Origin of the sequence: Variovorax sp. 679 (assembly GCF_003952185.1) — a bacterium.
Lineage (GTDB): Bacteria > Pseudomonadota > Gammaproteobacteria > Burkholderiales > Burkholderiaceae_C > Variovorax.
Map to the genome: position 1 here is coordinate 164519 of NZ_RXFS01000009.1, position 54122 is coordinate 218640.

Sequence of the window (54122 nt, forward strand, 5' to 3'; positions counted from 1 at the left end):
GGAGACATCCGCGCGCTGGTGGCCACCGACATCGCGGCCCGCGGCATCGACATCGACGAGCTGCCGCACGTCGTGAACTACGAGATCCCGAACGTCAGCGAAGACTACGTGCACCGCATCGGCCGCACCGGTCGTGCCGGCTCCAGTGGCGAGGCCGTGAGCTTCGTCTGCCTGGACGAGGAAGGCTTCATGCAGGAAATCGAGCGCTTCACGAAGCAGACGATTCCCGTGCAGATCATCGAGGGCTACGGCCCCGAGGAAGGCGAACGCGCCGAGCCCATCGCCATGGGCCGCCAGACCATCTGGGGCGGCGCCGGTCGTCCGCCGAGCCGCGACGTTATGCAGGCAGCCGCCAAGGCCGCCCGCACCGAGATGCTGCAGCGCATCCGCGAGAACAAGGCCAGCCAGGGTGGCGGCAACGGCGGTGGCAATGGCGGCCAGCGCCGCGGTGGTGGCCAGGGCGGCAACGGCCAGGGCCGCAGCGCCAATGGCGGCGGCCAGGGACAAGGCCAGGGCCCGCGCGGCCAGGCACCCCGCCCGCAGCAAGCCCGCGGCCCGCAAGGCCCGGCACGCGCGCCGCAGCACCACCACGCATCGCACGAGGAGCGCCAGCCACGCCATCACGGCAACAGCCACAGCCCGACGCAGGCCAACCAGGTCGCGCACCTGCGCGCCGAATCGGTCGGCGGCGGCGGCGCCGGCCAGCCCGATCCGCTGCGCACGAGCGTCGACCACATGGGTGGCCGTGGACGCGGCGGCCGCTCGGGCGGCGGTGGTGGTGGCTACGGCGGCGGCAACCGTTCGGGCGGCGGTGGCCGTTCGGGTGGTGGCGGTGGCTACGGTGGCGGCAATCGCTCCGGTGGTGGCGGTGGCGGACGTTCGTTCGGCCGCTGATCCCAGCCATCCGGAATTTGAACAAGGGCGCCTCTCGGCGCCCTTTTTCTTTGGATCTTCGGCACAGGGCGCGCGAGGCGTGACAAATGCAAACTCAAGCCACAATCATCTCGCCATGCAATACATCCCACCCAACTACGCCACCCTCTTCGTAGCCACCTGCAACCTCCTCAACCTCGCGGCTCCAAACCGCGTGTACTACGAGAACCAGGACGCCTACACCGAGCGCGAGTACGAACGGAAGATCGACTGGACCGGCGAGCGCTTCCATGCGCTGAATGCCGACGTGCTGGCGGTGCAGGAGGTGTGGGACGAGTCGGCTCTCAAGGCCTGCATTGCGCGCAGCGGCCTGCGCTACGACTTCATCTCGGTGCCCGGCGCCGAGAACACGCCGCCGCCGGGCAGCCCCGAGGGCACGCCCGCGCGGCCAGGTGCGCAGGGCACGCCGCGCGTGGGCATCGCGACGCGGCTGAAGGTGGACGAGATCCGCTCCTTCGTCGACTTTCCACCGGGCTTCGGCGTGGAGGTGCCGGGCCTCGGGCCGCACACGCGCTTCGAACGGCCTCCCCTCCTTGCCACGGTGCGCATGAAGCACGGCCAGCCGGTGCACGTGCTCACGACGCACCTGAAGTCCAAGCGCCCCAAGTTCCTGCAGGACGCGCAGGGCAACCATCTTGAAGACCGCGACGACCGCAAGGTGGGCGTGATGGCTTCGCTGCGCTCGCTGCTGATGCGCGGCGCCGAAGCGGCCGCCCTGCGCTGCATCGTGATCGACCTGCTGCAGGGCACTAACGTACCGCTGGTGGTGATGGGCGACTTCAACGACAACCCGCACAGCGTGACGACGCAGCTCGTGGCGGCCACCTCGGAGGTCGCCTACGACAAGGCCGCGCGCGACGTGGCGCTGTTCAACGCCTACGAGATGCAGGGCGAGTCGGCACTCAAGAAGGACGTGGCGTACTCGCACATCCACCAGGGCTACCCGGAGGTGCTCGACCAGATCCTCGTGAGCGAGGAATTCGTCGCCACCAGCCGGCACAGCCTGGGCGACGTGCGGCGGGTCGACTATTTCAATGACCACCTGCACGAGGGGCGCGACCGCTCGCGCTCGGACCACGGCTTCGTGCGCGCCCTCTTGCGACTGCGCACGACCTGACCCTGGCGGCTCAGCCCATGCGCCGACCGGTCTGCCGGTCGAACAGGTGCACTCTCTCGGCATCGATGGCCAGCCGCACCGTGTCGTCCGGACCGGCATCGACGCGGCCGTGCACCGCCAGCACCAGCTTCGCCTCGCCGACCTGCACCAGCAGTTCGGTCTCGGCACCGGTGGGTTCGACCACGATCACCCTGGCTTCAACGCCATGCGAGCCGCCGCCGAGCGTCATGTCGCCGGGCCGGATGCCGTAGTGCACCGGCTGGCCGTCGGGCGCCGCGGCGGTGGCCGGAACGGGCCAGCGCGCACCCTGTGCCTCGACCCAGCATTCGCCGCCCGAGCGGCGCACCGTACCCTCGATCACGTTCATCGACGGCGAGCCGATGAACTGCGCGACGAACAGGTTGTCCGGCCGGTCGTACAGATCGAGCGGCGTGCCGATCTGCTCGACGATGCCGTCGTGCATCACGACGATGCGGTCGGCCATGGTCATGGCTTCGATCTGGTCGTGCGTCACGTAGACGGTGGTGGTCTTCAGGCGCTGATGCAGCGCCTTGATCTCGGCACGCATCGCCACGCGCAGCTTGGCGTCGAGGTTGGACAGCGGCTCGTCGAACAGGAACACCTTCGGGTCGCGCACGATGGCGCGGCCCATGGCCACGCGCTGGCGCTGGCCGCCCGAGAGCTCGCGCGGATAACGGCCCAGCAGTGCATCGAGGTTGAGGATCTTCGCGGCCCTGGCCACGCGCTCGTCGGTCACCGACTTCTCGGCATTGCGCAGCCGCAGGCTGAAGCCCATGTTCTCGCCCACCGTCATGTGCGGATAGAGCGCGTAGCTCTGGAACACCATGGCGATGTCCCGGTCCTTCGACTCGAGGTCGTTGACCACGCGGCCGTCGATGACGATCTCGCCGCCGCTGATGTCCTCCAGGCCCGCGAGCATGCGCAGCAGCGTCGACTTGCCGCAGCCCGAAGGGCCGACCAGCACGACGAATTCGCCGTCGGTGATGTCGAAGCCCAGGCCCTTGATGATGTGGACCTTGCCGAAGGATTTCTGGATATTGCGAAAGGATACGGATGCCATTTTTTCGTTCCTGCGTGGGCTCTGTCAGCTCTTCACTGCTCCGGCGGTAATCCCGCCGACCATGTAGCGCTTGAATGCGTAATAAATAGCCGCGGGCGGCAGCGCGTAGATCAGGCCGGTGGCCATCAGCAACTCCCACGGCGAATCGTCGGCCGAGAGGAAGTTGCCGAGCGCCACGGCCAGCGTCACGCTCTTGTCGTTCGACAGCAGCAGGAAGGCATAGAGGTACTCGTTCCAGGCCAGCAGCAGCGAATACGTGCCCACGGCCACCAGCGACGGCACCATCAGCGGCAGGTACACGAGGCGGAACAGCTGCAGCGGCGAAGCGCCATCCATGCGCGCGGCTTCGTCGAGCTCGTAGGGCAGCTTGTCGGAGGCCTGCTTGAGCACCCAGATGCAGTACGGCGAGGCGATGGTCACCATCGCGAGGATCAGCGCCCACTGGCTGTTGAGCAGGCCGTAGTTGCCCATGGTCTTGTACATGGGCACCGCGAGGAAGGCGGCCGGAATGAAGTACGTGAACAGCGCCATGTTCATCACCGTGCGCCCGCCGCGCACGCGCAGCCGGCTGATGGCGAACGCGGCGGTGGTCGCCACGAAGAGCGTGAGCACGCCCACCGAAACCGCGATCAGCAGCGAGTTCCACAACTGCAGCCAGAAGTGGTCGAGGTAGAAATGCTTCTGCTGGAACACGATGCGGAAGTTGTCCAGCGTCGCATTCTTGGGCCACAGGTGGCCCGAGGTCGCGGAGTCTTTCGACGAGATCGCGAACAGCACCATGTGATAGACCGGGATCAGCGTCCACAGCAGCACGGGAATGCCGATGAGCAGCAGCCGGGCCTCGGTCAGCACGGCTCTTGGGGTCCAGCGCTTCATTTCGAAAGCCTCTTCATCATGAAGTACACGAGCGGCAGCACAAGCGGCAAGGCCACCACGATGGACGCCATCGACAGGTCGACCTGGTCGAGCCGCAGGTAGCGGATGCCCAGCGTGGCGAGCACGTGCGTCAGGTCGGCGGGGCCGCCACCGGTCAGCAGGTAGACGCTGTTGAAGTCGCCCAGCGTCCAGATCATCGAGAGGATGAGCGAGGTGATGTAGAGCGTCTTCAGTGCGGGCCAGCTCACGAAGCGGAACTTCTGCCACGACGAGGCGCCGTCGACCGAGGCCGCTTCGTATTGCTCGGTGGGAATGGCCAGCCGGCCCGCCACGAGGATGAGTGTCCAGAACGGCAGCGACTTCCAGATGTGCACGATCATCGCGAAGGCGAGCGCCAGCGAGGGGTCGTTGAGCCAGTTGGGGCCGTCGGCGCCGGTCAGGCGGAAGATGGTGCTGTTGATCACGCCCCACTCCGGGTTCAGCATGAAACGGATCGACAGGATCGTTGGAATCGAGGGCATCGCCCATGGCAGGATGAAGATCGCCGAGACGATCTTGATCCACCATCGCGACGTCACGAAGAAACCCGAGAGCACCAGCGCCACGAGCATCTTGAGGTTGATCGCCACGACCAGGAAGATGGCCGTGTTGATCACCGAACGGAAGAAGATCGGGTCCTCGACCAGCTTCACGTAGCTTTGCGGATGGCGGGCCAGCCAGAGGCCATAGCCCACCGGGTACAGCACGAACACCACGAACACCAGCAGGTAGGGCACGACCATGACCGCGCCCCAGAACTGCCAGCGCGCATGCCGCGCTCCGGGATTGACGACAGGCGCCGAAGTGCTCGGCGCGGCGGCGGTGGTGGCAGTGGCGCTCATGGCGTGCTGCTGCTGTTGACGGTGCCGACGGGGGTCGTGCCAGGGCGGCTTACTGCCCCGCCACCGTCTTGATGCGGGCGATCATCTCGTCCACGGCCTTGTCCACCGGCACCTTGTCGGTCACGATGCGGCTCATGGCCTTGGCCCAGACGTTCTCGTTGTTCAGCACGGTGAACTTGTAGTTCTTCGTGAATTCGAAGGTCACGGTGCCGGCGGCGTACTGGTTGTAGACCGAGAGGCGGTGCGGGTCGGCCTTCCAGAAGTCACGCTGCTGCGCGGTCTTGGTCACGGGGAACCAGCGGCCCAGTGAGCCCTCGACGTACGGCGTGAGGTTCTCTTCCTGCAGCAGGAACGACACGAACTCCTTGGCGCGCGCCTTGTTCTTCGCGTCCTTGAACACCACGCCGGTCTTCACCGCCGTGCGATAGACCATCTTGGTGCCGTCGGGCTTGTTGGGGAAGCCGGCCGTGCGGATGCGCTCGGTGTAGTTCTTGCGCGCCTCTTCACGCTGCTCCGGCGTGAGCGAGGCGTTGCTCGAGTCGTCGAGCCACTTGGCCGCGATCGAGATGGTCGCGTTGTGCGTCATCACGGTCGTCTTGTTGTGGAAGGCGACGTTGTTGTCCGGGTCCTTCCAGCTGGTGGAAGAAGGCGGCGTGCAGCCCTTGACGTAAGGCGTGGTGTAGTCGGTCATGGCGCCGATCAGGCCGGTGCGCACCTTCGGGTCGTCGACCAGCAGCTTGCCGTTGTCGTCTACCAGCTTGACGTTGTAGGCGTCCATGAAGGTCAGGAACGAATAGAACGCGTCGCTCGAATCCACGCCCATCGGCATGCCGATGCCGAAGGTGCGCTTGCCGCTTTCCTTGCGGCTGGCGGGCTGCACCTTGTCGCACCAGAACGACCAGTAGTCCTTCCAGACAGTGGGAATGTCGGACTCCTTGAACCCGGCCTCGGCCAGCATGTCGCGCCAGTACTCGATGTGCATCGTCTGCTGCTTGATCGGGAAGGCGTAGTACGCCTTGTTCTTGGTCTGGTCGTTGTAGAGGTAGGTGGTCTCGAGCGTGTTGGGCGCGAAGCGGTCCTTCATGGGCGTGAGCACGCTGCTGATGTCCTCGAGCTTGCCGTCGAAGGCCCACTTGCCGGTGACCTGGAAGTCGTACACGTCGGCATACGCCACGTCGGGCGGGCTGCCCGAGTCGAGCGCGGACACGGTCTTGGGAATCATGTCCTGGATGGGGTACTGCGACAGCTCGATCTTCACGTTCTTGTTCTTCTCCTCGAACTTCTTGATGGCGGCGAACAGTGCGTCGTCCTCCGCCTTGTAGAAGCCCTTGACCCACCAGACGGTGAGTTTTTCCTGCGCGGCTGCGTGGCCTGCCGACAGCAGGCCCATCGCGACCAGCGTCGGCGCGATCAGCGACTTGACGAGTTTCATGGACTTTGTCTCCTTCTCTTCTGGTGGAATCTGCTCGGCGCGCGAGCGTGGGGTGAAAGAACCGGACGTGAACCGCGGGCGCGACCGCGGTACGGCTAGCTGGCCCTGAGCCTGGGTGGCGGCCTGCTCAGGCGCGGCAGGCGGCGGCGCGAGCCCAGCACATCCTCGATGTCCTGGCGGGCACCGTCGATGAGCCGGAGGATCGCGCGCTCCGCAACGTCGGGGTCGTGCGCGATCACCGCGTCGAGCACCGCGCGATGCAGAGGCAGCGAGAGCGTGGGGCCGTCGGGCTTGGTGGTCGATATCTCGAAGCTGGTGCGCAGCAATGCGTTGAGCACCTTGCTCATCTGCGCAATCATCCTGTTGCGCGCGGCGGCCAGCAGGCCGTTGTGAAAGCGCAGGTCGAAGGTGACGTAGTCGCCACCGTTCTCCACTGCTTCCTTCATGCCCGCATAGGCACGCTCGATCTCGTCGAGGTCTTCGGCGGTGGCCCTCTCCGCGGCCAGCCGCACCGCCGCCGGCTCCACCGCGCGGCGCAGGTCCTGCAGGTCGCGCAGGAACTCGGGCGTGAGGCCGGCGCGCGCCTGCCAGGTGATGACGTCGGGGTCGAACCAGTTCCACTTGTCCTTGGGCAGCACGCGCGTGCCGACCTTCGGGCCCGTCACGATCAGCCCCTTGGCCGCAAGCGACTTGATGGCCTCGCGAACCACGGTGCGGCTCACGCCGAGCTCCTCGCCGAGCACGGGCTCGGAAGGGATCGACGCACCGATCGCATAGCGGCCCGACACCACGGCTTCACCGAGGAGTTCGAGCGTGCGACCGTGGATGTTCTTGATCATGTGCGATGTGAAATCTGGTATCCCGCCGCTCGAAAACACTAAGGCTCCGGCGTGTTGTTCGCGCTTATCATATGATGATTGAAACGCTCTATCGGCAGGACAAACCCTGACGATCCGGCGCAGGTTTCGACAACAAAGAGAGACATCCATGAGCACCGCCCCCAGGAAGAAACCCGAAGAACTTCGCAGCCAGCAATGGTTCGGCCGCAATGATCGCGACGGCTTCATCTACCGCAGCTGGATGAAGGGCAAGGGTGTCCCGCACGACCAGTTCGACGGTCGCCCGGTCATCGGCATCTGCAACACCTTCAGCGAACTCACGCCCTGCAACTCGCACTTCCGCACGCTCGCGGAGCAGGTGAAGATCGGCGTGTACGAAGCGGGCGGCTTCCCGCTCGAGTTCCCGGTGATGTCGCTCGGCGAGACGCTGCTGCGCCCCACCGCCATGCTGTATCGCAACCTCGCGAGCATGGACGTGGAAGAAAGCATCCGCGGCAATCCGCTCGATGGCGTCGTGCTGCTCATGGGCTGCGACAAGACCACGCCCGCGCTGATGATGGGCGCGGCCAGCGTCGACCTGCCGACCATCGGCGTGTCGGGCGGCCCGATGCTTTCGGGCAAGTGGCGCGGGCAGGAGTTGGGCTCGGGCACCGGCGTGTGGCAGATGAGCGAGCAGGTGCGCGCCGGCACGCTCAAGCTGCAGGAGTTCTTCGAGGCCGAGAGCTGCATGCACCGCAGCCACGGCCACTGCATGACGATGGGCACCGCGAGCACCATGGCCAGCATGGTCGAGTCGCTGGGCATCGGCCTGCCGGGCAATGCGGCCTACCCCGCCGTGGACGGCCGTCGCAACGTGCTTGCGCGGCAGGCGGGCCGGCGCATCGTCGGCATGGTTCATGAAGACATGAACATGTCGAAGATCCTCACGCGCCAGGCCATCGAGAACGCGATCAAGGTCAACGCGGCCATCGGCGGCTCGACCAACTTCGTGATCCACCTGCTGGCCATCGCGGGGCGCATGGGCGTCGAACTCACGCTGGAAGACTTCGACCGTCTCGCCTCCGATCTGCCTTGCCTGGTGAACCTGCAGCCCTCTGGCCAGTTCCTGATGGAGGACTTCTGCTACGCGGGCGGCCTGCCGGTGGTCATCAAGGAAATCGCCGACCACCTGCACAAGGACATCCTCACCGTCACCGGCCAGAGCGTGTGGGAGAACGTGAAGGACGCCGAGAACTACAACCCCCAGGTCATCCGCACCCAGGCCGAGCCCTTCAAGGACAAGGCCGGCATCTGCGTGCTGCGCGGCAACCTCGCGCCCAACGGCGCCATCATCAAGCCCAGCGCGGCCACGCCCGAGCTGCTGGTGCACAAGGGCCGCGCGGTGGTGTTCGAAAGCGCGGACGACCTGCACAGGCGCATCGACGACGAGAACCTCGACATCGACGAGAACTGCGTCATGGTGCTCAAGAACTGCGGCCCCAAGGGCTACCCCGGCATGGCCGAGGCCGGCAACATGCCGTTGCCGCCGAAGGTGCTGCGCAAGGGCATCACCGACATGGTCCGCATCAGCGACGCACGCATGAGCGGCACGGCCTACGGCACCGTCGTGCTGCACACCGCGCCCGAGGCCGCTGCAGGCGGCCCGCTGGCGCTGGTGCAGGACGGCGACATCGTCGAGCTCGACGTGCCGAACCGCAAGCTGCACCTGCATGTGAGCGACGAGGAACTGGCGAAGCGCCGCGAGAAATGGGTCGCGCCCAAGGCGCCGCTCGAATCCGGTTACTGGAAGTTGTATGTCGACACAGTGCTGCAGGCCGACCAGGGAGCCGACCTGGCCTTCCTGCGCGGCCGCCGCGGGGCCTTCGTGCCGCGCGACAATCACTAGATGACAAGACTGGTAGCAATCGACTGGGGCACGAGTTCACTGCGCGGTGCGCTGCTGGATGCCGGCGGCAAGGTGCTGGAAGAGCGCAGCGAGGCGCGCGGCATTCTCACCGTGCCCGAAGGCGGTTTTCCCGCCGTCTTCGAAACGCTGTTCGGCGACTGGATGCGCCTCGAAGGCGCGCGCTGCCTGATCTCCGGCATGGCCGGCAGCAAGCAGGGCTGGGTCGAAGCGCCCTACTGCGCTTGCCCCGCGGGCCGCGTGGAAGTGGGCCGCAGGATCATCGACATCGACGCCGTTCCGGGTGCGCGCATCGCGATCGTGCCGGGCCTGAGCGACGAGCACGCCGGCGTGCCCGACGTGATGCGTGGCGAGGAAGTGCAGATCTTCGGCGCGATGGAGCTCACCGGCCTCAGCGAGGGCCTCTTCGTGCTGCCCGGCACGCACAACAAGTGGGCCACGGTGAAGAAGGGCCGCGTCGCGGGTTTCCGCACCTACATGACGGGCGAGTTCTACGCGCTGCTGAGCCAGCACTCGATCCTGGCCCGAACGCTCGACGCATCGGCGCCGCTCGACGAAGCGGCCTTCCTCGAAGGCGTGACCCGCTCCGAGAACGGACACGGTCTGCTGCACAACGCCTTCGGCACACGCACGCTGGCGCTGTTCGAGCGCATGCCGAAGGAGGAGCTGTCGAGCTATCTCTCGGGCCTGCTGATCGGCGAGGAGCTGCGTACGCAGGCGCTGCAGGCGTCTGGAGAGGTGATCCTGATCGGCTCGTCCAACCTCACCGAGCGCTACACGCTGGCCCTGCGCGCCACCGGCGTCGCCACGCGCACGCTCGGGGCCGAAGCCACCTGGGCCGGGCTGCATGCGCTGTCCGGCTTTCTCGATTCCGACAGGACTCCCGCATGACCGCCCCCACTCCCCTCGACAAATTCAACGCCGCGATGCGCGAGCTGCCCCTGGTGGCGATCCTGCGCGGCCTCACGCCCGCCGAAGCGGCCGACGTCGGCGACGCCATCGTCGAGCCCGGCTTCCGGCTGCTCGAAGTGCCGCTCAACTCGCCGCAGCCGCTCGAAAGCATCGCGCTGATGCGCAAGCGCTTTCCACAGGCGCTGGTCGGCGCCGGCACGGTGCTCGGCGCGCAGCAGGTGCGCGACGTGCATGCAGCGGGCGGCGAACTGATCGTCTCGCCGAACTTCAATGCCGAGGTCATCGCCGAGGCCGCGCGCCTGGGCATGGTCTGCCTGCCGGGCGTGATGACGCCGACAGAGGCCTTCGGCGCGCTCGCGGCAGGCGCCACCGGGCTCAAGCTGTTTCCGGCCGAGCTGGCCTCGCCAGCCGTGGTGAAGGCGCTGCTGGCCGTGCTGCCGTCCGGCACACCGGTGATGCCCGTGGGCGGCATCGCCCCCACCAACATGGCCGAATGGCACGCCGCAGGGGCTGCCGGCTTCGGCATCGGCTCCTCGCTCTACAAGCCCGGCAAGCAGGCCGCGGCGGTGCGCGAAGACGCGAAGAAGTTCATCGTGGCGTGGAAGAGCCTGCCCCTCGCCTGATTCGTGAGCCACATTTTTTTCCTGCAACAAGAAAAAAGGAGCCCCACTGAGATGTCCGCCGACGCCACCTACGCCAGCCCCGCCGTGCGCAAGCTGCGCGAAGACCTAGCCCTGGCCCTGCGCGCCGCCGCCCACCACGGGCTGTCCGAAGGCGTCTGCAACCACTTCAGCGTGATGCTGCCGGGCGCACAAGACCGCTACCTCATCAACCCGCGCGGGCTGCACTGGAGCGAGATCGGCCCCGAAGACATCGTGCTGATCGACGTGCACGGCGAGGTGCTGGCGGGCCGACACCGCGTGGAGCCCACCGCCCTCTTCATCCATGGCGCGGTGCACCGCCTCACGGGCCACGCGGTGGTGCTGCACTGCCACATGCCCTACGCCACTGCGCTCACGATCACGGTCGACCGCGCGCTCGACCCGACCGCGAGCCAGAACGCGATGCGCTACATGAACCGCATCGCCATCGACGCCGAGTACAACGGCCTTGCGCTCGACGACGCCGAGGGCGAGCGCATCGCCCGTGCCATGGCGGGCAAGGACGTGGCTTTTCTCGCAAACCACGGCGTGATCGTGGCCGGCGGCACCATCGCCCATGCCTACGACGACCTCTACTACCTGGAGCGCGCCTGCCTGCACCAGGTGATCGCGCAATCGACCGGCCGGCCGCTGGTGCCGGTCAACCCGAAGCTGGCGGCCCACGTGGCGGCGCAGATCCAGGGCGAACGCGAGCAATCCGACCTGTTCTTCGAGGCCCTGCGCCGCATGCTGCCCGCGCCGCGCGGCTGACCGACCGGACTTCCGGCCGATACGGCCAACGGCCTATCCGCGGACGTGTTCCGCGCTGCAAAGTCCATTCACAATTGTGTCTCGCCTGTGCGGGGCGCTGCGCGCACCGGCTTACAGCTCTTCATCCGAATTCGCTCCAGCCTTACACCAACTTCACAAAGGGCCGCGAGGATGAGGCTTCCAACTCATAACCGGGGGATCACGTGAAACAGCTTACTTTTGCATTCGGCGCCGCGGCCTTGATGTCGCTGGCCATGCTGGGCACGCCGGCCCAGGCCCACGAGGGCGGAAACTTCATCCAGGCGCAGGTGTACGTCGTGCCCGCGCCGCCGCCTCCGCGCCGCTACTACGCACCGCCGCCTCCGCCGCGCCACTACTACGGCCCCGGCTACCGCCGCGACCACTACTACGACCGCCGCTGGGACGATCGCCGCCGCTATGGCCGACGCGACAACGACGGCGATGGCGTGCCGAACCGCTACGACCGCCGGCCCAACAACCCCTACCGCTATTGATGACGAAGACCCGGGCCGCGCGCCCGGGTTTTTCGTTCAGGCCTGCGCCACGCGCCGAAGCAGCCCGTTGGTGGTGCGCGGCCAGCCGACGCGGCCGAACCAGGCGCCGCCCGCGATGGCCGATGCGATCACGACGCCGTACACCATCAGCGCCACGCCCTGCGCCGCGAACACGCCGGTGAGCCCTGCCCCCCAGCGCAGCGCCAGCCAGCCGCCCGTGGCCGCCACCGCGAGCCGCGCGATGTTGCCGAGCACCGGCCACAGAAGCCGGCCCGCGCCCTGCGAAGCGAAATACAGCACCAGCCCGACGCCGAAGAGGCCGTACATCGGGCCCACCACGCGCAGGTAGTGCGCGCCGGTCTCGAGCATGGCCGGGTCGTTGCCGAACAGCAGCAGCCACGGGCGCGGGAACAATGCCGCCGCGATGCCGATGGTCTCGGTCAGCGCAAAGGCCAGCGCTGCGCCGGCCCAGGTGGCACGCAGCGCCCGCTCGCGCAGCCCTGCGCCCATGCAGGTGCCGACCATCGCCACCAGCGGCGCGCCAAGGCCGAACACCAGCGGCACCAGCAGGTATTCGAGCCGCGAGGCCGTGCCGTAGCCGGCCAGTGCGCCCGAACCGAAGTGCCCCGTCAGCGCGGTGGCGATGCCGATCGACAGGTTGGTCGCCACGGTCGACACCGCGCCCACCAGCCCGATGCGCAGTATGTCGCGGAACAGCGGCCAGCGCAGCTTCAGCGCGTCGAGCGTGGGCTTCAACAGGCTGCGCGGCGAGCGCAGGTAGACGATGAGTGCGACCGAGCCCAGCAGGTAGTACAGCAGCAGCGCCATCGCGCCGCCCGCGATGCCCATGCCCGGCAACGGCCCGATGCCGAAGATCAGCAGCGGCGATGCCGGAATGAGGAACACCACGCCCACCACCGTCACGTTCGCCGGCACCGACATGTTGCCGGTGCCGCGGATGATGGCCGCGAGCGAGTTGAAGAGCCACACCAGCGTCGCGCCCGCGAACACCCAGTTGGAGTACGTGAGCGCCGCGTCGAGCGCGGGCCCGGTGCCGCCCATGGTCCCGTAGAGCCAGCGCCCGCCCAGCAGCAGCGCCAGCGTGAAGCACAGGCCGAAGCCCAACGCGATGACGATGGCATGCCACACCAGCGCGTCGGCGTCATCACGGCGGCGCGCACCGAGCGCGCGGGCGATCGACGAGGCGATGCCGCCGCCCATGGCGCCGCTGGAGGTCATCTGCATCAGCATCACGATGGGAAACACCAGCGCCATGCCGGCGAGCGCATCGGTGCCGAGCTTGCCGACGAAGTAGGTCTCGATGAGGCCGACGGAGGCCTGCGCCACCATCACCAGCACATTGGGGGCGGCGAGACGCAGCAGCGTGGGCACGATGGGCGCCTCGAGCAGGCGGCGCGTGCGAGGGTCGAGTTCAGTGGTTCCGTGGGGAGCGGTCATGGCGGGAGCCTCGGCGGGTTCAGGCGCGGGCCGCGGCCGTCGTGGCCGGAGAGCCGGACTTGGCTGCCGGCCGGCGGATCGTCATCACGATCAGCGCCGCCACCAGGCAGGCCGCGCCGGCGGTGTAGAGCGCCGGGGTGTAGGTCAGCAGCAGCGTGCGCGCGAAGCCCGCGCCGTAGGCGGCCGTGGCGGCGCCCAGCTGGTGCGCGGCGAAGACCCAGCCGAACACGAGTCCGACCTTGGCCGGGCCGAAGGCGGCGCCCGCGAGCTTGACGGTCGGCGGCACTGTGGCGATCCAGTCGAGGCCGTAGAACATCGCGAAGATGCCGAGGCCGTAGATGGTGAATTCCGAATGCGGCAGCCAGAACAGCGACAACCCGCGCAGGCCGTAGTACCAGAAGAGCAGCTTGCGATTGTCATAGCGGTCCGACAGCCAGCCCGAGAGGATCGTGCCGACGAAGTCGAAGGCGCCCATCATCGCGAGCACCGAGGCCGCGGGCACTGCGCTCATGCCGTAGTCGCCGCACAGCGAGATGAAGTGCGTCTGCACGAGCCCGTTGGTGCTCAGGCCGCAGATGAAGAAGGTGCCGGCCAGGACCCAGAAGGTGCGGTTGGTCGAGACTTCCTTCAGCACGCGGAACGGCGTGGCGAAGTTCATTGCCGGTGCTGCTGCGGCAGGTGCGGCCGGCTGCGTGCCGGGCGCTTCGCCGTAGGGCAGCAGGCCGACGTCCGAAGGCCGGTTGCGCACGAAGCACAGCGCCAGCAGGCCGATGAGGATGGTGCCGATCACGACCGGAACGATGGCCGAGCGCCAGCCCCAGTGCTCGATCATCCAGGCCGCGAGCGGCAGGAAGGCCAGCTGCCCGGTCGCCGAACTGGCTGTGAGCATGCCCACCACCAGCCCGCGCCGCGCGACGAACCAGCGGTTGGCCACCACCGCGCCGAGCACCAGCGCCGTCATGCCGGTGCCCAGGCCCAGCATCAGGCTCCACAGCACGAAGAGCTGCCACAGCTGCGAGGCCATCGTGACCAGCGCCATGCCCAGGCCGACGAGCGCGAGGCCCGTGCAGATCACCGCGCGCAGGCCGTAGCGCTCCATCAGCACCGCGGCGAACGGGCCCATCAGGCCGAACAGCGCGAAGCGCAACGCGAGCGAGGACGAGATCTGCTCGGTGCTCCAGCCGAACTCCTTGCCCAGCGGCTGCAGCATGGCGCCAGGCAGGCCCAGCGCGGCCGACATGGTCAGCATGGTGAGGAAGGTGATGGCGGCGACGATCCAGCCGTAGTGGATGCCGCGGCGCTGCAGCCATGCGGAAACGGGTGTGGCGAACATGGGGCCTCTGCTGTTGGAATTGAATGGGAGGAAAGAAAAAGGCGAAACGGGTCCCTCGCGCGTTCTGGCGCACGATGAGCGAATGGGGTGTGGGTGAAGGAAAAGTAGAAGGGTCAGTCGTCGCCGACGGGCTCGTCATCGCCGCCCAGCAGTTCCATGGCCTCGTCGATCAACAGGTGCAGCGCGAGCACGCGCTCGACGCCCAGCAGTGCGTTCAGCTTCTGCTGCGCGGTCTTCCAGTGCGCGAGGGCTTCGCGCCGCTTGATCTCGCCTTCTTCGGTGAGCTGCACCAGCCGGCTGCGCGCATCGGCGCCCGCGCCCTGCGCGATCCAGCCCGCGACGATCAGCGGCTGGAGGTTGCGGCTCAGGGTGGAGGCGGTCATCTTGAGCTCGGCCGCCAGGTCGACGGGCCGCGTGGGGCCGAGCCTCGCGAGGTGCGACAGCAGCGAGTACTGCGTGGTCTTGAGGCCGCTTTGCGAAACCTCGGCGTCGTAGTGCTGCGAAAGGCGCCGCGACAACTGGCGGACCTTGAAGCTGGTGCAGCCGCGCGGCTTGGTGGGGGTGTCCATGGGATATTATTGTATGTGCAACTATTGCATATGCAATCAACCCCTCACGCCAAAGCCCCCAGGAGAAACACAGGCATGACACAGAACCCCAGCCAGCTCGAGGCCTGGATCGCCGAAGAACGCAAGATCACCGATCGCCTCGAAGCGGGCCCCGGACCCGGCCTCGCACGCCCCGACCAGATCGCCGGCAAGACCGGCCTGGAGATCATGCAGGCGATGCTCAACGGCGACATCCCCTATGCAGCCATCGCCAAGACGCTGGACTTCACGATCCTCGAAGTGCGCCAGGGCGTGGCCATCTTCCAGGGCACGCCGCTGCCGCAGCACCTGAACCCGCTGGGCACCATCCACGGCGGCTGGGTCGCGACCATGCTCGACTCCGCCCTGGGCTGCTCGGTCCACACGATGATGCCGCCCGGCCGTGCCTACACCACCGCCGAGCTGGGCGTGAACTACGTGAAGGGCCTCACGCCCAAGGTGCAGCGCGTGCGCGCCGAAGGCAAGGTTATCCATTGCGGCAAGCAGCTCGCCACCGCCGAGGCCCGCCTCTACGGGCCCGACGGCACGCTGTACGCGCACGCCACGACGACGTGCCTGGTGTTCGAAGTACCCGCGGCACGCAGCTAGCGAGCCGGGCAGGAAGGGGCCAGCACCACGAAGCGAACGCCCCACAGCACCACCAGCACCAGCCCCACCCACAGCAGCCAGTGCGGCTTGCGCCGCCGCACGGACAGCACCACGGCCACGATCAGCAGCGGAACCAGGTACGCAAAGGACTCGATCCGCGCGTCCAGCCCGTGGTCGATGGGCAGGGTGCAGAAGGTCAGGCCGTCGCCGCGCAGCGCCGGGTCTTCCAGCATCCACTCGTAGCGGTTGCGCGGAATGGCGAACAGCATCGCGGTGCAGAACAGCGCATAGACCGCCGACACCAGCGCGAGAACGGACCGCCCCAGGTTCATCGCGCTATCTGTTGAGCAGCGATTCGACGTGCTCGCGGTGCTTGACCATCGCGCGGCCATACGACGAGTACTCGCGCCCTGCACTGCCCGGCGCGGCCTTCAGCGAATCGACGATGTCGGAGAGCTTGCGCTCGATGCCGCGGTTGTAGCGTGCACCGGCCACGACGAACTGCTCTTCGGACAGGTCCTCGGTGTCCGCCCCGGGATAGTCGTGCAGCACCAGTCCCTGCAGGTGCCTGGCCACGATCTCGAGGTTGAAGAGATCTGTCTCCAGGCAGGAGACGAGGTTGAGCTCTTCCTCGTAGCTCAGGCTGTCGGCGTCCAGCCCCAGCTCGCGCACGGCGGCGCGCATCTGGATGCTCACCGCGCCGAACGAGGTCTGGCCCGGCGGCTTGGTGATCGTGAGGTTGCGGTCGACCCAGTCGGGGCCGCTCCAGTCGAAGGTGCGCAGGGCGAACATGGGCCGCTTGCTCCCGTCGGGCTTGCCGCCCACCTCCGACCATGCCACGCTGCCGAGCAGCACCGGAGAAATCCTGTTCTTCTTCGCCACTGCGACGATGCGCAGGCGGTTGTAGAGGACCCAGGCATCCTTGTAGTCGCTCAGGTGCGGAAAGCCGCCGCCGACTCGCGCCGGCAGCATCTTCCACTTGAAGGCATCCCACGAAGTCCACTTCGGATAGTTGGCGTTGTCGGGTGCGCAGAACTCTCTACCACTCATCGTCACTCCCTCCGGTTCGAGAAAAAGCTGGCGCCGTTTTAGCGGGCCGGTCGCCAGTTGTCGAGCGGCGCGGGCGCCATGCTTGCAACGAAGTGCAGTAGGCCTTCGATCTGTAAGTACAAAGGCATCTCGATCCGAGGCACCAGTGATAATTATTCTCATCCGGTACCGACAACACCCAGCAATACCAACTGCGGCCGGCGCCGGAGCTTTCTAGAACATCCGCTCCTGGAGGATCCTCATGACCGAACGCTCACGCGTCCAAGGCCGCGCCGTGCGCGCACTGTTCGCCACCAGCGCCGCCTGGCTCGCCATCACCGCCCTGCCCGCGCAAGCCGCCGCTGCCGAAGAACTCACGCTCTACACGACGCGTGAACCTGCACTGATCCAACCGCTCATCTCGGCCTTCAGCGCGCAGAGCAACATCAAGGTCAACACCGTCTTCGTGAAGGACGGCCTCCTGGAGCGCGTCAAGGCCGAAGGCGCCCGCTCGCCAGCCGACGTGCTGATGACCGTGGACATCGGCAACCTGATGGACCTGGTCGATGGCGGCGTGACGCAGCCCGTGAAGTCGGCCGCGCTCGAATCGGCCATTCCGGCCAACCTGCGCGGCACCGACGGCCAGTGGTTCTCGCTCTCTCTGCGCGCTCGCGTTCTGTACGCAGACAAGAGCCTGCCGCTCACCAGCTTCCGCTACGAAGACCTGGCCAACCCCAAGTACAAGGGCAAGGTCTGCATCCGCGCCGGCCAGCACCCCTACAACACCGCGCTGGTCGCCTCGCTGATCGCGCACGACGGCGAAGCCAAGGCCGAGCAGTGGCTGCGCGGCGTGAAGGCCAACCTGGCACGCAAGCCCACGGGCGGCGACCGCGACGTGGCGCGCGACATCCTCGGCGGCATCTGCGACGTGGGCCTGGCCAACTCGTACTACGTCGGCCAGATGAAGAGCGCCAAGGAAGGCACCGACGCGCGCAAGTGGGGCGACGCCATCAAGGTGGTGCGCCCGACCTTCGCCAACGCGAAGAGCGGCGGTACGCACGTCAACATCAGCGGCGCGGCCGTTGCCAAGAACGCGCCGCAGCGCGCCAATGCGGTCAAGCTGCTCGAGTTCCTGGTTTCCGAGCCGGCACAGGCGCTGTACGCGCAGACCAACTACGAATACCCGGTGCGCAAGGGCGTGGCGCTCGACCCGATCATCGGCCAGAGCATCGGCGAGCTGAAGGTCGACCCGCTGCCGCTGACCGAGATCGCCAAGTACCGCAAGCAGGCCAGCGCACTCGTAGACAAGGTTGGCTTCGACCAGTGACAGCGACGAGCGCCGGGCATGCCTGCCGGCGACTGACTGAATGATCTTCCCGCGGCGCCAGCCGCCGGGCCTGCAAGCAGCAGGCCCGGCTTGGCGCTGCGCGTCGTTCCTGATCGCCATCGGCGTGCTCGCGCCGGTGCTCACGCTGGCGTGGCTCGCGTTCGGCTCGGGCCTCGGCCACTGGGGTCCGCTCTTCGCCCACGTGCTGCCGCAGGCGGCGCTCAACACGGCCCTGCTGCTCGCGGGCGTGGGCACGCTGGTGCTGGTGATCGGCACCGGCTGCGCCTGGCTCGTCACGGCCCACGACTTCCCCGGGCGCGGCGTCCTCCACTGGGCACTGCTGCTGCCGCTGGCGATGCCGACCTACATCGTCGCCTTCGCCTATCTCGACCTGCTGCATCCCATCGGCCCCGTGCAGGGCGCGATCCGCTGGATGCTGGGCTTCGACAGCCCGCGCCAGTTCCGCCTGCCCGACCTGCGCTCGATGCCCGGCGCGATCTTCGTGCTGGGCTTCGTGCTCTATCCGTACGTCTACATGACGGCGCGCGCGATGTTCATGACGCAGCCGGCGCACTTGATGGAAGCAGCCCGCATGCTCGGCGAGAGCAAGCGCGGCGCGTTCTTCCGCGTGGCGCTGCCGCTGGCACGGCCGGCGCTGGCGGTGGGCTTGAGCCTCGCGCTGCTCGAAACGCTCAACGACATCGGCGCGTCCGAATTCCTCGGCGTGAACACGCTGACGGTCGCGGTCTACACCACCTGGATCACGCGTTCCGACCTCGCAGGCGCGGCGCAGATCGCCTGCGCGATGCTGTTCGTGGTGGTGGCGCTGGTCTGGCTGGAGCGCAACGGCCGGCGGCACCAGCGCTTCGGTTCGTCGCAGCGCATGCGCGCGGTGCAGCCGCGTCGGCTGCGCGGTGGTGCCGCCTGGGCCGCGACGGCCGCTGCCGCGCTGCCGGTGCTGATCGGCTTCGCTGCCCCCGCCGCCTACCTCGTCTGGGAAAGCGCCAAGCGGCTGCGCCAGGGCGGTGGGATTTCGCAAGGGCTGGTCGCCAGCCTCGGCAACACGCTGACGCTGGCTTCGGGCGTCACTGCCGTTGCGGTGGCGGCGGGGCTGGTCGTCGCGTGGGCCGCACGCAGCCAGGGCTCGGGCCCCGGCCGTGCCCGCTGGCAGGCACGCGCCGCAACGCTCGGCTATGCGGTGCCGGGCACGGTGCTGGCCATCGGGCTGCTCACGCCGGCGCTGGCTTTCGATGCCGCGCTGGCCACTGCTTTCGGCTTGCAGGGCCTGCCGCTCATGAGCTGCGGCGTGGTGCTGGTCGTGGCATGTGCGATCCGTTTTCTTGCGATGCCCGTGGGCGGAATCGAAGCCGGCCTCTCGCGCATTCCACCCGCCATCGAGCAGGCCTCTCGCCTGCTCGGGGAAACCACCGCCGGCACGCTGCGCCGCGTGCACCTGCCGCTGCTGCGCCCCGCAATGGCCTCCGCTGCGCTGCTGGTGTTCGTCGACGCGATGAAGGAGCTGCCGGCCACGCTGCTGCTGCGGCCCGCCAACTTCGACACGCTGGCCACCTGGCTCTATGCCGAGGCCGCGCGCGGCACGTATGAGGAAGGCGCCATCGCCGCGCTCGCCATCGTGCTGGCCGGCCTGCTGCCCGTGGTGCTGCTCGCGCGCAACCAGCTGGGCACGCCTTCGGCCACACTCGGCCCGGACAAGAACTGACATGAGCTCCCCACTGCACCTCGATGCGATCAGGCTCGCCTACGACACGCCGCGCGGCCCGCACACGGTCGTCGACGGTTTCTCGCTGACCCTGGACGCCGGCGACATCGCCTGCCTGTTCGGCCCCTCGGGCTGCGGCAAGACGACGGTGCTGCGCGCCATCGCGGGCTTCGAACCGGTGCGCACAGGCACGATCCGCCTCGGCGACGTGCTGTTGTCGTCCGCACAGAAGCACCTGCCGCCGGAGCAGCGGCGCGTGGGCATGATGTTCCAGGAATACGCGCTGTTCCCGCACCTGTCGGCCGCGAAGAACGTCGCCTTCGGGCTGCGCCGGCTGGATCGCGCGGCGCAGCAATCCCGCGTTGCCGAAATGCTCGCGCTGGTCGGGCTTGCCGACGCGGGCGAACGCTATCCGCACGAGCTTTCGGGCGGCCAGCAGCAGCGCATCGCGCTGGCCCGGGCGCTCGCGCCCTCGCCCGCCCTGCTGCTGCTCGACGAGCCCTTCTCCAACCTCGACGGCGGCACGCGCGAGCGGCTGACGGCGGAAGTGCGCGGCATCCTCAAGCAGGCCGGGCAGACCGCCATCCTCGTCACGCACAACGAGGCCGAGGCGCATGCGATGGCCGACCGAATCGGCGTGATGCACGGCGGGCGCATCACGCACTGGCTCGACACGACGGCCTAGCACACGCTGCCCGTTTGACGAATGGGCTTTCCGGGAAAAGGTTGTTCGGGATCGCAAGAATCGCGGCGTTCCAGACAGACGCACACCACCCGACAACGGAAAGCCCCATGACGCAACAAGCCCTCACCCTCGTCAGCCACCTGCTGTGCCCGTACGTGCAGCGCGCCGCGATCGCGCTGCATGAAAAGAACGTGCCCTTCGAGCGCGTCGTGATCGACCTCGCGAACAAGCCCCAGTGGTTCCTCGACATCTCTCCGCTCGGCAAGGTGCCGTTGCTGAAGGTGCGGCGGCCCGACGGCAGCGAGGCCGTGCTGTTCGAGAGCAACGTGATCTGCGAGTACCTGGAAGAGACGCAGCCCGGCGCACGCCTGCACCCAGAAGACCCGCTCACCCGCGCCGAGCACCGCGCGTGGATGGAGTTCGGATCGGCCATCCTCGGCGACCTCTGGGGCTACGAGACCACGCAGGACGCGGTCGTGTTCGAGCAGAAGCGCCTCGCGCTGCTCGCCAAGTTCCAGCGCGTCGAAGCCGCGTTGGGCGAGGGCCCCTACTTCGCAGGCAGCAGCTTCAGCCTCGTCGACGCGGTGTTCGCGCCAGTGTTCCGCTACTTCGAGGTGTTCGACGCGATCCATGACTCGCACATCTTCGACGCCCTGCCCAAGGTCGATGCCTGGCGCAAGGCACTGGCCGGGCGCCCCAGCGTACGCAACGCCGTGGTGCCCGAGTACCCGCAGCACCTGATGGAATTCCTCAGGCGCCATCAGGCCCACCTGCTGACGCTGGCGGCTTGATCGCCGCGCCGGGATGCCGACAATAGCGGCCTCCCTTTGCTACAACTACAAGGCACCACGAGATGCGACTCCTACACACCATGCTGCGCGTCGGCAACCTCCAGCGCTCCATCGACTTCTACACCAAGGTGCTCGGCATGAACCTGCTGCGCACCTCGGAGAACCCCGAGTACAAGTACAGCCTCGCCTTCATCGGCTACGGCAACGGCAACCCCGACCAGGCCGAGATCGAGCTCACCTACAACTGGGGCACCGAGAGCTACGAGCTCGGCACCGCCTACGGCCACATCGCACTGGGCGTGCCCGATGCCTACGCGGCCTGCGAGAAGATCAAGGCCGCGGGCGGCAACGTGACGCGCGAAGCCGGCCCGGTCAAGGGCGGCACCACCGTGATCGCGTTCGTGACGGACCCCGACGGGTACAAGGTCGAGCTCATCCAGCGCGACGAGAACGCCAACGGCGGCGGCCTGCGCTGAGCACCGGCGGGGCAGCCTCATGGCGACCACGAGGAAACAGGCCACAACCACCCGCCACGTCGCGCTGCTGCGCGGCGTGAACGTCAACGGCATCACGATCAAGAGCGCGGACCTCAAGGCGCTCTTCGTCGAACTGGGCTTCGGCGCGGTGCGCACCGTACTCGCCAGCGGCAACGTGCTGTTCGACACCGATGAGAGCGACGCCGCCGCGCTGCGAACGCGCATCGAGCAGGCCCTGCGCAAGCGCTTCGGCTACGACGCGTGGATCGTGCTGCTCACGCAGAAGACCGTGGCCGACATGGCTGCAGGCTACCCCTTCGAACGCATCGACGAAGAGCGCCATCCCTACGTCGTGTTCGGCTCGGACGCCGCGATGCTCGACGAGCTCATGGAAAAGGCCGGTACCGTCGATGCCGATGTAGAGCGCCTGAAGCGCGGCAAGGGCGTGCTGTATTGGCAATGCCCCCGCGGCGAAAGCCTGGACACACCGGTGGCCAAGCTGCTCGGCAAGACCCGCTACAAGTCGAGCACCACCACGCGCAACCTGCGCACTGTGGAGAAGCTGCTCGGCGACTGATCAGCAGCCCAGCAGATCGGCCAACTGGTCGATGTCGCGCGCGTGCAGGTTGTTGTCCGGCTGCGGCGACACGTCCTTCGGCCTCGCGCGGCCGAACTCGTGGGGCCGCTCGATGTACGCCGTCTTCAGGCCGCAGGTGCGCGCGGCCGCCAGGTCGTCGTGGTGCGCGGCGGCCAGCATCACCTGCCCGGGCGTCGCATCGAACACGCCCGCCACCCCGAGGTAGGTGCGCGGGTCGGGCTTGTAGGCCTTGAACACTTCGGCCGACAGCACGCAGTCCCATGGCAGGCCGGCGCGCTTGGCCATCTCTGTGAGCAGGCCGATGTTGCCGTTCGACAGCGTGCAGATGGTGAACTTCTTCTTGAGCCGCGTGAGGCCCGGCACCGAATCAGGCCAGGCCGGAAGGCGGTGCCATGCGCGGCTCAGGTCGCGTTTGGCCGCGGCGTCGAGGCGGTCGGCCAAGCTGACGTCATGCAGCACCTGGTCGAGCATGCTCAGGTGCAGCTCGTCGAGCAACGTGAAGCCGCCCTCGCCCGCGGCGATGCGCTCCATCACCGCCTTCATGGCGGGCTGGTAGCCGGCGCGCCACGCCAGCGCGAAGGCCGCGCCGTCCACGCCCGGCAGCGCGCGCTCGGCCTCGGCGGCAATGCCGCTGTGCCAGTCGACCACCGTGCCGAAAACGTCGAACGCGATGACCTTCAGGTCGCTGGCGTCGAAATCAGCGGCGCTCATGGCGGTGCTCAGCGCGGCAGCTGGCTCGCGGCGCGTGCCAGCTGCTCGATGCGGGCCCAGTCGCCGTCGCGGATCGCATCGGTCGGCACGATCCACGAGCCGCCCACGCAGGCCACGTTCGACAGCGCGAGGAATTCGGCCGCGTTGCCCGCATGGATGCCGCCCGTCGGGCAGAAGGTGACGTCGCCGAACGGGCCCTGCCAGGCCTTGAGCATGGGCAGGCCGCCGGCCTGCAGCGCGGGGAAGAACTTCAGCTGCGTGTAGCCGTCTTCCTGCGCCGTCATGATTTCGCTGCCGGTGGCCACGCCGGGCAGGAGCGGCAGGCCGATGTCGTGGCAAGCCTTGCCGACCGCGCGCGTGTAGCCCGGGCTCACGCCGAACTTAGCGCCGGCCAGCGCCGAGGCTTGTGCGTCGGCGGCGCTGCGGATGGTGCCGGCGCCGGCCACGGCTTCGGGCACGTCCTTGGCGATGGCTTCGATGCACTGCAGCGCCTGCGGCGTGCGCAGCGTGACTTCGAGCATGCGGATGCCGCCGGCCACCAGTGCACGGGCCAGGGGCACGGCGTCCTTCACGTCGTTCAGCACGATGACCGGGATGACCGGCGCGTCGCGCATCACGTCGAGGGGGGTAAGTCTTTCTGTCATTTCGTGGCTCCAATACCAATACGTTACGCGTCGCCTCGGGGGGCAGTCCCGGTCAGAGCCAGGAACAGGCGCCCTCTTCGGCGGTCAGTGCATTGCGTCGCATGCCGGCGAACAGCTCCCGGCCGAGGCCGTGTCCGTCGGAGATGCGCTGCGCTTCGGGCAGTGTCGCGGTCTCGCGCGCGGCCCATTCGTCTTCGGGCAGCAGCACCGCGAGCGTACCCGCGACCGAGTCGAGGCGGATCAGGTCGCCGTCGCGCACCTTGGCCAGCGGGCCACCGGCTGCCGCCTCGGGCGAGACATGGATCGCGGCCGGTATCTTGCCCGACGCGCCGCTCATGCGGCCGTCGGTGACCAGCGCCACGCGGAATCCCTTGCCCTGCAGCACCGACAGCGGCGGCGTGAGCTTGTGCAGCTCGGGCATGCCGTTGGCCTGCGGGCCCTGCCAGCGCACCACGCAGACCACGTCGCGCTCCAGCTCGCCGGCGGTGAACGCCTTCTGCAGCGCGGCCTGCGAATCGAACACCCGTGCGGGCGCTTCGATGACGTGACGGTCGTCGGGCACCGACGAAACCTTGATGACGCTGCGACCGAGGTTGCCGCTCAGCAGCTTGAGTCCGCCGGTGGCGCTGAAGGGGCTGGCGACGGTGCGCGTGACGGCATCGTTCTGCAGTGCGGCGCCCGGCGTCCATTGCAGGCGCTTTTCTTCCGACTCATCCACCAGTGAAGGGATGTTCGCGAACTCGCGGATGCCGCCCGAGCGCACCGTCAGCACGTCGGCGTGCATGAGGCCGGCATCGACCAGCTCACCGATCACGAGGCCGGGGCCGCCCGAGGCCTGGAACTCGTTCACGTCGGCGCTGCCGTTGGGGTACACGCGGGTGAGCAGCGGCACCACGTCGGAGAGCTTCGAGAAGTCGTCCCAGTCGATCAGGATGCCGGCGGCGCGCGCCACGGCCACCCAGTGGATCAGGTGGTTGGTGGAGCCGCCCGTGGCCAGCAGGGCGACCATGGCATTGACGATGCAGCGCTCGTCGACCATCACGCCGATCGGCGGGCAGTCGAATGCGGCCTCGCCGGCCTTGCCCAGCACCGTGCGCACAGCCTCGCGCGTGAGCGTTTCGCGCATCGCATCGCCGGGCTGGATGAAGGCCGTGCCGGGCACATGCAGCCCCATGGCTTCGAGCAGCATCTGGTTGCTGTTGGCGGTGCCGTAGAAAGTGCAGGTGCCCACCGTGTGATAGGCGGCCATCTCGGCGTCGAGCAGGCCCTGGCGGCCCACCAGGCCCTGTGCGGCCTGCTCGCGCACCTTCGACTTGGCGTTGTTCGACAGGCCCGAGGGCATCGGGCCGGCCGGCACGAACACCGTGGGCAGATGGCCGAAATGCAGCGCGCCGATCAGCAGGCCCGGCACGATCTTGTCGCACACGCCGAGCATGAGCGACGCATCGAACATGTCGTGCGTGAGCGCGACTGCCGTGCTCATGGCGATGAGGTCGCGGCTGAAGAGGCTGAGCTCCATGCCGGGCGTGCCCTGCGTCACGCCGTCGCACATGGCCGGCACGCCGCCCGCCACCTGCGCGGTGGCGCCGAGGCGGCGGGCCTCGTTCTTGATGATGTCCGGGTAGCCCTGGTACGGCGCGTGGGCCGAGAGCATGTCGTTGTAGGCGGTGACGATGCCGATGTTGGGCGCCCGCTCGGTCACCACGCGGAACTTGTCGTTGGCCGGAATGCCGGCCACGGCGTGCGCCACGTTGGCGCAGCCCATTCGGTCGGAACCACGGTCGCGGTTGCGTATTTCGGCGAGGCGGGAGAGGTAGGCGCTGCGCAGCCCCTGGCTGCGCTCGCGGATGCGATCGGTGACATCGCGGACGGTGGGGTGTGTGCTGCTGCTCATGGGGATAGTGGCTCTCGCTGCGTGTCGCCGGAGCGACTGTGGCCCTGGAGGCCCATCGTACCAAGCCGAGGGCTGCAGGCTGATGAAATCAGGGCGCCGGGCAATACGAATTTACTCAGTCTTTCCCCATAAGACGGGGCGCATGAAGAAACCCGCCGTCAAGTCTTTGGTGTCGACATGTCCGCAGTCGCCACGATGCGCCAGCACGAGGCCAGTCGAATGGCGCAATCGGATTGCCGATTGGCGCGGATCGCCACTGCGCCGGCGCCGCATGAACCGTACTCTGAAGGCTCTTGCAAAGGAGCCCCCACCCATGACCCGCACCGTACTCATCACCGGAACCTCCAGCGGCCTTGGCCGCGCAACCACCAGGCACTTCCATGCGAAAGGCTGGAACGTGATCGCCACCATGCGCACGCCCGAAAGCGAAGCGGAGTTCGGGCAGCTCGACCGCATGCTTCTCGCGCGACTTGACGTTCAGGATGCCGACTCGATCCGTTCGGCCGTCGATGCCGGCATTGCGCGGTTCGGGCGCATCGATGCGCTCGTGAACAACGCCGGCTACGGCGCCTTCGGACCCCTCGAGGCAACGCCGGCGGAAAAGATCCGCCGCCAGTTCGATGTCAACGTGCTCGGCCTTCTGGCGACCACGCAGGCCGTGCTGCCGCATTTCCGCGCGAACCGTGCCGGCACCATCGTCAATGTGTCGTCGATGGGCGGCCGCATAGCCTTTCCGCTCGGCGCGCTCTATCACGGGACGAAGTTCGCGGTCGAAGGCCTGTCCGAAGCGCTGCAGTACGAGCTGGCGCCGCTGGGCGTTCACGTGAAGGTCGTCGAGCCCGGCGTCATCCTGACGGACTTCAGCGGACGCTCGTTCGACTTCAACAACGACCCTGGGCTCGACGCCTATCAACCGCTGGTGCAGTCGGTGATGAGCAAGTACGGCCCGATGATGGCGAACGGCTCGCAGCCGGAACAGATCGCCGAGGTGGTCTACGCCGCTGCGACGGACACCGGCGACCAGCTTCGCTTCGAGGCCGGCGAGGATGCCATCCGGACGCTCGCGGCGCGGCGCGCGGCGGACGACACCACGTTCTTCGCCGGCATGAAGGCACAATTCATCATCGGTGCATGAGTACACCGTGGCGTGCGTCGAGTGGCGCATGCCTTGCCTGAGCAGAGCATCGCCCCTTCATGGAAACTGCCGGATACGCGCTCGACACCACCTGGCGAACAGTGCTGAAGGACCTCGGCGTCGCACCCGCCGACGTCCTCCGCCAAGCTGGTCTTCCCGACGATCTGCTGCATCAGCCCTCGGTCCGGCTCGCGTCCGGCGACTTCTACCGGCTCTGGAACTGCATCGAGGCCGCGGTGGGCGATCCGCTGCTGCCCCTGAGGCTCTGCCAGGCCATCTGCAGCGAGTCGTTCTCGCCGGTGCTGTTCGCGGCGCTGTGCAGCCCGAACATGCTCGTGGCCGCGCAACGCATCGCGCGCTACAAGACGCTGATCGCGCCGATGCGCCTGGATGTCACGCAGGCGGACGGCCTGACGACCCTCGAGTTCTCGTGGCTGGACCATGCGGTATCGCCGCCCGCGTCGCTGGTGGTGATGGAACTGCTGTTCTGCGTGACGCTCGCGCGCATGGGCACGCGCGAGCCCATCCGCCCGGTCGTGGTCCAGGCGCAGGTCCTGCCTTCGCCCCTCGCGCCCTATGAAGAGTTCCTCGGCGCCCGGCTGACGCGCGGCGCGAGGCGCCTCGTCAGCTTCGCGAATGCGGACGCCATGCTGCCTTTCCTGACATCGAACGAGCCGCTGTGGGCGGCGTTCGAACCGGAACTGCGGCAGCGTCTCTCCCATCTCGACGCGCAGGCGACGACGACTCAGCGCGTCCGCGCGGCCCTGCTCGAGGGCCTCCCGAGCGGACTCGTCACCATCGAGGACATCGCCCGCAAGCTGGCGTTGAGCAGGCGCACGCTGCAGCGGCGTGTCGATGCCGAGGGAACGAGCTTCCAGCAGATCCTGAACGGCACGCGCGAGGCGCTTGCCCGCCACTATCTCGAGAAGACGGCGCTTCCCATCGCCGAGATATCGTTCCTGCTGGGGTTCGACGAGTCGAACTCGTTCCATCGGGCGTTCCGGGGATGGACCGGGTCGACGCCGGATCGGGTGCGGCGCGGATAGGTTGCCGGCATCTGGCACACGCTGAATGAAAAAGCCCGGCGGACCGGGCTCTTTCGTTCTGTGGAGTCGGCAAGGCGGTCAGTCGACCAGCTTGACCTCGACGCGGCGCGCCTCGGCGTTGTTGCCCGAGCCCGTCGTCACGGCAGGCTTCTGCAGGTCGACCTTCGCCGCCGGCACGCCCAGGCCCACGAGCACGTCGCGCACCATCTCGGCGCGCTTCTTCGCGAGCTGTTCGTTGATGGCGGCGTCGCCGGTGGTGTCGTGGAAGCCCGAGATCACCGCCTTGCGGCCGCTCTCGACGCCCTTGATGACGGCAGCCAGCGCCTCGGCGGCGCCCGGCGCGAGATCGGCGCTGCCGGTCGCGAAGTAGAAGTTCACCACACCGTCGACCACGCGGATGCTTGCGCCGTCGGGGATGACCACAGTCACCGTCTCGGTGACTTCGGCCAGCTTGGGCGCCGCGCCGGCCGGCGGCGCCGAAATCACCACGGCAGCGGGGGCGGGCTTGGCGGCCGCCACGTTGTGGCCCTTGTGCCAGAGCACGATGCCCACCACGAAGAAGATCACCAGGGCGATCAGCGCCATGACGAATCCGAGGATGAAATTCTGCTGGCTGTCGTCGTCGCTCATTGCGGGTCTTGCTCCGTATGAAAGTGGCCGGTAAATAATGGTGCGGTGAACCATGATCTGGAAATTGTAGGCGTCGGCCCCGGCACTCCCGTGTCGGACCCCGCGCCGAACCCCGGTCCGCCGGGGCTCGATCCCATGCCCAAGCCCCTGCGCGACCCGCAGCCGATGCTCGAGCGCGCCATTGCCGACTGGGGCGGGCACGAGGACCTCTGGCTCTTCGGCTACGGCTCGCTGATCTGGCGGCCCGAGTTCGGCTTCACCGAGCGCCGGCCGGCCTGGGTGCACGGCTGGCACCGCGCGCTGAAGATGTGGAGCCGCGTCAATCGCGGCAGCGTGCAGACGCCGGGCCTCGTGTTCGGGCTGCTCTCGGGCGGCAGCTGCCGCGGCATGGTGTTCCGCGTGCCGAAGTCCGAGGGCCTCGAAACTCTGCGCCGCCTCTGGCTGCGCGAGATGCCGACCGGCGTGTACGACCCCAGGTGGCTGCGTTGCGGCACGGCAGACGGCAATGTGCGCGCACTGGCGTTCACGCTCTCGCGGCGCAGCCCCAACTTCACGGGCGAGCTCAGCGACGAGCGCTACCGCCACATCTTCGCCCACGCGGTGGGTCGCTACGGCAGCTCGCTCGACTACGCGCAGCAGACGCTGCTGGAGCTGCAGCGCCACTCGATCCACGACGCCGCGCTGGCGCGGCTGGTGGCGCTGGCCGGAACGCAGGAGCAGCCGTCGTCCGATTGCGATGCACCGCAGGCTCCGGTATATGTTCCGGGGTCCGCAGACAACAAGTCTTCATTCCAACCATCCGGCTCTTCCAAGTCTTCCAAGGAAAACACATGAACCAAAGTCGTCTCATCGCCACCGGTACCGCCCTCCTCGCCTCGGCCCTCCTGGCCGCCTGCGGCAGCATGGGCGGCAAGCCGAGCACGGCCATCGAGCTGGTGCCGACCGCCGCGATCACGCCCAACCCGACGCGCGGCACGGTGACCCTCACCGCCCTCGACCACGGCGTGCGCGTCTCGGGCGAAGTGCGCGGCCTGGTGCCGGGCAGCGAGCACGGCTTCCACATCCATGAAAAGGGCGACTGCGGCGACAACGGCAATGCTTCCGGCGGCCACTTCAACCCGACCGGCGGCACCCACGGCAAGTTCGCCGCGCCGGGCAGCCATGCCGGCGAGCTGCCGAGCCTGAGGGCCGACGCCAGCGGCATGGCGCGCTTCAGCGTGGAAGACCACGCGATCTCGCTGACGCCCGGCGCCGCCAACAGCGTGGTCGGCCGCGCGCTGGTGGTGCACCGCGACCCCGACGACTTCACGACCCAGCCCTCGGGCAACTCGGGTCCGCGCATCGCCTGCGCGGTGATTACCAAGCCCTGAGTCGCAGGAAAACGCTAGGCGCCCTCGCGCGCCAGCCACAGCGCCTCGGCCTGCGCCAGCGCCTCGGGCGTGTCGATGTCGGTGACGACGCCCACGTCGTCCACGACGAGGTCTGTCACCGAGTCGATGGCGCGCATCGCGCGCAGGACGGATGCCGCGCCGGGCCCTCCCTCGAGCGCCGCGAGCTGCTCGCCGCAAGCGGCTGCGAAACCCACCGGATGCCCGCGCTCGCCCCGGTACTGCGGCTGCACCGCGTTCACCTGTCCGCCAAGGGCGGCAGCCACGGCCTGCAAGGTCGCAGGCTGCACCAGCGGTAGATCGCCCGGCAGGATCAGCCAACCCGCCGCGCCCGGGGTGGCGCGCACGGCAGCCCCGATCGAATCGCCCATGCCCGGGTGCCCCGCGTCTTCGACGTGCCAAGGCAGGCCGCTCGCGCGTACCGCGTCGAGCGTGCGCTCGAGCACCGGCCTTCCGGCGAGCAGCGCCCTGAGCTTCGAGCCCGTGCCGCCGGCCGCGATGAATCGCTCGCCGCGACCCGAGGCCAGCACGATCACCACCGGGGAATTCGCCTTGTGCATCGTCATGGGCCGAGTATGTGCGCAACAATCCCGGCATGACTTCCCCTCTTTCCAAAGACGCGCTGGCGGCGCTGCGCAAGAGCTACGAGCGCGCAGAGCTCGACGAGACCCGCAGCGCCGACGATCCGCTGAAGCAGTTCGAACGCTGGCTCACCGAGGCCGTCGATGCGCAGGTGCCCGAGCCCAACGCGATGACGCTGTGCACCGTGGGCAGCGACCTGCGGCCCTCCAGCCGCATCGTGCTCGTCAAGGGCTACGACGCGCGCGGCATCGTCTGGTACACCAACTACGAGAGCCGCAAGGGCCGCGAACTCTCGGGCAATCCGTATGCATCGCTGCAGTTCCACTGGGTCGAGCTGGAGCGCGTGGTGCGCATCGAGGGCCGCGTGGAGAAGGCCGGTGCCGAGGAAAGCGACGCCTATTTCGCGAGCCGCCCGCTCGACTCGCGCATCGGCGCCTGGGCCAGCCCGCAGAGCGAGGTGATCAGCGGACGCGAAGTGCTGGTGAAGAACGCGGCCGTGTTCGCCGCCAAGCACCTGCTCTCGCCGCCGCGCCCGCCGCACTGGGGTGGCTACCGGCTGGTGCCCGATCGCTGGGAGTTCTGGCAGGGCCGCAAGAGCCGGCTGCACGACCGGCTGCGCTATCGGCTGGAGGGCAGCAACTGGGTGCGCGAGCGCCTGGCTCCGTGAGCCGAATCGTCGTCAGGCCTCACACCCGACGACCTTGAACTCGACGCGCCGGTCCAGCGCGTCGCTCGCATCGTCGGCGCCCGTGCCGACGATGTTCTCCCTGAAGCCCATGCCGGCCTCCCGCAGTTTCTTCGACAGCGGCGGGGCCTCGCCCACCAACCGGGCCTTCACGCTGGTCGCGCGCTGCAGCGACAACCGCTCGTTCACCGCCTCCGAACCCGTGCGGCTGGTGTGGCCCGTGACCACCACGCACGAATCGATCTGCGCCGCCTGCCGCGCGATCTGGCGCAGCCACATCGGATAGGCGGCGCTGATCTTCGGATCGGAAAGGAAGTCGGTCGAACCCGGCTTGAACAGGAACTTCACGCTCAGGTTGTTGGTTTCGAGCCCCAGCCGCGCGATGGTGCCGAAGGTCTTCTCCGCATCGGCCGTGCGGCCGAGCTGCGACTGCGTCAGATACAGCCCGCTGTAGATGCGCAGTTGCTGCCCGTCGGGCCGCTTCGACGCTGCCTCGTAGCGGCTCAGCGCCTCGCTCATGCGGCCGGCCTCGTAGGCGGCGGTGGCTTCCTGCAGCACGGTGGCGGTCGGCAGGCGCTCCAGATACAGCGCGTCTGCCGCCTGGCCGGGCTGCGTTTCGGCAGTGCGGATGTAGCCCTCGACGCCGCGGTCCTTGCCGTTCACCGGGCTGTCGCGGAAGAAGGCCGTGGGGCGGGTGTCGAGCGAGGCGTCGCTGATGCGCGCCACCGACTGCGCGATCACCACGCCGCTCTTGATCTCGGTGAGCGCGAGGTTCAGCCGGTAGGGCGAGCCCGAGGCGTCCTTGTCGCGCACCAGCGTGCCGTTGAGCACGTACTGCGCGTTGCCGATCTCGGTGGCGTTGAAGGGCGACACGGTGAACTGCTTGAACTGCGCCTGCATGCGCTGGACGATGCGCTGCTCGGCCACGCGCGTCACCTCGGTCTGCTGGCCGCTCGCGCCTTCGAGCAGCGGGTCGATCACGATGCGGCGCTGCGTGAGCGTCGATTCCACCTTGGCCAGGAAGGCCGGCAGCTTCTGCGTCTGCACCATCAGGTCGTCCACCGCCTGGTTCACGGCCTGGTCGAAGGGCATGGCGTTGCCGGGCGCGGGGCGGTGCGCGCAGGCCGCGGCGAGCACGGCGGCGGCGCACAGCGCGAACACGCGCAGCGCGAAGCCCGCTCTTTGAATGATGGTGGTCGTCATCAGCATTGGCTCCTCAATGTCTTCATGTCCTGGTCCGACAGCGGCTCGCCGACGGCGGCGCGCATGTTGATTTCGCTGCAGCGCTTCGAAGGCGCGGGGCGCGGCGCCGCTGCGGCCTCCCTCTGCACCGGCGGGGGCGACGACGGCACAGGCGCGGCCGGCTGCGGACGCGCTTTGGCCAACGGCTTCGACTTCGGCGGCGCTTCCTCCGCCTTGTCGGCCTTCTCGGCCTTGCCCGCACCAGGCGGTTCGGCCGGCTCGCGCGGCACGTTCGCCGACAGGCACGGCGTGCGGCACGGCTTCGCCTCGGCAGCGTCCGCGGCCTGCGCGGGACGACCGTGCAGCGCGATCACCGTCGCGACCACCGCCATAGCAAGAAGGGGCGAAGAGCGCGCCGGGTGAATCATCAGCCGGCAAATGTAGGTGCGCGAAGGCCGCGCGGCATCTCGCCAAACGGCCACCCTGCCGAACGGCATAGGCGCGCTGCGTGAAAGCGCTAAGGCGAAAGTGCGCGGGAAGCTACGGGAAAGAGTCCGAAGGGCTCAGGGCAGCCACTGCACGCACATCATCACGAGCGTGAGCGTGACGAGCGCCAGCACCGTCGAGACCGCGACACTGGCCGTCACCAGGTCTTCGGCCGTGCGGTAGCGCTGCGAGAACAGGAACACGTTGGCGCCGATCGGCAGCGCCGCCGCCACCACCATCACCGTGAGAGGAATGCCGCGCACGCCCAGCAGCCAGCCGATGAGCGCCACCAGCAGCGGATGCAGCAGGTTCTTCACCAGCGCCTGCACCAGCGCACCGCGCCAGTGCCGGCCGATGGGCGTGAGCGCGAGCGTGATGCCCACCATCACCAGCGCGATCGGGCCGAAGGCCTGGCCCAGCAGCTGGATCGGCTTGTCGAGCGCCTCGGGCATGACCAGCCCGGTCTGCGCGAACAGCAGGCCCGCGATGATCGGCAAGGGCACCGGGTGGATGATGGCGTTGCGCAGCGCGCGCATCACGGTGCGCGCCATCGAGGGGCGCTTCTCGTTGCCGGAGGCACCGGCCTGCTCGCGCGCCACGGCCAGTTCTAGCACCACGGTGGCGCTGGTCAGCAGCACCAGCGAGTGCAGCGAGATCAGCGTGAGCAGCACCACCATGCCCGCCTCGCCGTAGGCCAGGCCGATCAGCGCGATGCCGATCATCACGGTGTTGCTGTAGGTGTTGGCCAGCGCGATCACCGCCGCCGTGCGGTTGAACCCGCGCAGCGCCAGCGTGCCCGCGAACAGCAGGCCGGAGGCGATGAAGTACGCCGCCACCGGCTTCAGGCTCAGCTGCTCGACGTGCACCGTGCTCATGGCACGAAACAACAGCGCGGGCGCGAGCAGCAGGAAGATGAGGTGCGAGAGATCCTTCACCGCGCCGCCGCCGATCCAGCGCCGCTTGCCGGCCAGATAGCCCGCGCCGATGAGCACGACCACGGGCACGAGCGAGGAGATGACGAAGGAATTCACCCGGCGAGGATAGCCCAGGGGCTTCCGCCGCCCTCTCCTGCGCTCATGCTCAGAAGGTCACGCGCAGGCCGACCTTCAGCGATCGTCCCGGCAGCGGTGCGTTCGGATACACCGTCGTCGTCAGGATCGAGGTCGCGCTGTAGGCCAGCTTGTTGGTGATGTTGTCCATGCGCGCGTACCAGGTGAGGTTGGCGCGCTGCACCTTCATGCGGTAGGTGATGGCCGCGTTCCACAGCGTGTAGGCATCGGTCTCGCGCGCGCCCACCGAGGGCACGCGGCGCTGGGCAGCGTTGTAGTCGAAGCCAAGGCGCGCGCCCCACGGGCCGTTGGCATAGGCCAGCGTCGCGCCCAGGCGCAGCGGTGCGATGCGCGGCAGCGGCTCGCCGGTGTCGAGGTTCTTCGCGCGCACGATGTCGCCGCGCCACTCCAGGTCGAGCGTGCCCGCATCGCCCATGCGCGCGAAGCCGTCGGAACCCAGCAGGCGCAGGTTGCCGTTGGCCTCGATGCCGGTGAAGCGCGCGCGCACGCCGCCGTAGACGTACTCCGCCAGCGTGTCGGTGGCACCGGCCTCGGCCACATTGCCTTCCCCGTCGAGGTTGCGCCCCGATGCCGTCAGGCCGATGTAGTTGCTGAAGCGCGTGACGTAGGCGTTCACGCGGGCCGTGTTGGGGCCCGACTTCCATTGGGCGCCCAGGTCGAATCCGGTCGACTTTTCCTTCTTCAGGTTCGGGTCGCCCACCTCCCACGCGCCAGTCGCCACGTGGGGGCCGTTGGCCAGCAGTTCGTAGTCCTTGGGCGCGCGCTCGGTGTAGGCCAGGTTCGAGGTCAGCTGCCACTGCGGCGCGAGGTTGACCAGCGCACCGAGTGCCGCGCTGTGCGGATTGAAGGTGCGCTCGCCGATGGCGAAGCGCGTGACCGTCGGATCTTCCGGATAGCCCAGCGAGCGGATGCGAACCTGCTCGGTGCGCGCGCCGAAGCTCAGGCGGCCCCAGGAGGTGCCGTACTCCTCGAACAGGAACAGCGCGTTGGTGCGCGTGCGGCTGTGCGGCGCGAAGGCTTCCTCGCCGTCGGCGGCGAAGCGGTTGGTCTCGCTGCTGAAGCCGACCAGGCCCTCGAAGTTGCCGATCTTCTGGTGGCGCGCCTCGATGCGCAGGTCGTTGCTCATGTTCGAGAAGGTGGTGCCGGGCGTGCTGCCTTCGAACTCGGTGTGGCGGTAGTCGGTGTGGCTGAGCTTCGCGTGGATGCTGCTGATGAAGCCGCCCGGGCGCCACTCGCCCTCGAGCGCGTAGCGGTCGGACTTCATGCGGATGGTGACGTCGTCTTCCGCCACCGTGCCGTAGTTGCTGCGGTAGGTGCTGACCGAGGCGCCGATGTAGCCCTGGTCGAAGAACACCGTGCCGCCGAGCGCGCCGCCATGAGCCTCGTTGGCCGAGTTGCAGATCTTGCGTGCCGTCCAGGGCGAGCCGGGCTTGTTGCACTCGAGGGTGATCGGCACCGAGACGTCCTTGGAGTCGCGGTTGAAGGCATCGACGTGCACCGCGACGCGGTCGTTGCCGCCTTCGAGCACCACGCCGCCGTTCTTTTCCTTGTTGCCGGTGGAATAGCCCAGGTCGGCGCGACCACCGAAGCCGTTGAGCGGCTCCGAAGGAATGCGGTTGTCGATCACGTTGACCACGCCGCCGACGGCGCTGCCGCCGTACTGCAGCGCCGACGGGCCGCGCAGCACCTCGATGCGCTCGGTGACCAGTGAGTCGACGGGCACGGCATGGTCGTAGCTCAGTGACGAAGCATCGGGCGCGGCGCCGCCGTTCTGCAGGATGCGGATGCGGTCGCCGTCCTGGCCTCGGATGATCGGGCGGCTGGCATTGGGGCCGAAGTAGCTGCTGCTCACGCCGGGCACGTTGTCGAGCGTCTGGCCGAGGGTCGATTCGGAGCGCAGCAGCAGCTTGTCGCCCGACAGCGTGGTGGTCGGCGCGATCAGGTCGCTGGCGCCGAGCGGATTGCCGGTGACGGTGACCTCGCGCAGGCTGGCAGGGTCAGCGGGTTGGGCCTGGGCGGCATCGGGCGCCTGCGTCTGGGCCATGCTTGCGAAGGAGGCAAGCGAAAGAACGGCAACGCCGATGGCGTTGCGACGGAAATTGGGAGTCATGAATGGACACTCGGTGAATCGGGGGACGACCGACCGCCACCGCGCGCGAAGCGGGTGCAGCGATCGGGACACGGGGGATTCAGCGAGAGGAAGGCGGGCCGCGCGCGTCGAACAGCGCGACCCAGCGGGCGATGGCCTCGCCCTGCAGGAAGGCAAAGGTGGCCGACGGCAGCAGCATCGGCAGCACCACCAGCGGCACGCCGGGCGCGGCGGAGCCGTGGGAGAGCTGGTCGTACAGCCGGCACTCGGCGTCGGTGTGATCGCCGAACAGGCTGGCCAGGTGGTGGCCCGCATGCTTGTGCGCAACGTGCGCGGCCTGCTCAGCCGCGGCCGGCAGGCCCGGCACGTGCAGCGCGCGGTGCATCAGCCCCAGCGTGCCCGCGAACCACAGCGCGACCGCCAGCGCGAACACGAGCGCGCGGGTCGGGCGGGTGCGGTGCTGGCGGATGGCTGGGTGCACAGAGAGAGAGCGGGTATCGCTGGCCGGTCAGGCCTTGAGGCGCGAGGCGAAGGTCTTCTGGAACTTCTCGACCTTCGGGCCCACGACGAACGCGCAGTAGCCCTGGTTCGGGTTGTTCAGGAAGTAGTCCTGGTGGTAGGCCTCGGCCGCCGAGTAGTTGGCAAGCGGCGCCACCTCGGTCACGACGGGCGAGCGGTAGGTCTTGCTGGCCTCGATCTCGCGGATGACATCCTCGGCCACCTGCTTCTGGGCGTCGCTGATGTAGTAGATGCCGCTGCGGTACTGCGTGCCGACATCGTTGCCCTGGCGGTTGAGCGTGGTCGGGTCGTGCACGACGAAGAAGATCTCGAGGATTTCGCGCAGGCTGATCTGCGCCGGGTCGAATTCGAGCTTCACCACCTCGGCATGGCCGGTGCGGCCGGTGCAGACCTGCTCGTAGCTCGGGTTGACGACCTGGCCGTTGCAGTAGCCCGATTCCACGTCCAGCACGCCCTGGACGCGGTCGAACACCGCCTCGGTGCACCAGAAGCAGCCACCGCCCAAAACGATGGTTTCGGTGGACGACGATGAAGTGGACATGGTGCGACTCCGGCGGAGGTTGAAAAGACGAACCCGATATTGTCGCGGCTTGACGTGACGGATGCCGGTCACTACATTACTAACCCGCGAGTCATTAACACCATGTCCACGCCCCGTTCCTTCGTCGACAAGATCTGCCCGGTACGCGCCAAGCGCGAACGGCGGAAGGAGGCGCGCCCCGGCGAACTGCTGGCCGCGGCTCTCGACCTGTTCGTCGAAAAAGGCTTTGCCGCCACCCGCTCCGAGGAGGTCGCGGCCCGCGCGGGCGTCTCCAAGGGCACCCTCTTTCTCTACTTCCCGAGCAAGGAAGAGCTGTTCAAGGCCGTGGTCATGGAGAACCTCGGCGGCCGTTTCACGGAGTGGAATGCCGAATTCGAGGCCTTCGAGGGCACCACGGCCGACATGCTGCGCTACTGCATGAACGTGTGGTGGGAGCGCGTCGGCAAGACACAGGCCTCGGGCCTGACCAAGCTCATGATGAGCGAGGGCTCCAACTTTCCCGACCTGGCGGAGTTCTACCGCCGCGAGGTGGTCCGCCCCGGCCACGAGCTGCTGCGGCGCATCTTCCAGCGCGGCATCGACAGCGGCGAGTTCGCGCCGATGGACGTCGACCACGCGATCTACTCGGTGGTGGCGCCCATGGTCTTCCTCATGCTCTGGAAGCACTCTGCCATGGTCTGCGTCGACGGCGTCGCGGCGCTCGAGCCCGAAAAATACCTGTCCACCCAGGCCGAGGTGGTGATCAACGGGCTCAGCGTGCGCCCCGGAATGCCGGGCGAACCGGGGGTGTCATCGGCGGCACCTAAAATTGAAGGTTTGTCCTGAGCCCACAAGGAAAGCCACGCCATGAACCCCACCCCCACCCTCGAGCGCTTGCGCTTCAACATGATCGAGCAGCAGATCCGTCCCTGGGACGTGCTCGAAACCGACATCCTCGAGCTGCTGGCCGAAATCCACCGTGAAGACTACGTGCCGGACGCGCACCGCACCCTGTCCTTCTTCGACATGGAACTGCCGCTGCTCGACGGCTCCGTGCCCGGCGAGATCATGCTGTCGCCCAAGGTCGAGGCCCGCACGCTGCAGGACCTGCACATCCAGAAGCACGAATCGGTGCTCGAGATCGGCACCGGCTCCGGCTTCATGGCCGCCCTGCTCGGCGCACGCGCCGCCCAGGTGCTCTCCCTCGAAATCAACCCCGTGCTGGCAGCCCGCGCCGCCGAGACGCTGCGCCAGAACGGCGTGACCAACGTCGAAGTGCGCAACGCCGACGGCGCCGTGCCCCTGACCAGCGGCCCGAGCTTCGACGTCATCGTGCTCAGCGGCTCGGTCGCGCGCATTCCGCAGAACCTGCTGGGTTCGCTCAAGGTCGGCGGCCGTCTCTCGGCCATCGTGGGCGAAGAGCCGATGATGCGCGCCCACTTCGTCACCCGCACCAGCGAAAGCAAGTGGGAAACGATCCAGCCCTGGGACACGATGGCCCCGCGCCTGCTGAACTTCCCCGAGCCCTCGCGCTTCTCGTTCTGAGCAGACGGTTGACCGAAGCATGATCGACCAAGTCCGCCCCGCCGACCTCGCCGCCTGGTTCGCCCACAACGCCGACGCCGCCCCCGTGCTGCTCGACGTGCGCGAACCCTGGGAACTGCAGACGGCAAGCGTCGTGCCCCAGGGCTTCACCCTGGTGGCGATTCCGATGAACGAGATCCCCGGGCGGCTGGCCGAGCTGAACGACGGCCAGCGCATCGCTTGCCTGTGCCATCACGGAGCGCGCAGCCAGCGCGTGGCCGCCTTCCTGAACCAGAACGGCTTTGACCAGCTCGCCAACGTGGCGGGCGGCATCGACGCCTGGTCCTCGCACGACCCTACGGTCCCGCGCTACTGATTCTTTCCCTCAAGGACGTTCAATGCCTCCCAGGCCCCGGCTTTCGCCTCTTTCCGCAGCGCTCGCAACCACCCTCGCAGCCCTGCTCGCATCGCCGGCCCTGACCCAGGCCCAGACACTGAACGAACTCTACGAATCCGCCCGCGGCTTCGACGCTACCTACCAGGGCGCGCGGGCCCAGTACGACGCCAGCATCGCGCGCGCCGCGCAGGCCAAGGCCGGCATCCTGCCCGCCGTGGGGCTCACGGCCGGCGTGACGCGCAGCGACCTCGAGATCGACACCCTCACGGGCACCAGCCGAGGCACCACGCCGCGCGACTTCACCACGCAGAACGTCGGAATCAACGCCACGCAGCCGCTGTACCGGCCCGCCAACTGGGCCACCTACGAACAGGGCAAGCGCCAGGCCGACATCGCGCAGGCGGTGCTCACCATCGCCGAGCAGGACCTGATCGTGCGCGTGAGCCAGGCGTACTTCGACGTGCTCGCGAGCCAGGACAGCCTGGCGCTCGTGCGCGCGCAGAAGGTCGCCGTGGCCGAGCAGCTGGCGTCGGCCAAGCGCAACTTCGAGGTCGGCACCTCCACCATCACCGACTCGCGCGAGGCCCAGGCCCGCTACGACCTGGTGATCGCACAGGAAATCGCTGCCGAGAACGACCTTCAGGTCAAGAAGGTGGTGCTCGACCAGCTGGTCGGCCGGCCCGGAAGCGTGCCTGTGCCCCTGGCGGTGCCGGTGGTGCTGCCCACGGCCATGCCCGCGGACATCAACGCCTGGGTCGCGCAGGCCGACGAGGTGCATCCCGCCATCCAGCAGGCACGCCTGGGCCTCGACGTGGCCGGGCTCGAAGTGGACAAGGCCAAGGCCGGCCACAAGCCCACGCTCGACGCCAACCTGGGCTACAACGTCACGCGCAACCCCACGGGCACCAGCACGAGCACCGTGGGCACGCGCGTCAACGCGACCACGGTGGGCGTGACCTTCAACCTGCCGCTGTTCGCCGGCTTCGCCACCGAGAACCGCATCAAGGAAACGCTGGCGCTCGAAGACCAGTCGCGCAGCGTGCTCGACGGCACCCGCCGCAGCGTGGCGCAGGCCACGCGCGCGGCCTACCTCGGGCTGGTCTCCGGCGCGGGGCAGGTGAAGGCACTGGAAGCGGCCGAGTCGTCGAGCCAGAGCGCGCTCGACGCCAACCGGCTCGGCTACCAGGTGGGCGTGCGCATCAACATCGACGTGCTGAACTCGCAGAGCCAGCTCTACCAGACCAAGCGCGACCTCGCGCAGGCGCGCTACAACGTGCTGCTGGGCAACCTGAAGCTGCGCCAGGCCAACGGCACGCTGACGACCGCCGACATGAGTGCGATCAACGCGACGCTGGCGAGCAATGGCAGCGTGCCGGCCGTGCCTCCGGCCATTGGGCCCGATCGCGGCACGACAGCGCCGCCCGTGGTGCCCGTGACGCCGCCGAGCATCCCGGTGATTCCGCCGGTGCCGGTGCAGCCGTTCAATCCGCCGGCGCCGACGATGCCCACCGCCCCCGTGCCGCCGGTGATCCTGAATCCGCCGGCGCGCTGAGCGCCGGCGCCTTCGATCAATCCAGCGTGGGCTCGGCCCGCGCGGGTTCGGCTTCTTCCACTGGCGCGCCTTGCGCCGTCACCGGCTCGGCAGCCTGCGCGATCGCCAGCACTGCAGCAGCGGTGCGCTCGGCAGCCCCACGGTTCGACGAGGAGAAGGCCAACGCGGCCTGCGCCATCGCGGCACGGCGCTCGGGGTTCTCGACCAGCTTCAGCGCGGCCGTCACGGCCTGCTCCATGCCCTCGACGCGCAGCGAGGCGCCAGCAGCCAGCGACAGCTGCGCCGCCTCGGCGAAATTGAAGGTCGACGGCCCCATGACCACCGGGCAGCCGCAGGCCGCCGGCTCGATCAGGTTCTGCCCGCCCAGCGGCTCGAAGCTGCCGCCGAGCAGCGCCACGTCGGCCAGGCCGTAGTAGAGCGCCATCTCGCCCAGCGAATCGCCGAGCCAGATCTCTGCCTCGGCCGGCTGGCCCGCAGTGCTGCGGCGCGCCACCGCGAAGCCTTCGGCCTCGATCAGCGCAGCCACCTCGTCGAAGCGCTGCGGATGGCGCGGCACGATCATCCATTGCACGTCGTGCACGCGCTTGGAGATGGAGCGGATCGCGCCCTGCTCCGGCGGCACGGGCGAAGTCGCACCGAAGCGCTTGAGCACTTCGAGCAGCATGCGCTCCTCGCCGTCGCGCGAACTCGCGAGCACGACCATCGGCTTGGGCAGGCGCTCGCGCAGCGAGCTGGCCGTGGCGAGCTGGCGCGCGTCGGGCGTGGCGTCGAACTTCAGGTTGCCGTAGATGCCCGCCACCTTGGCGCCGAGCGACACCAGCCGGTGCGCATCGGCTTCGGTCTGCGCCCACACGGCCGTGAGGGCCGAGTAGGCGGGCCGCGCCAGCCACGCAAGCCGTTCGGCCGCGGCCAGGGACTTCTCGTTGAGCCGTGCATTGGCCAGCACCAGCGGAATGCGGCGCTCGGCGCAGGCGGCGGTCATTTCGGGCCAGACCTCGGTTTCCATCAGCACGCCGATACGCGGCTGGAAGCGATCCAGAAAGCGCGCCACCGCGCCCGGCGTGTCCCACGGCTGCCAGACCTGCGTGTCGCCCGGTTCGAGCAGCTTGGCGCCCTCCTCGCGGCCGGTGGCTGTGCCGTGCGTGAGCAGGATCGGCACGCCCGGGTACTGGCGCCGCAGTTCGGCGATCAGGATGGCGGCCGCGCGCGTCTCGCCGAGCGAGACCGCATGCACCCAGCACTGGGCCTGCCCGGTAATGGCTTCGTCGTAGTGTCCGAAGCGCTCTTCCACGGCCACGCCATAGCCCGGCTCGGCCTCCGCGCGGCGCCGCAGCTTGCGGCGCACGAGCGGTTGCACGACGGTGGTGAAGACGCCGTAGAGGCGCAGCAGCAGGGAACGCACGGGCTCGATTGTCAGTGGGCGGCTTCGGCCAGCTTGGCGTCGGGCTTCGCGGTTCTCAAAAGGGCCAGCATCTCTGCCTCGATGCGCTTCAGCGCGGCATCGGTCTGGCCTTCGAAGCGCAGCACCAGCACAGGCGTGGTGTTCGACGCGCGGATCAGGCCGAAACCATCGGGCCAGTCGACGCGCAGGCCGTCGATGGTCGAGACTTTCGCGGGGGCCGCGAAGTTGGCGCTCTTCACGAGCTTGTCGACCACCGCGTGCGGCTCGCCTTCGGCGCAGGCCACGTTCAGCTCGGGCGTCGAGAAGCTCGTGGGCAGTGCGTTGAGCACGGCGTTCGCGTCCGGGCTCTTGCTCAGGATTTCCAGCAGCCGGCAGCCCGCATAGGTGCCGTCGTCGAAGCCGAACCAGCGCTCCTTGAAGAAGATGTGGCCGCTCATCTCGCCGCCCAGCGGCGAATCGATTTCCTTCATCTTCGCCTTGATGAGCGAATGGCCGGTCTTGAAGATCATCGGCTTGCCGCCCGCGGCCTCGATGGCCGGCGCCAGGCGCTGCGAGCATTTCACGTCGTAGACGATGGTGCCGCCCGGCACGCGCGACAGCACGTCCTGTGCAAAGAGTTGCATCTGGCGGTCGGGGAAGATGTTCTGGCCGTCCTTGGTGACGATGCCCAGGCGATCGCCGTCGCCGTCGAAGGCCAGGCCCAGTTCGGCGTCGCCCGAGGCCAGCGCCGCGATCAGGTCCTTCAGGTTCTCGGGCTTGCTGGGGTCGGGGTGGTGGTTGGGGAAGTCGCCGTCGACTTCGCTGAACAGTTCCGTCACCTCGCAGCCCAGGGCGCGGAAGATGGCCGGGGCCGACGCCCCGGCGATGCCGTTGCCCGAGTCGATCACGATCTTCATGGGTCGCGCCAGCTTGATGTCGCCCGCGATGCGCTCGATGTACGCCTGGGTCACGTCGACCTTGCGCACGCTGCCGCCCGCAGCGAGCTGGGCGGAGCCTGCTTCCATCGTCCTGCGCAGGCCCTGGATCTCGTCGCCGTAGATCGCGCGGCCGGCCAGCACCATCTTGAAGCCGTTGTAGTCCTTGGGGTTGTGGCTGCCGGTGACCTGGATGCCGCTCCTGCACAGCGTGTGGGCCGCGAAGTACAGCATCGGAGTCGTCACAGCGCCCACATCGATCACTTCGACGCCGGTGGCCACCAGGCCCTTGATCAGCGCCTCGGCCAGCGAGGGGCCCGACAGGCGCCCATCGCGTCCCACGGCCACCGACTTCTCGCCCGCCGCGCGGGCGGCGCTGCCGAACGCCCTGCCGAGCGCTTCCGCCACCTCCACATCGAGAGTGACCGGCACGACGCCGCGAATGTCATAGGCCTTGAAGATCGACGCGCTGAGCTGCATGAAAGGCGTTTCCCTGCTGGATTTGTAAACGGGGCATTGTAGGCAAGGCCCCGGGTGCCCACATGTCCGGAAACGGCCAGTTGAAACGAAGCGAAACCGTATCATTTCTCCATGCCTGCCAACCACACCTCCTCCGAAGCGCTCCAGAGCGACGCCTGCTACCTGGCGATGAAGACGCATGACGCGCGCTTCGACGGGTCGTTCTTCACCGCAGTGACATCCACCGGCATCTATTGCCGCCCGGTCTGCCGCGTCAAGCTGCCGCGACGCGAGAACTGCCGGTTCTTCCGCCATGCGGCGCAGGCCGAGGCCGCGGGCTTCCGCCCGTGCCTGCGCTGCCGGCCCGAGCTGGCACCGCGCGCGGCCAGCTGGTCGACCGAGGACGCCTCGCGCATCCTCGCGCTGCAGGCGGCGCGGCTGATCGACGAACCCGACGCCTGGTCCGAAGACGGCCCCGGCGCAGCGCAGATCGCGGCACGCCTGGGCGTGAGCGACCGCCACCTGCGGCGCATCTTCGAGGTGCAGTTCGGCGTGTCGCCCCTGCAATACCTGCAGACGCGCCGCCTGCTGGCCGCCAAGCAGCTCATCGCCGACACCCGCCTGCCGATGACGCAAGTGGCGCTGGCCAGCGGCTTCGCCAGCGTGCGGCGCTTCAACGCGGCCTTTCTCGAACACTACGGCCTGAACCCGAGCGCGCTGCGGCGCGCCGGCGGCGGCAGCGCCAGCGGCGAAGACAAGGCCATCGAGGTCCGGCTGGGCTTCCGCCCGCCCTACGACGCCAACGCCATGCTCGGCTTCTTCGCGCGCCGTGCGCTGCGCGGCGTCGAGGTCGTCTCGACCGCCGACGGCAAGGAACCCGCCAAGGGCAGCACGCCCGTCTACACGAAGCTGACCCGCACCCTGCGCATCCAGCATGGCGGACAGGCCCACGCAGGCTGGCTGCAGCTGCGCTTCGACCTGGAGCGCGAGCAGATGCTGCTGTCGGTCAGCGATTCGCTGGCCGCCGTGCTGCCCATCGTCATCAGTCGCGCGCGTGCTCTGTTCGACCTCGACGCCGAACCGATGGCCATCAACGCGGCGCTGCACGCGGCCTTTCCGCACGGCGACGGCCTGCGCGTGCCCGGCGCGGTCGACGGCTTCGAGCTCGCGGTGCGCGCGGTGCTGGGCCAGCAGATCACGGTGGCGGCGGCGCGCACGCTGGGCTCGCGGCTGGTCGAGGCCTTCGGCGAGCCGCTGGCCACGCCTGTCGAAGGGCTGAACCGCCTGTTCCCCACGCCAGCGGCCATTGCCGCCGCCAGCGGCGACGAACTGGGCCGGCTCGGCATCGTGCGGCAGCGGCAGACCGCGCTGCACGCCATCGCAAGCGAAGTCGCGGCCGGCAAGCTGGCGTTGCATGCGGGGGCCGACGTGCCTTCCACCATCGCGGCGCTGCAGGAACTGCCCGGCATCGGCGCCTGGACCGCGCAGTACATCGCGATGCGCGCACTGCGCTGGCCCGACGCCTTTCCGGCCGGCGACGTCGCGTTGCAAAAAGCGCTGGGCGTGACCACCGCGCGCGCGGCCAGCGAGGCCTCGCTGGCATGGCAACCCTGGCGCAGCTACGCGGTGCTGCGGGCGTGGCACGCGCCCGCAGCGGCCTCCTCGCCATCTTCGTCCCCTCCGGCGAGCGACGCCGGATCTCTCCCCATCACCACGGCAGGCGTCGCAGCCTGAAGCGTCATGAAATTCAAGAGCAAAGTCATCTACACCTCGCACATCGACACGCCGCTCGGCGGCATCACGATGGCGGCCACCGACAAGGGGCTGGCCGGCGTCTGGTTCGACCAGCAGCGCCACTGGCCCGACACCGCCGGCTGGATCGCGAAGAACGACCACCCCGCCCTCGTCGAAGCCGCCGCGCAACTGCGCGACTACTTCGCCGGCAAGCGAGATCACTTCGACATGAAGCTCGACCTGTCGCACGGCACCGCGTTCCAGCAGAGCGTGTGGCAGCAACTGCTGGCCATTCCGGCAGGCGCCACCACGAGCTATGGCGCCCTCAGCGTCAACGTGGGCAACCCGACCGCCGTGCGGGCGGTGGGCGCGGCCGTGGGGCGCAACCCGATCAGCGTGATCGTGCCCTGCCACCGCGTGCTTGGCTCCGACGGCTCGCTGACCGGTTACGCTGGCGGGCTGCACCGCAAGACAGCCCTTCTGGAACTCGAGGGCGCGCTGTAGGCACCTTCAACAAAGAGAAGAGACGAGAAGCGAAAGACGCATGACCACGACGAACAACAACATCGCAGCCGCCAAGCCCCTCGCACCTACCGCCTGGCTCATCGACCTGGTACTGCTGGGCGCGCTGTGGGGCGCGTCCTTCCTCTTCATGCGCATCGGTGCCGCCGAGTTCGGCGCGCTGCCGACGGCCGCGGTGCGGGTGGCGATCGCCGCGCTGTTCCTGCTGCCCATCGCGCTGCTGCGCGGCCAGGGCCCTTCCCTCGCGAAGCACTGGAAGGCCAGCTTCGCGGTCGGCGTCTTCAACTCGGGCATGCCGTTCGCGCTGTTCTCTTTCGCGCTGCTGACCATCAACACCGGCCTCGCGGCGGTGCTCAACGCCACCACGCCGATGTTCGGCGCGCTCGTGGCCTGGGCCTGGTTCCGCGAGCGCCCCGCGAACTGGCGCCTCGTGGGGTTGCTGATCGGCTTCGCCGGCGTGGCAATGCTCGCCAGCCGCAGCGCCGGCCTGCACGCCGGCGCGAGCAGCAATGCCGCGCTCTTCGCGGTGCTGGCCTGCCTGGGCGCATGCCTTTGCTACGGCATCTCGGCCAGCGCCACGCGGGCCCACCTGGGCGGCGTGCCCGCGCTCACCACGGCCACCGGCAGCCAGATCGGCGCCACCGTCTTCCTCGCCCTGCCCGCCTTCTGGCTCTGGCCCGCGCAGATGCCCAGCCTGCGCGCATGGCTCGCGCTGCTGGCGCTCGGCATCGCCTGCACGGGCGTGGCCTACATCCTGTTCTTCCGCCTGATCGAACGCGCCGGCCCGGCCCGCGCGCTGACGGTGACCTTCCTGGTGCCGGTGTTCGCGCTCTTCTACGGCGCGGTGTTCCTCGGCGAGAACATCACGCAGTGGATGCTGATCTGCGCGGTGGTGATCGTGTGCGGCGTGGCGCTGTCGACCGGCATCGTCAAGCCGGGCTGGCCCCGCAAGGCCCCGGCCTGAGCCTGAATCGCGGGGCGCCTACACGGCGCCCGCGACGACGTTCACCGAAAGCGCCAGCACCAGCATGTTGAAAGCGAAGGCCAGCACGCTGTGCAGCAGCGTGATGCGCCGCATCTCCTTCGAAGTGGCCTGCACGTCGGACACCTGCGAAGTCATGCCGATCACGTACGAGTAGTAGAGAAAATCGAAGTAGTCGGGGGCGTCGTCCTTGCCCGGAAAGTCGAGCCCGCCGTCGGGCGTGCCGCCTCTCTGGTCGATGTAGTAGCGGTGCGCGTAGTGGAAGGCGTAGATGGTGTGCATCGTCAGCCACGAGCCCGCCAGCGCCACAAGGCCCAGCGCGACGTGCCCCGCGCGCTCCCAGCCGCTCAGCCCCTTCACCTGCTGCAGCAGCATGGCGATGGCCACCACGCTCATCGCCACCACCACCAGCATCGACACCAGGATCACCACGTTGGGCTGGTCCAGCAGCTGCGCCCGCTCGCGCGTGCGCTTCGCATCGAAGGTGCAGGCAAGCCACCAGGCCAGCACCTGGTGCACACCCACCGCCGTGCACCACCCGATCAACCCGCGCGCCATGCCGCTCATGGGCACCGGCATCAGCGCGGCGATGACGGCACAGCCCGCGACGGCGCCGTACAGCAGGCGTTGGGGCCCGGTGGTGGTGGAGAGGTGTCTGCGCATGGGCGGCACTTTAGCGCCGCGGCGGCAGCCAGTCTTCGCAAGACGCGGCGCGGCACCAGGCCATAAGCTGCGCCCACCATCGAAGAACGGAGACGAAGAGCATGCCCGCAGCCGCCACCGGCCCTGTGCCGCCGCAGTTCCATTCGCGCATCTCGCGCATCGCGCTGGGCGACGTGATCCACCGCAGCGCTCGCCGCTTCGGCACACGCACTGCGCTGATCGAAGGCGAGCACCGCATGACCTACGGCGAGCTCGACGCCGCGTCGAACCGCTTCGCGCATCACCTGCTGGGCCTGGGCCTCGCGAACGGCGACCGCGTGGGCATGCTGTGCAACAACTCGATCCAGATGGTGGTCGCCATGCTGGGCATACAGAAGGCGGGACTGGTGTGGGTGCCGATCAACACCTCGCTGGCGGTGGACGCCATCGGCTACATCCTCGGGCACGCCGGCGTGCGCCACATCGTGATCGACACCGCGCTGCACGCGAAGCCCGATCTGCGCCAGCTGCTGGACTCATCCGGCATCTCGCCCCTGCTGTGCGTGCTCGACGGCGACGTGCCGCCCGACGGCCTGCCCACCGTGCCGCAGGCCATCGCGCAAGGCCCTGAAACGCTGCCCGACGTGGAGATCGCCAGCACGCAGCTCGCGCTCATCATGTACACCAGCGGCACCACCGGCCGGCAGAAGGGTGTGATGCATTCGCACGCCTCGGTGCACTCGGTGCTGCTGAGCAACATGGTCGAGTGGGGCAGCAGCCCCGAGCGCGCCGACGTGTGGAGCGCCGTGCTGCCGCTCTTCCACTGCGGCCAGCACACGGTGGCGATGTCGGCGCTGGCGGTGGGTGGCTCGCTGGTGGTGCTGCGCGGCTTCGATCCGGGCGCGATGCTCGCCGCCATCGAGCGGCATCGCATCACGGTGACGGTCGGCCTGCCGATGATGTACGGCGCGCTGCTCGCGCACCCGCAGCGCGCGACGCGCGACCTCTCGAGCCTGCGGCTTTGCGTCTATGCAATGGCGCCGATGTCGCGCTCGCTGCTGCTGCGCCTGCTCGAAGAGTTCTGCCCCAACTTCGCGCTGGCCTCGGGCCAGACAGAGATGTACCCCGGCGCCACCATCTTCGAGACGCACGAGCAGCGCCGGCGCTTCGGCTCGTACTGGGGCGTTGCCACGCTGGTTAACGAGGTCGCGGTGATGGGCGACGACGGCGACCTGCTCGGGCCGGAGCAGGTCGGCGAGATCGTCTTTCGCGGCCCGAACGTGATGCTCGGCTACTACAACGACCCCGAGGCGACGGCGAATGCGCAGCGCTTCGGCTGGCACCACTCGGGCGACCTGGGCAAGCTGGATGCCGACGGGCAGCTGATGTTTCTCGACCGGCTGAAGGACATGGTCAAGTCGGGCGGCGAGAACGTGCCCTCCATCAAGGTCGAGGAAGTGCTGCTGCGGCATTCTTCCGTGCTGAATGCGGCGGTGGTGGGCCTGCCGCACGAGCGCTGGGGCGAGGCCATCACGGCCTTCGTCACGCGCAGACCCGACGCGCCCACGGACTTCGACGAAGCCGCGTTGATCGCGCACTGCAAGGAGCACCTGGGCGGCTTCGAGGTGCCGAAGCGCGTCGTCTTCCTGCCGGCGCTGCCGATGACGTCGACCGGCAAGATCCAGAAGTTCGAGCTGCGCCGGGCGCACCACGACCACTATCAGGGCGGCGACTGATCCTCGCGCTGCAGCAAGGTGGCCCGCACTTCCTTCTTCAGCACCTTGCCCACCTTGGAGCGCGGCAGGTCGAGCCACAACTCGATCTGCTTTGGCGCCTTCACGCTGCCGATGCGCGCCTTGACGAAGGCCTTGATCTCGTCCGGGTCCACCTGTCGCCCGGCATGCAGCTGCAGCACGGCCACCACGCGCTCGCCCCACTTCTCGTCGGGCAGGCCGACGACGGCGCTGTCCTGAACGTCGGGGTGCTGCATCAGCACCTGCTCGACCTCTGCCGAGTAGACGTTGAAGCCGCCCGAGATGATCATGTCCTTGGCGCGGTCCACGATGTAGAGGAAGCCATCGGCATCCAGGTAGCCGATGTCGCCCGTGTGATGCCAGCCGTGGCCCGAGGCCTCCTCGGTGGCTTGCGGGTTCCTGTAGTAGCCGAGCATCACGAGCGAGCCGCGCACCACGATCTCGCCACTCTCGCCCGTGGGCAGCAGCGCACCGTCACCACTCATGACGCCGACCTGCACGAGCGGCCCCGGCCTGCCCGCCGACGAAAGGCGATGCCGCGCGACAGTGCCGTCGTCGTTGAAGTGCTCGCGCGGCGACATCATCGAGATCATCATCGGCGCCTCGGTCTGGCCGAAGAGCTGGGCCATGACGGGGCCGATCTTCTGCAGTGCCTCCTCGAGCCGCGCGGCAGACATGGGCGCCGCGCCGTACCAGAAGCACTGCAGCGAATCGAGCGTCGTCTGCGCGAGCTGCGGATGCTGCAGCAGCATGTAGATCAGCGTGGGCGGCAGGAAGGTGTGGGTGACCCTGTGTTCCTCGATGAGCCCGAGGAACTCGCCCAGGTCGGGCCTGGGCATGATCACGACCTGCCCGCCCAGCGCCATGATCGGCAGGCACAGCACGCCGGCCGCATGCGTGAGCGGCGCCAGCGCGAGGTAGACGGGCCGGCCCTCGAAGGGATAGCCCATCAGCGTCAGCGCCGACATCGACTCGAGGTTGCGCCCCGACAGCATTACGCCCTTGGGCTGGCCGGTGGTGCCGCCGGTGCCGGCGATCATCGCGACGTCGTCGGGCGGTGCGATGTCCAGCGGCGAATCGTCCAGACCTTCCAGCCAATCTTCCATGGAGGGCGCGAAGGCCTGCCGCTGGTCCAGGCACACCAGCGCCCGCAGCTTGGGCAGTTGCGGACGCATCTGCTCGACCATGGCCGCGTAGTTGCCGTGGAAGACCAGGCACGCGCAATCGAAGGCATCGAGCACGAAGGCGTTCTCGCCCGCCTCGTTGCGAGGATTGATCGGACACCACACGCAGCCCGCGCGCGAGATGCCGAACACCGTGGCGAATGCGGTCGCGTCGTTGCTCGACAGCACCGCCACCTTGTCACCCGGCCGGACGCCGGCGCGCTGCAGCCCGCGCGCCACGCGCCAGCTGATGCGCTGCACCTGGGCATAGCTCAGGCTGGTGCCGCCCATGGTCAGGCAGGGCGAGTGGGCGCCCAGCTGGGCGCCCTTGTCGAGGTAGTCGACCAGGCGCATGGGATCAGCCCATCCGGGTGATCACGGGCTCCTGCACCAGCCCGAAGCCGCGCAGCGCGCCCAGCAGCTCGCGATGCCCGAAGGCCTGGCAGCCCGAGGCGAAGCCGGCGCGCCGTGGCGGCTGCTGCAGCAGCGAAGCCGCCGCGAAGGCCTGCAGCAGGCCGGTCTGCTTGTAGTTGCAGTTGCCGAAGATCACGCAGTGCACACGGCCCAGCGGACCGGAGGCGTGCACCGAGTCGACGGACTTGTTGATGCGCGGGTTCTCGCGCGGAGGCATGGTGTTCATCACGCCCGCCGCCGTCTGGGCCAGCGCGGCATAGCGATCCTCGTCGTTCATGCCTTCGGTGGCCTTGAGCGCCGCGGCCACGATATGCGGCACACCCTGCATCAGCGGCTTGTTGAAGACGCCGCCGAGCACCTTCACGTTGGCCACGCGCGGGTCGCGCTTGAACCACACCGGGTGCGAGGTTCCTCCCCAGGGCAGCGCCAGCGCTGCCTCGTGCTGGCCGGGAATCGACAGGTGGTAAAGGCCCGCGTCGGGTTGCCACTCCACGTATTCGTTCTGCTCCAGGTAGTAGGCCTTCGACGTCGCCGCATTGACCAGGATGGTCTGGGTGGATGCGATGGTCGGGCTGCCGCCCCAGAACACGGCGATGTCGAGCGTGTCGAGGCCAGGCGTCTCCAGGCACAGCTGAGCCGCGATCTCGCCCGTGGTGTACATGTGCGCGAGGCCCGGCGACAGCAACAGGCCTGCGGCGGCGAACTTGGCGCCGTACTTCTGGTCGAGCGTGATGAGCCAGTCCTGCTCGCCGGTAGTGTCGGTGTAGTGGCATCCGGCGGCCAGGCAGGCATCGACGACCTCGGGGCCGAACTTGGCGAATGGCCCCACCGTGTTGAGCACCACCGAGGCGCCGGTGAAGAGCTCGGTGAGCGCACTCACCGAATGCGCCACTTCCACCACCTCGTAGTTCGCGGTCTCGATGCCGGGCACGTTGGACTTCATCGCCGCTTCCACCTTCTGCGCGCTGCGGCCCGCGGCGATGAAGGGGATGTTGTACTCGCGCAGGTATTCGCACACCAGCCGGCCGGTGTAGCCGGAGGCGCCGTATACGACGACGGGTTTCTTCTTGCTGCTGCTCATGTCGTGTCTCCTTTTCTACCTGCTCACATGCCCATGCCGCCGTCCACAGCGATGCCTGCGCCGGTGATGAACCGGGCCGCATCGGAGCAGAGGAAGACCACCACGTCGGCCATGTCGCCGACTTCGCCCAGGCGCCCGAGCGGCGTCTGGCCGACCACGTCGCCCACGGCCGCCTCCACGCTGGGTGCGAGCCCCGCGGCGACGATGTCCTGGGCGAGCTTCATGCCCATGTCGGTGGGCACCAGTCCCGGATAGATGCAGTTCACGCGCACGCCGTAGCCCAGCTTGCCGGACTCCATGGCCGCGACACGCGTGGCGCGGTCGACGGCGGACTTGGTGGCCGAGTAGCCGGAGATGGCCGGGAACGCGATGGTCGCCGCGACCGACGCGATGTTGACCACCGCCCCGCCGCCGCCCGCGCTGCCGCCGGGGCGCATCGCGCGGAACGCGTGCTTCATGCCGAGCAGCGTGCCGGCCACGTTCACGTCGAGCATGCGGCGCAGGTCGTCGGCGTTCACGTCGACCACCAGCGAGGTGATCTCGATGCCGGCGTTGTTGACGAGGATGTCGAAGCCGCCGAGCTCCTTCACCGTGGTCTCGGCGGCCGAGGCCCAGTCGCCGTCCTTCGTGACGTCGAGCGGCACGAAGCCCACCTTCGCTCCCGACGCGGACAGCCTGGCGGCGGTTTCGCGCCCCAGGTCGGCGAGCACGTCGCCGATCATCACTGAAGCACCGGCCGCGGCCAGCGCCTCGGCAATGCTCGCGCCAATGCCGCGCGCACCGCCTGTCACGAGCGCACGGCGCCCTTTCAAGTCGAACTTGGCCATCACTTGTCTCCTGTGGATATGTTGTGAGATGGAGCGGTCATCCTAGAAATCGACTTTACGACTGTCAAGATTTTTCTTGTCACTCGTCAAGTTTTTCTAGAATGGCATCCGTGACACGCCGGATGCGGGTTCTCCCGCTTGCGTGCTATGGTTTGCAATCAAGAGGAACACGGGGGCTGGCAGGCATGCGGCCCGGCTTTCAATGACGACACATCAACGGGTAAAGAAGCACGCCGAACGGGTGCCCAAGGCACGGGTCGACAAGTTCTCGGAACGCCGAGCCGAACTGGGAGAGGCCGCACTGACCACGCTGGCCGCACTGGGCTACGCACGCACCAGCCTGCGAGAGATCGCGCAGAACTCCGAGTTCTCGCATGGCGTCCTGCACTACTACTTCAGCGACAAGGTCGACCTGATCATCTGCAGCGTGAAGCAGTACAAGGCCCGCTGCGTCACCCGCTACGACCACGCGGTGGAAAGCGCCACCACCTACGACGAGCTGATGGACGGTTTCCTGCAGAGCCTCGGCGACACGCTGTGCGACGAGGGCCACGTGCACCGCCTCTGGTACGACCTGCGCTCGCAGGCGCTTTTCGAGGAAGCCTTCCGCGCCGACGTCGTGCAGATCGACAAGAGCCTGGAAGACATGATCTGGCGCATCATGAGCCGCTTCGCCGAGCTATCGGGCGAAGACCCCGGCATGTCGCCATCGGCCACCTATGCGCTGTTCGACGGCCTCTTCCAGCAGGCGCTGCTCAAGCACATGTCCGGCGATGCGAAGGCCGTCGAGAGCATGAAGACCGATGTGCGCCAGGCCATCGGTCGCCTCTTCACGCCGCCTGCGAAGGCTGCCGCGCCCCGCAAGCGCCGCGCCTGAAGCGCGCGAGGCACTTCACCTCGTTTTCTTCGCCGGCGCGAGCGCACGCGCGCCGGCCCACTGCCCGCTCTCGCACAGGTCGCGCACCACGTCCGCGATCAGCGTGCACACGGCGCGCTTGGCATTCGTGACCGGGAGATGCACCGACACGCACAGCCCCAGCATTCGGTGCATCGACGGTGAAGCGATGCGATGCGCGACCAGCCGGCCTTCCTGCACTTCGCGCTGCGCGAGCCCGAACGGCATGATGGTCGGCCCCAGCCCTGCTTCCACCGCCGCCTTCAGCGTGTAGACCGAGTTGATCTCCGCGACCACCCGCGCTGCGGGGTGCCCCGCCTGCTCCAGCACCGCATCGACCAGCCAGCGCGTGCAATGGCCATGCGCATGGGCAGGCCACACCAGCGGCCGTGCGGTGGCCTGCCCGATGCTCACGTCGCCCGGCGGCAGCGCATGCGGGCTCTGCGGCGATTCGAGGAAAACGAAGTCTTCTTCCACCAGCGGTGTGAACTGGATGTCTTCCGCCGGCATGGTCGGCGAGAACACCGCCACGTCGACGCGGCCGCGCAGCAGCTGGTCGGCCATGTTGCCGGTGAGCTCCTCGTTCAGGTGCAGCACCACGTCGGGATAGCGGCGGGCCGCCGCGCGCATCAGCGGCAGCGCGATCATGGGGGACACGCTCTGCGGCAGCGCCGCAACCACCGAACCCGACACCGACTCGGCCGCGACATGCACGGCGGCCTTGGCGTCGCGCACCTGCTTGGTGATGCCCTGCGCGTATTCGTA

Annotated in this window: 56 protein-coding genes (2 of these 56 running past the window's edge); 28 read left to right on the forward strand and 28 right to left on the reverse strand. The window is 68.4% G+C overall.

Annotation, left to right across the window (positions count from 1 at the left end; genetic code table 11):
* Together EJO71_RS23840 and EJO71_RS23845 are read left to right on the forward strand one after the other, a co-directional pair.
* On the forward strand, nt 1-894 hold the 3' portion of the coding sequence (locus EJO71_RS23840; protein ID WP_125951107.1) for a DEAD/DEAH box helicase. 885 nt of this gene lie to the left of the window's left edge; 894 of the gene's 1779 nt are visible here — the last part of the coding sequence; its start codon lies beyond the left edge, outside the window; it ends in the stop codon at nt 892-894.
* 115 nt (nt 895-1009) lie between these two features.
* The gene (locus tag EJO71_RS23845) at nt 1010-2050 is read left to right on the forward strand and encodes an endonuclease/exonuclease/phosphatase family protein (protein WP_125951106.1); all 1041 of its coding nucleotides are present in this window, start codon (nt 1010-1012) and stop codon (nt 2048-2050) included.
* A 10-nt stretch (nt 2051-2060) separates the two neighbouring features.
* On the opposite strand, the gene ugpC is transcribed toward EJO71_RS23845, so the two are convergent.
* The 5 genes from ugpC to EJO71_RS23870 form a co-directional block, all read right to left on the reverse strand.
* Nucleotides 2061-3131 carry a sn-glycerol-3-phosphate ABC transporter ATP-binding protein UgpC gene (gene ugpC, locus EJO71_RS23850; RefSeq protein WP_125951105.1) on the reverse strand — a complete coding sequence of 357 codons (1071 nt, stop codon included), beginning with the start codon at nt 3129-3131 and terminating at the stop codon, nt 2061-2063.
* Nucleotides 3132-3155: 24 nt separating this feature from the next.
* The gene (locus tag EJO71_RS23855) at nt 3156-4007 is read right to left on the reverse strand and encodes a carbohydrate ABC transporter permease (protein ID WP_125951104.1); all 852 of its coding nucleotides are present in this window, start codon (nt 4005-4007) and stop codon (nt 3156-3158) included.
* Nucleotides 4004-4888, reverse strand: coding sequence for a sugar ABC transporter permease (locus tag EJO71_RS23860; RefSeq protein ID WP_125951103.1), 885 nt, complete (start codon nt 4886-4888; stop codon nt 4004-4006). Before EJO71_RS23860 ends, EJO71_RS23855 begins: the two co-directional genes overlap by 4 nt.
* A 49-nt stretch (nt 4889-4937) precedes the next feature.
* Nucleotides 4938-6320, reverse strand: a complete 1383-nt coding sequence (locus EJO71_RS23865; RefSeq protein WP_125951102.1) for an ABC transporter substrate-binding protein — start codon at nt 6318-6320, stop codon at nt 4938-4940.
* Between the two features lie 95 nt (nt 6321-6415).
* Nucleotides 6416-7159 (reverse strand): FadR/GntR family transcriptional regulator, encoded by a 744-nt coding sequence (locus EJO71_RS23870; RefSeq protein WP_125951101.1) that lies wholly within the window; start codon nt 7157-7159, stop codon nt 6416-6418.
* Nucleotides 7160-7307: 148 nt separating this feature from the next.
* Between EJO71_RS23870 and EJO71_RS23875 the strand changes: the two genes are divergently transcribed.
* The 5 genes from EJO71_RS23875 to EJO71_RS23895 all read left to right on the forward strand — a co-directional run bounded on the left by EJO71_RS23875 (nt 7308) and on the right by EJO71_RS23895 (nt 11901).
* Entirely contained in the window at nt 7308-9044 is a 1737-nt protein-coding gene (locus EJO71_RS23875; RefSeq protein WP_125951100.1) for an IlvD/Edd family dehydratase, read from the forward strand.
* The gene (locus EJO71_RS23880) at nt 9045-9953 is read left to right on the forward strand and encodes a 2-dehydro-3-deoxygalactonokinase (protein WP_125951099.1); all 909 of its coding nucleotides are present in this window, start codon (nt 9045-9047) and stop codon (nt 9951-9953) included.
* The gene (locus EJO71_RS23885; RefSeq protein ID WP_125951098.1) at nt 9950-10597 is read left to right on the forward strand and encodes a 2-dehydro-3-deoxy-6-phosphogalactonate aldolase; all 648 of its coding nucleotides are present in this window, start codon (nt 9950-9952) and stop codon (nt 10595-10597) included. The genes EJO71_RS23880 and EJO71_RS23885 overlap by 4 nt, the downstream gene beginning before the upstream one ends.
* Before the next feature lie 21 nt (nt 10598-10618).
* Nucleotides 10619-11386 (forward strand): aldolase, encoded by a 768-nt coding sequence (locus EJO71_RS23890; RefSeq protein ID WP_276311681.1) that lies wholly within the window; start codon nt 10619-10621, stop codon nt 11384-11386.
* A gap of 203 nt (nt 11387-11589) precedes the next feature.
* Nucleotides 11590-11901: a hypothetical protein gene (locus EJO71_RS23895; protein ID WP_125951096.1), complete on the forward strand. Its 312-nt coding sequence runs from the start codon at nt 11590-11592 to the stop codon at nt 11899-11901.
* 36 nt (nt 11902-11937) lie between these two features.
* On the opposite strand, the gene EJO71_RS23900 is transcribed toward EJO71_RS23895, so the two are convergent.
* From EJO71_RS23900 to EJO71_RS23910, 3 genes are all read right to left on the reverse strand, one after another.
* Complete coding sequence (locus EJO71_RS23900) at nt 11938-13359, reverse strand: MATE family efflux transporter (protein ID WP_125951095.1); 1422 nt, start codon at nt 13357-13359, stop codon at nt 11938-11940.
* A gap of 19 nt (nt 13360-13378) precedes the next feature.
* The gene (locus EJO71_RS23905; RefSeq protein ID WP_125951094.1) at nt 13379-14692 is read right to left on the reverse strand and encodes an MFS transporter; all 1314 of its coding nucleotides are present in this window, start codon (nt 14690-14692) and stop codon (nt 13379-13381) included.
* 113 nt (nt 14693-14805) lie between these two features.
* Nucleotides 14806-15261, reverse strand: a complete 456-nt coding sequence (locus EJO71_RS23910; RefSeq protein WP_125951093.1) for a MarR family winged helix-turn-helix transcriptional regulator — start codon at nt 15259-15261, stop codon at nt 14806-14808.
* A gap of 75 nt (nt 15262-15336) precedes the next feature.
* Here EJO71_RS23910 and EJO71_RS23915 point away from each other — a divergent pair, with 75 nt between their 5' ends.
* Nucleotides 15337-15888: a PaaI family thioesterase gene (locus EJO71_RS23915; protein ID WP_125951092.1), complete on the forward strand. Its 552-nt coding sequence runs from the start codon at nt 15337-15339 to the stop codon at nt 15886-15888.
* Here EJO71_RS23915 and EJO71_RS23920 read toward each other — a convergent pair.
* Together EJO71_RS23920 and EJO71_RS23925 are read right to left on the reverse strand one after the other, a co-directional pair.
* Nucleotides 15885-16220 carry a hypothetical protein gene (locus tag EJO71_RS23920; protein ID WP_125951091.1) on the reverse strand — a complete coding sequence of 112 codons (336 nt, stop codon included), beginning with the start codon at nt 16218-16220 and terminating at the stop codon, nt 15885-15887. The genes EJO71_RS23915 and EJO71_RS23920 overlap by 4 nt on opposite strands.
* 4 nt (nt 16221-16224) lie before the next feature.
* Complete coding sequence (locus tag EJO71_RS23925) at nt 16225-16938, reverse strand: hypothetical protein (RefSeq protein WP_125951090.1); 714 nt, start codon at nt 16936-16938, stop codon at nt 16225-16227.
* 241 nt (nt 16939-17179) lie between these two features.
* On the opposite strand from EJO71_RS23925, the gene EJO71_RS23930 reads away from it, so the two are divergent.
* The 6 genes from EJO71_RS23930 to EJO71_RS23955 all read left to right on the forward strand — a co-directional run bounded on the left by EJO71_RS23930 (nt 17180) and on the right by EJO71_RS23955 (nt 22493).
* Nucleotides 17180-18244, forward strand: coding sequence for a Fe(3+) ABC transporter substrate-binding protein (locus tag EJO71_RS23930; protein WP_125951089.1), 1065 nt, complete (start codon nt 17180-17182; stop codon nt 18242-18244).
* Between the two features lie 40 nt (nt 18245-18284).
* Nucleotides 18285-19964 carry an iron ABC transporter permease gene (locus tag EJO71_RS23935; protein ID WP_125951088.1) on the forward strand — a complete coding sequence of 560 codons (1680 nt, stop codon included), beginning with the start codon at nt 18285-18287 and terminating at the stop codon, nt 19962-19964.
* 1 nt (nt 19965) lies between these two features.
* A complete protein-coding gene (locus EJO71_RS23940) occupies nt 19966-20649 on the forward strand; it encodes an ABC transporter ATP-binding protein (RefSeq protein ID WP_125951087.1) in 684 nt (227 codons plus the stop codon).
* Between the two features lie 107 nt (nt 20650-20756).
* Nucleotides 20757-21440 (forward strand): glutathione S-transferase family protein, encoded by a 684-nt coding sequence (locus tag EJO71_RS23945; RefSeq protein WP_125951086.1) that lies wholly within the window; start codon nt 20757-20759, stop codon nt 21438-21440.
* Between the two features lie 62 nt (nt 21441-21502).
* Nucleotides 21503-21916, forward strand: coding sequence for a lactoylglutathione lyase (gene gloA / locus EJO71_RS23950; RefSeq protein ID WP_125951085.1), 414 nt, complete (start codon nt 21503-21505; stop codon nt 21914-21916).
* 19 nt (nt 21917-21935) lie between these two features.
* Nucleotides 21936-22493, forward strand: a complete 558-nt coding sequence (locus EJO71_RS23955) for a DUF1697 domain-containing protein (RefSeq protein ID WP_125951084.1) — start codon at nt 21936-21938, stop codon at nt 22491-22493.
* Here the strand turns inward: EJO71_RS23955 and EJO71_RS23960 are convergent, their stop codons facing one another.
* Genes EJO71_RS23960 through edd form a run of 3 tightly spaced genes read right to left on the reverse strand, consistent with a single transcriptional unit; the run spans nt 22494 to nt 25763 of the window.
* Nucleotides 22494-23225, reverse strand: coding sequence for a haloacid dehalogenase type II (locus EJO71_RS23960; protein ID WP_125951083.1), 732 nt, complete (start codon nt 23223-23225; stop codon nt 22494-22496). It lies immediately after the preceding gene.
* Nucleotides 23226-23233: 8 nt separating this feature from the next.
* Complete coding sequence (eda, locus tag EJO71_RS23965) at nt 23234-23869, reverse strand: bifunctional 4-hydroxy-2-oxoglutarate aldolase/2-dehydro-3-deoxy-phosphogluconate aldolase (RefSeq protein WP_125951082.1); 636 nt, start codon at nt 23867-23869, stop codon at nt 23234-23236.
* A 52-nt stretch (nt 23870-23921) separates the two neighbouring features.
* Nucleotides 23922-25763: a phosphogluconate dehydratase gene (gene edd, locus EJO71_RS23970; RefSeq protein ID WP_125951081.1), complete on the reverse strand. Its 1842-nt coding sequence runs from the start codon at nt 25761-25763 to the stop codon at nt 23922-23924.
* A gap of 313 nt (nt 25764-26076) precedes the next feature.
* Here edd and EJO71_RS23975 point away from each other — a divergent pair, with 313 nt between their 5' ends.
* On the forward strand, nt 26077-26898 hold the full coding sequence (locus EJO71_RS23975) for an SDR family oxidoreductase (RefSeq protein WP_125951080.1): 822 nt from the start codon (nt 26077-26079) through the stop codon (nt 26896-26898).
* Nucleotides 26899-26957: 59 nt separating this feature from the next.
* Nucleotides 26958-27944 (forward strand): AraC family transcriptional regulator, encoded by a 987-nt coding sequence (locus EJO71_RS23980; RefSeq protein ID WP_125951079.1) that lies wholly within the window; start codon nt 26958-26960, stop codon nt 27942-27944.
* Between the two features lie 78 nt (nt 27945-28022).
* Here EJO71_RS23980 and EJO71_RS23985 read toward each other — a convergent pair whose 3' ends face one another.
* Nucleotides 28023-28574: an OmpA family protein gene (locus EJO71_RS23985; RefSeq protein WP_125951078.1), complete on the reverse strand. Its 552-nt coding sequence runs from the start codon at nt 28572-28574 to the stop codon at nt 28023-28025.
* 135 nt (nt 28575-28709) lie between these two features.
* Here EJO71_RS23985 and EJO71_RS23990 point away from each other — a divergent pair, with 135 nt between their 5' ends.
* Both EJO71_RS23990 and EJO71_RS23995 read left to right on the forward strand, forming a co-directional pair.
* Nucleotides 28710-29408, forward strand: a complete 699-nt coding sequence (locus EJO71_RS23990) for a gamma-glutamylcyclotransferase (protein WP_125951077.1) — start codon at nt 28710-28712, stop codon at nt 29406-29408.
* Entirely contained in the window at nt 29405-29944 is a 540-nt protein-coding gene (locus EJO71_RS23995; RefSeq protein WP_125951076.1) for a superoxide dismutase family protein, read from the forward strand. Before EJO71_RS23990 ends, EJO71_RS23995 begins: the two co-directional genes overlap by 4 nt.
* A 14-nt stretch (nt 29945-29958) precedes the next feature.
* Here EJO71_RS23995 and EJO71_RS24000 read toward each other — a convergent pair whose 3' ends face one another.
* Nucleotides 29959-30528, reverse strand: coding sequence for an NTP transferase domain-containing protein (locus EJO71_RS24000; protein WP_125951075.1), 570 nt, complete (start codon nt 30526-30528; stop codon nt 29959-29961).
* A 29-nt stretch (nt 30529-30557) separates the two neighbouring features.
* On the opposite strand from EJO71_RS24000, the gene pdxH reads away from it, so the two are divergent.
* Entirely contained in the window at nt 30558-31211 is a 654-nt protein-coding gene (gene pdxH, locus EJO71_RS24005; protein ID WP_125951074.1) for a pyridoxamine 5'-phosphate oxidase, read from the forward strand.
* Nucleotides 31212-31223: 12 nt separating this feature from the next.
* Here pdxH and EJO71_RS24010 read toward each other — a convergent pair whose 3' ends face one another.
* The 6 genes from EJO71_RS24010 to msrA form a co-directional block, all read right to left on the reverse strand.
* Entirely contained in the window at nt 31224-32432 is a 1209-nt protein-coding gene (locus EJO71_RS24010; RefSeq protein ID WP_240651495.1) for an OmpA family protein, read from the reverse strand.
* Nucleotides 32432-32839, reverse strand: a complete 408-nt coding sequence (locus tag EJO71_RS34430; protein ID WP_164549654.1) for a hypothetical protein — start codon at nt 32837-32839, stop codon at nt 32432-32434. The genes EJO71_RS24010 and EJO71_RS34430 overlap by 1 nt, the downstream gene beginning before the upstream one ends.
* 135 nt (nt 32840-32974) lie before the next feature.
* Entirely contained in the window at nt 32975-33928 is a 954-nt protein-coding gene (locus EJO71_RS24020) for an AEC family transporter (protein WP_125951071.1), read from the reverse strand.
* 49 nt (nt 33929-33977) lie between these two features.
* On the reverse strand, nt 33978-36077 hold the full coding sequence (locus EJO71_RS24025; RefSeq protein WP_125951070.1) for a TonB-dependent receptor: 2100 nt from the start codon (nt 36075-36077) through the stop codon (nt 33978-33980).
* A gap of 79 nt (nt 36078-36156) precedes the next feature.
* A complete protein-coding gene (locus EJO71_RS24030; RefSeq protein ID WP_125951069.1) occupies nt 36157-36537 on the reverse strand; it encodes a hypothetical protein in 381 nt (126 codons plus the stop codon).
* A 27-nt stretch (nt 36538-36564) separates the two neighbouring features.
* On the reverse strand, nt 36565-37116 hold the full coding sequence (gene msrA / locus EJO71_RS24035; protein WP_125951068.1) for a peptide-methionine (S)-S-oxide reductase MsrA: 552 nt from the start codon (nt 37114-37116) through the stop codon (nt 36565-36567).
* 102 nt (nt 37117-37218) lie between these two features.
* On the opposite strand from msrA, the gene EJO71_RS24040 reads away from it, so the two are divergent.
* The 4 genes from EJO71_RS24040 to EJO71_RS24055 are packed head-to-tail and all read left to right on the forward strand — an operon-like array spanning nt 37219 to nt 40568.
* A complete protein-coding gene (locus tag EJO71_RS24040) occupies nt 37219-37941 on the forward strand; it encodes a TetR/AcrR family transcriptional regulator (protein WP_125951067.1) in 723 nt (240 codons plus the stop codon).
* Nucleotides 37942-37962: 21 nt separating this feature from the next.
* Nucleotides 37963-38640 (forward strand): protein-L-isoaspartate O-methyltransferase, encoded by a 678-nt coding sequence (locus tag EJO71_RS24045; RefSeq protein WP_125951066.1) that lies wholly within the window; start codon nt 37963-37965, stop codon nt 38638-38640.
* 19 nt (nt 38641-38659) lie between these two features.
* Nucleotides 38660-38995, forward strand: a complete 336-nt coding sequence (locus EJO71_RS24050; protein WP_125951065.1) for a rhodanese-like domain-containing protein — start codon at nt 38660-38662, stop codon at nt 38993-38995.
* A 22-nt stretch (nt 38996-39017) separates the two neighbouring features.
* Complete coding sequence (locus tag EJO71_RS24055) at nt 39018-40568, forward strand: TolC family outer membrane protein (protein WP_125951064.1); 1551 nt, start codon at nt 39018-39020, stop codon at nt 40566-40568.
* A 16-nt stretch (nt 40569-40584) separates the two neighbouring features.
* On the opposite strand, the gene EJO71_RS24060 is transcribed toward EJO71_RS24055, so the two are convergent.
* Both EJO71_RS24060 and EJO71_RS24065 read right to left on the reverse strand, forming a co-directional pair.
* On the reverse strand, nt 40585-41970 hold the full coding sequence (locus EJO71_RS24060) for a 3-deoxy-D-manno-octulosonic acid transferase (RefSeq protein ID WP_125951063.1): 1386 nt from the start codon (nt 41968-41970) through the stop codon (nt 40585-40587).
* An 11-nt stretch (nt 41971-41981) separates the two neighbouring features.
* A complete protein-coding gene (locus EJO71_RS24065) occupies nt 41982-43364 on the reverse strand; it encodes a phosphomannomutase/phosphoglucomutase (RefSeq protein WP_125951062.1) in 1383 nt (460 codons plus the stop codon).
* Between the two features lie 111 nt (nt 43365-43475).
* On the opposite strand from EJO71_RS24065, the gene EJO71_RS24070 reads away from it, so the two are divergent.
* Genes EJO71_RS24070 through EJO71_RS24080 form a run of 3 tightly spaced genes read left to right on the forward strand, consistent with a single transcriptional unit; the run spans nt 43476 to nt 46563 of the window.
* Nucleotides 43476-45077, forward strand: a complete 1602-nt coding sequence (locus tag EJO71_RS24070) for an Ada metal-binding domain-containing protein (RefSeq protein ID WP_125951061.1) — start codon at nt 43476-43478, stop codon at nt 45075-45077.
* Nucleotides 45078-45083: 6 nt separating this feature from the next.
* On the forward strand, nt 45084-45581 hold the full coding sequence (locus tag EJO71_RS24075) for a methylated-DNA--[protein]-cysteine S-methyltransferase (protein WP_125951060.1): 498 nt from the start codon (nt 45084-45086) through the stop codon (nt 45579-45581).
* Nucleotides 45582-45621: 40 nt separating this feature from the next.
* On the forward strand, nt 45622-46563 hold the full coding sequence (locus EJO71_RS24080; protein ID WP_125951059.1) for a DMT family transporter: 942 nt from the start codon (nt 45622-45624) through the stop codon (nt 46561-46563).
* An 18-nt stretch (nt 46564-46581) separates the two neighbouring features.
* Here EJO71_RS24080 and EJO71_RS24085 read toward each other — a convergent pair whose 3' ends face one another.
* The gene (locus EJO71_RS24085) at nt 46582-47244 is read right to left on the reverse strand and encodes a DUF1345 domain-containing protein (RefSeq protein ID WP_125951058.1); all 663 of its coding nucleotides are present in this window, start codon (nt 47242-47244) and stop codon (nt 46582-46584) included.
* Between the two features lie 101 nt (nt 47245-47345).
* Here EJO71_RS24085 and EJO71_RS24090 point away from each other — a divergent pair, with 101 nt between their 5' ends.
* Nucleotides 47346-48959: an AMP-binding protein gene (locus EJO71_RS24090; RefSeq protein WP_125951057.1), complete on the forward strand. Its 1614-nt coding sequence runs from the start codon at nt 47346-47348 to the stop codon at nt 48957-48959.
* Here the strand turns inward: EJO71_RS24090 and EJO71_RS24095 are convergent.
* Genes EJO71_RS24095 through EJO71_RS24105 form a run of 3 tightly spaced genes read right to left on the reverse strand, consistent with a single transcriptional unit; the run spans nt 48944 to nt 52462 of the window.
* Nucleotides 48944-50494, reverse strand: coding sequence for a long-chain fatty acid--CoA ligase (locus EJO71_RS24095; protein ID WP_125951056.1), 1551 nt, complete (start codon nt 50492-50494; stop codon nt 48944-48946). The genes EJO71_RS24090 and EJO71_RS24095 overlap by 16 nt on opposite strands.
* Nucleotides 50495-50498: 4 nt before the next feature.
* Complete coding sequence (locus EJO71_RS24100; RefSeq protein ID WP_125951055.1) at nt 50499-51635, reverse strand: DUF5938 domain-containing protein; 1137 nt, start codon at nt 51633-51635, stop codon at nt 50499-50501.
* 23 nt (nt 51636-51658) lie between these two features.
* Nucleotides 51659-52462, reverse strand: coding sequence for an SDR family oxidoreductase (locus EJO71_RS24105; protein WP_125951054.1), 804 nt, complete (start codon nt 52460-52462; stop codon nt 51659-51661).
* Nucleotides 52463-52664: 202 nt separating this feature from the next.
* On the opposite strand from EJO71_RS24105, the gene EJO71_RS24110 reads away from it, so the two are divergent.
* Nucleotides 52665-53339: a TetR/AcrR family transcriptional regulator gene (locus tag EJO71_RS24110; protein ID WP_125951053.1), complete on the forward strand. Its 675-nt coding sequence runs from the start codon at nt 52665-52667 to the stop codon at nt 53337-53339.
* A 15-nt stretch (nt 53340-53354) separates the two neighbouring features.
* On the opposite strand, the gene EJO71_RS24115 is transcribed toward EJO71_RS24110, so the two are convergent.
* Nucleotides 53355-54122, reverse strand: partial view of a LysR substrate-binding domain-containing protein gene (locus EJO71_RS24115; protein WP_125951052.1) — the 3' portion only. It continues 192 nt past the right edge of the window; the window shows 768 of its 960 coding nt (coding positions 193-960); the start codon falls outside the window, past its right edge — the gene reads right to left on this strand; it ends in the stop codon at nt 53355-53357.

Excerpts from the sequence above, each read along its gene's own strand:
- EJO71_RS23860 (WP_125951103.1), bottom strand. The coding sequence starts at position 4,888 with ATGAGCGCCACTGCCACCACCGCCGCCGCGCCGAGCACTTCGGCGCCT.
- gloA (WP_125951085.1), top strand. The coding sequence starts at position 21,503 with ATGCGACTCCTACACACCATGCTGCGCGTCGGCAACCTCCAGCGCTCC.
- EJO71_RS23990 (WP_125951077.1), top strand. The coding sequence starts at position 28,710 with ATGCCCAAGCCCCTGCGCGACCCGCAGCCGATGCTCGAGCGCGCCATT.
- EJO71_RS23910 (WP_125951093.1), bottom strand. The coding sequence starts at position 15,261 with ATGGACACCCCCACCAAGCCGCGCGGCTGCACCAGCTTCAAGGTCCGC.
- EJO71_RS23940 (WP_125951087.1), top strand. The coding sequence starts at position 19,966 with ATGAGCTCCCCACTGCACCTCGATGCGATCAGGCTCGCCTACGACACG.
- EJO71_RS24000 (WP_125951075.1), bottom strand. The coding sequence starts at position 30,528 with ATGACGATGCACAAGGCGAATTCCCCGGTGGTGATCGTGCTGGCCTCG.
- EJO71_RS24055 (WP_125951064.1), top strand. The coding sequence starts at position 39,018 with ATGCCTCCCAGGCCCCGGCTTTCGCCTCTTTCCGCAGCGCTCGCAACC.
- EJO71_RS24025 (WP_125951070.1), bottom strand. The coding sequence starts at position 36,077 with ATGACTCCCAATTTCCGTCGCAACGCCATCGGCGTTGCCGTTCTTTCG.
- EJO71_RS23960 (WP_125951083.1), bottom strand. The coding sequence starts at position 23,225 with ATGAGCGCCGCTGATTTCGACGCCAGCGACCTGAAGGTCATCGCGTTC.
- EJO71_RS23985 (WP_125951078.1), bottom strand. The coding sequence starts at position 28,574 with ATGAGCGACGACGACAGCCAGCAGAATTTCATCCTCGGATTCGTCATG.
- EJO71_RS24010 (WP_240651495.1), bottom strand. The coding sequence starts at position 32,432 with ATGACGACCACCATCATTCAAAGAGCGGGCTTCGCGCTGCGCGTGTTC.
- EJO71_RS24045 (WP_125951066.1), top strand. The coding sequence starts at position 37,963 with ATGAACCCCACCCCCACCCTCGAGCGCTTGCGCTTCAACATGATCGAG.
- EJO71_RS34430 (WP_164549654.1), bottom strand. The coding sequence starts at position 32,839 with ATGATTCACCCGGCGCGCTCTTCGCCCCTTCTTGCTATGGCGGTGGTC.
- EJO71_RS24110 (WP_125951053.1), top strand. The coding sequence starts at position 52,665 with ATGACGACACATCAACGGGTAAAGAAGCACGCCGAACGGGTGCCCAAG.
- eda (WP_125951082.1), bottom strand. The coding sequence starts at position 23,869 with ATGACAGAAAGACTTACCCCCCTCGACGTGATGCGCGACGCGCCGGTC.
- EJO71_RS23975 (WP_125951080.1), top strand. The coding sequence starts at position 26,077 with ATGACCCGCACCGTACTCATCACCGGAACCTCCAGCGGCCTTGGCCGC.
- EJO71_RS23945 (WP_125951086.1), top strand. The coding sequence starts at position 20,757 with ATGACGCAACAAGCCCTCACCCTCGTCAGCCACCTGCTGTGCCCGTAC.
- EJO71_RS23980 (WP_125951079.1), top strand. The coding sequence starts at position 26,958 with ATGGAAACTGCCGGATACGCGCTCGACACCACCTGGCGAACAGTGCTG.
- EJO71_RS24050 (WP_125951065.1), top strand. The coding sequence starts at position 38,660 with ATGATCGACCAAGTCCGCCCCGCCGACCTCGCCGCCTGGTTCGCCCAC.
- EJO71_RS23855 (WP_125951104.1), bottom strand. The coding sequence starts at position 4,007 with ATGAAGCGCTGGACCCCAAGAGCCGTGCTGACCGAGGCCCGGCTGCTG.
- msrA (WP_125951068.1), bottom strand. The coding sequence starts at position 37,116 with ATGTCCACTTCATCGTCGTCCACCGAAACCATCGTTTTGGGCGGTGGC.
- EJO71_RS24080 (WP_125951059.1), top strand. The coding sequence starts at position 45,622 with ATGACCACGACGAACAACAACATCGCAGCCGCCAAGCCCCTCGCACCT.
- EJO71_RS23885 (WP_125951098.1), top strand. The coding sequence starts at position 9,950 with ATGACCGCCCCCACTCCCCTCGACAAATTCAACGCCGCGATGCGCGAG.
- pdxH (WP_125951074.1), top strand. The coding sequence starts at position 30,558 with ATGACTTCCCCTCTTTCCAAAGACGCGCTGGCGGCGCTGCGCAAGAGC.
- edd (WP_125951081.1), bottom strand. The coding sequence starts at position 25,763 with ATGAGCAGCAGCACACACCCCACCGTCCGCGATGTCACCGATCGCATC.
- ugpC (WP_125951105.1), bottom strand. The coding sequence starts at position 3,131 with ATGGCATCCGTATCCTTTCGCAATATCCAGAAATCCTTCGGCAAGGTC.
- EJO71_RS23930 (WP_125951089.1), top strand. The coding sequence starts at position 17,180 with ATGACCGAACGCTCACGCGTCCAAGGCCGCGCCGTGCGCGCACTGTTC.
- EJO71_RS24070 (WP_125951061.1), top strand. The coding sequence starts at position 43,476 with ATGCCTGCCAACCACACCTCCTCCGAAGCGCTCCAGAGCGACGCCTGC.
- EJO71_RS23870 (WP_125951101.1), bottom strand. The coding sequence starts at position 7,159 with ATGATCAAGAACATCCACGGTCGCACGCTCGAACTCCTCGGTGAAGCC.
- EJO71_RS23905 (WP_125951094.1), bottom strand. The coding sequence starts at position 14,692 with ATGTTCGCCACACCCGTTTCCGCATGGCTGCAGCGCCGCGGCATCCAC.
- EJO71_RS23935 (WP_125951088.1), top strand. The coding sequence starts at position 18,285 with ATGATCTTCCCGCGGCGCCAGCCGCCGGGCCTGCAAGCAGCAGGCCCG.
- EJO71_RS23875 (WP_125951100.1), top strand. The coding sequence starts at position 7,308 with ATGAGCACCGCCCCCAGGAAGAAACCCGAAGAACTTCGCAGCCAGCAA.
- EJO71_RS24090 (WP_125951057.1), top strand. The coding sequence starts at position 47,346 with ATGCCCGCAGCCGCCACCGGCCCTGTGCCGCCGCAGTTCCATTCGCGC.
- EJO71_RS24100 (WP_125951055.1), bottom strand. The coding sequence starts at position 51,635 with ATGAGCAGCAGCAAGAAGAAACCCGTCGTCGTATACGGCGCCTCCGGC.
- EJO71_RS24105 (WP_125951054.1), bottom strand. The coding sequence starts at position 52,462 with ATGGCCAAGTTCGACTTGAAAGGGCGCCGTGCGCTCGTGACAGGCGGT.
- EJO71_RS24095 (WP_125951056.1), bottom strand. The coding sequence starts at position 50,494 with ATGCGCCTGGTCGACTACCTCGACAAGGGCGCCCAGCTGGGCGCCCAC.
- EJO71_RS23955 (WP_125951084.1), top strand. The coding sequence starts at position 21,936 with ATGGCGACCACGAGGAAACAGGCCACAACCACCCGCCACGTCGCGCTG.
- EJO71_RS23920 (WP_125951091.1), bottom strand. The coding sequence starts at position 16,220 with ATGAACCTGGGGCGGTCCGTTCTCGCGCTGGTGTCGGCGGTCTATGCG.
- EJO71_RS24075 (WP_125951060.1), top strand. The coding sequence starts at position 45,084 with ATGAAATTCAAGAGCAAAGTCATCTACACCTCGCACATCGACACGCCG.
- EJO71_RS24065 (WP_125951062.1), bottom strand. The coding sequence starts at position 43,364 with ATGCAGCTCAGCGCGTCGATCTTCAAGGCCTATGACATTCGCGGCGTC.
- EJO71_RS24040 (WP_125951067.1), top strand. The coding sequence starts at position 37,219 with ATGTCCACGCCCCGTTCCTTCGTCGACAAGATCTGCCCGGTACGCGCC.
- EJO71_RS23995 (WP_125951076.1), top strand. The coding sequence starts at position 29,405 with ATGAACCAAAGTCGTCTCATCGCCACCGGTACCGCCCTCCTCGCCTCG.
- EJO71_RS23845 (WP_125951106.1), top strand. The coding sequence starts at position 1,010 with ATGCAATACATCCCACCCAACTACGCCACCCTCTTCGTAGCCACCTGC.
- EJO71_RS23865 (WP_125951102.1), bottom strand. The coding sequence starts at position 6,320 with ATGAAACTCGTCAAGTCGCTGATCGCGCCGACGCTGGTCGCGATGGGC.
- EJO71_RS23900 (WP_125951095.1), bottom strand. The coding sequence starts at position 13,359 with ATGACCGCTCCCCACGGAACCACTGAACTCGACCCTCGCACGCGCCGC.
- EJO71_RS23915 (WP_125951092.1), top strand. The coding sequence starts at position 15,337 with ATGACACAGAACCCCAGCCAGCTCGAGGCCTGGATCGCCGAAGAACGC.
- EJO71_RS24085 (WP_125951058.1), bottom strand. The coding sequence starts at position 47,244 with ATGCGCAGACACCTCTCCACCACCACCGGGCCCCAACGCCTGCTGTAC.
- EJO71_RS23925 (WP_125951090.1), bottom strand. The coding sequence starts at position 16,938 with ATGAGTGGTAGAGAGTTCTGCGCACCCGACAACGCCAACTATCCGAAG.
- EJO71_RS23880 (WP_125951099.1), top strand. The coding sequence starts at position 9,045 with ATGACAAGACTGGTAGCAATCGACTGGGGCACGAGTTCACTGCGCGGT.